The 57,671-nt window shown below is 35.7% G+C and carries 53 protein-coding genes (2 of these 53 running past the window's edge); 39 read left to right on the top strand and 14 right to left on the bottom strand.

All coding sequences use genetic code 11. The annotated features are described in order from the left end of the window. The 6 genes from FEU33_RS14170 to FEU33_RS14140 all read left to right on the top strand — a co-directional run. On the top strand, window positions 1-480 hold the final stretch of the coding sequence (locus FEU33_RS14170) for an ABC transporter substrate-binding protein (RefSeq protein WP_244951058.1). It extends 516 nt beyond the left edge of the window; only the last 480 of its 996 coding nucleotides appear in the window; its start codon lies beyond the left edge, outside the window; the stop codon is at window positions 478-480. Window positions 481-704: 224 nt separating this feature from the next. Further along, entirely contained in the window at window positions 705-998 is a 294-nt protein-coding gene (locus tag FEU33_RS14165; RefSeq protein WP_146550133.1) for a thiamine-binding protein, read from the top strand. Then, complete coding sequence (locus FEU33_RS14160) at window positions 995-1,747, top strand: ABC transporter permease (protein ID WP_146550132.1); 753 nt, start codon at window positions 995-997, stop codon at window positions 1,745-1,747. Before FEU33_RS14165 ends, FEU33_RS14160 begins: the two co-directional genes overlap by 4 nt. 4 nt (window positions 1,748-1,751) lie before the next feature. Continuing rightward, window positions 1,752-2,498 (top strand): ABC transporter ATP-binding protein, encoded by a 747-nt coding sequence (locus FEU33_RS14155; protein ID WP_146550131.1) that lies wholly within the window; start codon window positions 1,752-1,754, stop codon window positions 2,496-2,498. 25 nt (window positions 2,499-2,523) lie between these two features. Next, entirely contained in the window at window positions 2,524-3,339 is an 816-nt protein-coding gene (locus FEU33_RS14150) for a TatD family hydrolase (protein WP_146550130.1), read from the top strand. Window positions 3,340-3,940: 601 nt separating this feature from the next. Then, a complete protein-coding gene (locus FEU33_RS14140) occupies window positions 3,941-4,648 on the top strand; it encodes a YqjF family protein (protein ID WP_146550129.1) in 708 nt (235 codons plus the stop codon). 145 nt (window positions 4,649-4,793) lie between these two features. Here FEU33_RS14140 and sda read toward each other — a convergent pair whose 3' ends face one another. After that, a complete protein-coding gene (sda, locus tag FEU33_RS19375) occupies window positions 4,794-5,003 on the bottom strand; it encodes a sporulation histidine kinase inhibitor Sda (RefSeq protein WP_146550128.1) in 210 nt (69 codons plus the stop codon). 1,001 nt (window positions 5,004-6,004) lie between these two features. Here sda and FEU33_RS14130 point away from each other — a divergent pair. Continuing rightward, window positions 6,005-7,165 carry an aminotransferase class I/II-fold pyridoxal phosphate-dependent enzyme gene (locus tag FEU33_RS14130; RefSeq protein WP_146550127.1) on the top strand — a complete coding sequence of 387 codons (1,161 nt, stop codon included), beginning with the start codon at window positions 6,005-6,007 and terminating at the stop codon, window positions 7,163-7,165. A 375-nt stretch (window positions 7,166-7,540) separates the two neighbouring features. Here the strand turns inward: FEU33_RS14130 and tagD are convergent, their stop codons facing one another. Next, complete coding sequence (gene tagD, locus FEU33_RS14125; RefSeq protein ID WP_146550126.1) at window positions 7,541-7,930, bottom strand: glycerol-3-phosphate cytidylyltransferase; 390 nt, start codon at window positions 7,928-7,930, stop codon at window positions 7,541-7,543. Between the two features lie 290 nt (window positions 7,931-8,220). Next, complete coding sequence (locus FEU33_RS14115; RefSeq protein ID WP_244951057.1) at window positions 8,221-9,324, bottom strand: CDP-glycerol glycerophosphotransferase family protein; 1,104 nt, start codon at window positions 9,322-9,324, stop codon at window positions 8,221-8,223. 580 nt (window positions 9,325-9,904) lie between these two features. Here FEU33_RS14115 and FEU33_RS14110 point away from each other — a divergent pair. Both FEU33_RS14110 and galE read left to right on the top strand, forming a co-directional pair. Further along, the gene (locus FEU33_RS14110) at window positions 9,905-12,046 is read left to right on the top strand and encodes a bifunctional glycosyltransferase/CDP-glycerol:glycerophosphate glycerophosphotransferase (protein ID WP_146550124.1); all 2,142 of its coding nucleotides are present in this window, start codon (window positions 9,905-9,907) and stop codon (window positions 12,044-12,046) included. A gap of 117 nt (window positions 12,047-12,163) precedes the next feature. Further along, entirely contained in the window at window positions 12,164-13,183 is a 1,020-nt protein-coding gene (galE, locus tag FEU33_RS14105) for a UDP-glucose 4-epimerase GalE (protein WP_243881370.1), read from the top strand. A gap of 329 nt (window positions 13,184-13,512) precedes the next feature. Here the strand turns inward: galE and FEU33_RS14100 are convergent, their stop codons facing one another. After that, window positions 13,513-14,736, bottom strand: coding sequence for an MFS transporter (locus FEU33_RS14100; RefSeq protein ID WP_146550123.1), 1,224 nt, complete (start codon window positions 14,734-14,736; stop codon window positions 13,513-13,515). A gap of 1,530 nt (window positions 14,737-16,266) precedes the next feature. Here FEU33_RS14100 and FEU33_RS14095 point away from each other — a divergent pair. The 11 genes from FEU33_RS14095 to FEU33_RS14050 all read left to right on the top strand — a co-directional run bounded on the left by FEU33_RS14095 (window position 16,267) and on the right by FEU33_RS14050 (window position 26,669). After that, window positions 16,267-17,034, top strand: a complete 768-nt coding sequence (locus FEU33_RS14095) for a methionine ABC transporter ATP-binding protein (protein WP_146550122.1) — start codon at window positions 16,267-16,269, stop codon at window positions 17,032-17,034. Beyond that, the gene (locus tag FEU33_RS14090) at window positions 17,024-17,689 is read left to right on the top strand and encodes a methionine ABC transporter permease (protein WP_146550375.1); all 666 of its coding nucleotides are present in this window, start codon (window positions 17,024-17,026) and stop codon (window positions 17,687-17,689) included. Before FEU33_RS14095 ends, FEU33_RS14090 begins: the two co-directional genes overlap by 11 nt. A gap of 15 nt (window positions 17,690-17,704) precedes the next feature. Further along, entirely contained in the window at window positions 17,705-18,514 is an 810-nt protein-coding gene (locus tag FEU33_RS14085) for a MetQ/NlpA family ABC transporter substrate-binding protein (protein ID WP_186731435.1), read from the top strand. Window positions 18,515-18,640: 126 nt separating this feature from the next. Beyond that, the gene (locus FEU33_RS14080) at window positions 18,641-19,828 is read left to right on the top strand and encodes an acyl-CoA dehydrogenase family protein (RefSeq protein ID WP_146550120.1); all 1,188 of its coding nucleotides are present in this window, start codon (window positions 18,641-18,643) and stop codon (window positions 19,826-19,828) included. A 13-nt stretch (window positions 19,829-19,841) separates the two neighbouring features. Further along, the gene (locus FEU33_RS14075) at window positions 19,842-20,681 is read left to right on the top strand and encodes a MetQ/NlpA family ABC transporter substrate-binding protein (protein WP_146550119.1); all 840 of its coding nucleotides are present in this window, start codon (window positions 19,842-19,844) and stop codon (window positions 20,679-20,681) included. Between the two features lie 256 nt (window positions 20,682-20,937). Further along, window positions 20,938-22,326, top strand: a complete 1,389-nt coding sequence (locus FEU33_RS14070; RefSeq protein ID WP_146550118.1) for an LLM class flavin-dependent oxidoreductase — start codon at window positions 20,938-20,940, stop codon at window positions 22,324-22,326. A gap of 342 nt (window positions 22,327-22,668) precedes the next feature. Further along, entirely contained in the window at window positions 22,669-23,334 is a 666-nt protein-coding gene (locus FEU33_RS14065) for an HAD family hydrolase (RefSeq protein WP_146550117.1), read from the top strand. A 160-nt stretch (window positions 23,335-23,494) separates the two neighbouring features. Continuing rightward, window positions 23,495-23,629 (top strand): hypothetical protein, encoded by a 135-nt coding sequence (locus tag FEU33_RS19330; RefSeq protein ID WP_280524864.1) that lies wholly within the window; start codon window positions 23,495-23,497, stop codon window positions 23,627-23,629. Window positions 23,630-24,124: 495 nt separating this feature from the next. Next, the gene (gene dinD, locus FEU33_RS14060; RefSeq protein WP_146550116.1) at window positions 24,125-24,970 is read left to right on the top strand and encodes a DNA damage-inducible protein D; all 846 of its coding nucleotides are present in this window, start codon (window positions 24,125-24,127) and stop codon (window positions 24,968-24,970) included. Between the two features lie 196 nt (window positions 24,971-25,166). Beyond that, a complete protein-coding gene (locus tag FEU33_RS14055; protein ID WP_146550115.1) occupies window positions 25,167-26,135 on the top strand; it encodes an L-lactate dehydrogenase in 969 nt (322 codons plus the stop codon). A gap of 285 nt (window positions 26,136-26,420) precedes the next feature. Then, window positions 26,421-26,669 (top strand): hypothetical protein, encoded by a 249-nt coding sequence (locus FEU33_RS14050; RefSeq protein ID WP_146550114.1) that lies wholly within the window; start codon window positions 26,421-26,423, stop codon window positions 26,667-26,669. Window positions 26,670-27,169: 500 nt separating this feature from the next. Here FEU33_RS14050 and FEU33_RS14045 read toward each other — a convergent pair whose 3' ends face one another. The 4 genes from FEU33_RS14045 to FEU33_RS14030 all read right to left on the bottom strand — a co-directional run bounded on the left by FEU33_RS14045 (window position 27,170) and on the right by FEU33_RS14030 (window position 32,090). Beyond that, window positions 27,170-28,384 carry an MFS transporter gene (locus FEU33_RS14045; RefSeq protein ID WP_146550113.1) on the bottom strand — a complete coding sequence of 405 codons (1,215 nt, stop codon included), beginning with the start codon at window positions 28,382-28,384 and terminating at the stop codon, window positions 27,170-27,172. Beyond that, the gene (locus FEU33_RS14040; RefSeq protein ID WP_146550112.1) at window positions 28,381-30,315 is read right to left on the bottom strand and encodes an FAD/NAD(P)-binding protein; all 1,935 of its coding nucleotides are present in this window, start codon (window positions 30,313-30,315) and stop codon (window positions 28,381-28,383) included. The genes FEU33_RS14045 and FEU33_RS14040 overlap by 4 nt, the downstream gene beginning before the upstream one ends. Before the next feature lie 354 nt (window positions 30,316-30,669). Beyond that, entirely contained in the window at window positions 30,670-30,873 is a 204-nt protein-coding gene (locus FEU33_RS14035) for a 2-hydroxymuconate tautomerase family protein (protein WP_146550111.1), read from the bottom strand. A gap of 2 nt (window positions 30,874-30,875) precedes the next feature. Then, the gene (locus FEU33_RS14030) at window positions 30,876-32,090 is read right to left on the bottom strand and encodes a YbfB/YjiJ family MFS transporter (protein ID WP_186731434.1); all 1,215 of its coding nucleotides are present in this window, start codon (window positions 32,088-32,090) and stop codon (window positions 30,876-30,878) included. Between the two features lie 122 nt (window positions 32,091-32,212). Here FEU33_RS14030 and FEU33_RS14025 point away from each other — a divergent pair, with 122 nt between their 5' ends. From FEU33_RS14025 to thpR, 12 genes are all read left to right on the top strand, one after another. Continuing rightward, window positions 32,213-33,103: a LysR family transcriptional regulator gene (locus tag FEU33_RS14025; protein ID WP_146550110.1), complete on the top strand. Its 891-nt coding sequence runs from the start codon at window positions 32,213-32,215 to the stop codon at window positions 33,101-33,103. A 529-nt stretch (window positions 33,104-33,632) separates the two neighbouring features. After that, a complete protein-coding gene (locus FEU33_RS14020) occupies window positions 33,633-34,034 on the top strand; it encodes a VOC family protein (RefSeq protein ID WP_146550109.1) in 402 nt (133 codons plus the stop codon). Between the two features lie 741 nt (window positions 34,035-34,775). Next, window positions 34,776-35,825: an FMNH2-dependent alkanesulfonate monooxygenase gene (gene ssuD, locus FEU33_RS14015; protein ID WP_146550108.1), complete on the top strand. Its 1,050-nt coding sequence runs from the start codon at window positions 34,776-34,778 to the stop codon at window positions 35,823-35,825. Between the two features lie 229 nt (window positions 35,826-36,054). After that, window positions 36,055-36,477 (top strand): GNAT family N-acetyltransferase, encoded by a 423-nt coding sequence (locus tag FEU33_RS14010; RefSeq protein ID WP_186731433.1) that lies wholly within the window; start codon window positions 36,055-36,057, stop codon window positions 36,475-36,477. A 14-nt stretch (window positions 36,478-36,491) separates the two neighbouring features. Beyond that, complete coding sequence (locus FEU33_RS14005; RefSeq protein WP_146550106.1) at window positions 36,492-37,268, top strand: ABC transporter permease; 777 nt, start codon at window positions 36,492-36,494, stop codon at window positions 37,266-37,268. An 11-nt stretch (window positions 37,269-37,279) separates the two neighbouring features. Continuing rightward, entirely contained in the window at window positions 37,280-38,314 is a 1,035-nt protein-coding gene (locus FEU33_RS14000; protein ID WP_146550105.1) for a taurine ABC transporter substrate-binding protein, read from the top strand. Window positions 38,315-38,329: 15 nt separating this feature from the next. Then, on the top strand, window positions 38,330-39,133 hold the full coding sequence (locus FEU33_RS13995) for an ABC transporter ATP-binding protein (protein ID WP_146550104.1): 804 nt from the start codon (window positions 38,330-38,332) through the stop codon (window positions 39,131-39,133). A 277-nt stretch (window positions 39,134-39,410) separates the two neighbouring features. Next, complete coding sequence (locus tag FEU33_RS13990; RefSeq protein ID WP_146550103.1) at window positions 39,411-39,686, top strand: hypothetical protein; 276 nt, start codon at window positions 39,411-39,413, stop codon at window positions 39,684-39,686. After that, window positions 39,667-40,050: a retropepsin-like aspartic protease gene (locus FEU33_RS13985; protein WP_146550102.1), complete on the top strand. Its 384-nt coding sequence runs from the start codon at window positions 39,667-39,669 to the stop codon at window positions 40,048-40,050. Before FEU33_RS13990 ends, FEU33_RS13985 begins: the two co-directional genes overlap by 20 nt. A gap of 240 nt (window positions 40,051-40,290) precedes the next feature. After that, window positions 40,291-40,713, top strand: coding sequence for a hypothetical protein (locus FEU33_RS13980; RefSeq protein WP_146550101.1), 423 nt, complete (start codon window positions 40,291-40,293; stop codon window positions 40,711-40,713). Between the two features lie 216 nt (window positions 40,714-40,929). Then, the gene (locus FEU33_RS13970) at window positions 40,930-41,523 is read left to right on the top strand and encodes a TetR/AcrR family transcriptional regulator (RefSeq protein WP_146550100.1); all 594 of its coding nucleotides are present in this window, start codon (window positions 40,930-40,932) and stop codon (window positions 41,521-41,523) included. 605 nt (window positions 41,524-42,128) lie between these two features. Next, window positions 42,129-42,698 carry an RNA 2',3'-cyclic phosphodiesterase gene (gene thpR / locus FEU33_RS13965; RefSeq protein ID WP_244951056.1) on the top strand — a complete coding sequence of 190 codons (570 nt, stop codon included), beginning with the start codon at window positions 42,129-42,131 and terminating at the stop codon, window positions 42,696-42,698. 667 nt (window positions 42,699-43,365) lie between these two features. Here the strand turns inward: thpR and FEU33_RS13960 are convergent. Then, window positions 43,366-44,724, bottom strand: a complete 1,359-nt coding sequence (locus tag FEU33_RS13960) for a PepSY-associated TM helix domain-containing protein (protein WP_146550099.1) — start codon at window positions 44,722-44,724, stop codon at window positions 43,366-43,368. Between the two features lie 721 nt (window positions 44,725-45,445). Between FEU33_RS13960 and yidC the strand changes: the two genes are divergently transcribed. Together yidC and FEU33_RS13950 are read left to right on the top strand one after the other, a co-directional pair. Next, window positions 45,446-46,210 carry a membrane protein insertase YidC gene (gene yidC, locus FEU33_RS13955; RefSeq protein WP_146550098.1) on the top strand — a complete coding sequence of 255 codons (765 nt, stop codon included), beginning with the start codon at window positions 45,446-45,448 and terminating at the stop codon, window positions 46,208-46,210. A gap of 853 nt (window positions 46,211-47,063) precedes the next feature. Continuing rightward, window positions 47,064-48,143, top strand: a complete 1,080-nt coding sequence (locus FEU33_RS13950; protein ID WP_146550097.1) for an NAD(P)/FAD-dependent oxidoreductase — start codon at window positions 47,064-47,066, stop codon at window positions 48,141-48,143. Window positions 48,144-48,478: 335 nt separating this feature from the next. Here FEU33_RS13950 and FEU33_RS13945 read toward each other — a convergent pair whose 3' ends face one another. From FEU33_RS13945 to FEU33_RS13930, 4 genes are all read right to left on the bottom strand, one after another. After that, window positions 48,479-48,895, bottom strand: a complete 417-nt coding sequence (locus tag FEU33_RS13945; RefSeq protein WP_146550096.1) for a DUF1284 domain-containing protein — start codon at window positions 48,893-48,895, stop codon at window positions 48,479-48,481. Between the two features lie 518 nt (window positions 48,896-49,413). After that, entirely contained in the window at window positions 49,414-49,659 is a 246-nt protein-coding gene (locus FEU33_RS13940; RefSeq protein WP_146550095.1) for a ferredoxin, read from the bottom strand. Between the two features lie 176 nt (window positions 49,660-49,835). Continuing rightward, a complete protein-coding gene (locus FEU33_RS13935; RefSeq protein ID WP_146550094.1) occupies window positions 49,836-50,840 on the bottom strand; it encodes an NAD(P)/FAD-dependent oxidoreductase in 1,005 nt (334 codons plus the stop codon). A 518-nt stretch (window positions 50,841-51,358) separates the two neighbouring features. After that, on the bottom strand, window positions 51,359-52,150 hold the full coding sequence (locus tag FEU33_RS13930) for a TatD family hydrolase (protein WP_146550093.1): 792 nt from the start codon (window positions 52,148-52,150) through the stop codon (window positions 51,359-51,361). A 513-nt stretch (window positions 52,151-52,663) separates the two neighbouring features. Between FEU33_RS13930 and FEU33_RS13925 the strand changes: the two genes are divergently transcribed. The 4 genes from FEU33_RS13925 to FEU33_RS13910 all read left to right on the top strand — a co-directional run bounded on the left by FEU33_RS13925 (window position 52,664) and on the right by FEU33_RS13910 (window position 56,103). Further along, window positions 52,664-52,957 carry a metal-sensing transcriptional repressor gene (locus FEU33_RS13925; RefSeq protein ID WP_146550092.1) on the top strand — a complete coding sequence of 98 codons (294 nt, stop codon included), beginning with the start codon at window positions 52,664-52,666 and terminating at the stop codon, window positions 52,955-52,957. A gap of 16 nt (window positions 52,958-52,973) precedes the next feature. Then, window positions 52,974-54,347 carry an MATE family efflux transporter gene (locus tag FEU33_RS13920; RefSeq protein WP_146550091.1) on the top strand — a complete coding sequence of 458 codons (1,374 nt, stop codon included), beginning with the start codon at window positions 52,974-52,976 and terminating at the stop codon, window positions 54,345-54,347. Between the two features lie 83 nt (window positions 54,348-54,430). Further along, window positions 54,431-54,946 (top strand): YehS family protein, encoded by a 516-nt coding sequence (locus tag FEU33_RS13915; protein ID WP_146550090.1) that lies wholly within the window; start codon window positions 54,431-54,433, stop codon window positions 54,944-54,946. 95 nt (window positions 54,947-55,041) lie between these two features. After that, window positions 55,042-56,103: an LLM class flavin-dependent oxidoreductase gene (locus FEU33_RS13910; RefSeq protein WP_146550089.1), complete on the top strand. Its 1,062-nt coding sequence runs from the start codon at window positions 55,042-55,044 to the stop codon at window positions 56,101-56,103. Window positions 56,104-56,264: 161 nt separating this feature from the next. Here the strand turns inward: FEU33_RS13910 and FEU33_RS13905 are convergent, their stop codons facing one another. Further along, window positions 56,265-56,837 (bottom strand): cupin domain-containing protein, encoded by a 573-nt coding sequence (locus FEU33_RS13905; RefSeq protein ID WP_146550088.1) that lies wholly within the window; start codon window positions 56,835-56,837, stop codon window positions 56,265-56,267. 735 nt (window positions 56,838-57,572) lie between these two features. On the opposite strand from FEU33_RS13905, the gene FEU33_RS13900 reads away from it, so the two are divergent. Further along, on the top strand, window positions 57,573-57,671 hold the start of the coding sequence (locus FEU33_RS13900) for a phosphate ABC transporter substrate-binding protein PstS family protein (protein ID WP_146550372.1). 786 nt of this gene lie beyond the right edge of the window; the window shows 99 of its 885 coding nt (coding positions 1-99); its start codon is at window positions 57,573-57,575; the stop codon falls past the right edge of the window.

The raw sequence follows: 57,671 nt of genomic DNA, 5'->3' as shown, positions 1-57,671 counted from the left end.
GATGCAGACTTCTTTACAATGGTCAAAAAAGATGTAGATTTTGCATGGATTTACTATGGTTGGACAGGTGTTGAAGCAGAACTCCGTGGTGAAAAACTAAATATGATTTATTTAACAGATTACAGTAAAAAATTAGATTACTACACGCCTGTTCTAGCAACAAACGAAAAAATGATTCAAAACGATCCAGAAACAGTAAAAGCATTCGTCAAAGCTGCATCTCAAGGCTATCAATATGCGATTGATCAACCAGATAAAGCGGCAGATATTCTCATCAAAGCAGCACCAGATTTAGACCCTAAATTGGTAAGGAAAAGTCAACAATGGCTTGCTGACAAATATCAAGATGACGCTAAACAATGGGGCGAACAAAAGCTTGAAGTTTGGGAAAACTATGCAAATTGGATGGATGACCATGGTCTACTAGAAGGAAAATTTGATCCTAAAAAAGCATTCACAAACGACTTTTTACCACAATAATAGTAGGACACTGAAAGTCAATTTAGCTCTGAAAATATGATAAAAATAAACTTTTTAGCTTATAAAATGAAAGAAAAAGCAGATCTTTGTCAATGAAAATGGCAGTTCTATAGTTTTTCAGTGTTCTCTAATAACAGTAGTGGGGGGTTCTGCTTCATCCCCTTCTACATAAGAGGAGATTACTGCTAGTAATGAGTCAATGAGGAACAAAGGAGGAAATCATCATGGCCAATTCTTTAATTAGTGTGCAAATTTTACCGAAAACAGAAAATTACGAGGATGTAATTCCTTTTGTGGATGCGGCGATTAAGGTGATCGACGAATCTGGTGTCAAATATGAAGTGCATCCCCTTGAAACAACGATGGAAGGCGACATATCAGCATTAATGGCGATCATTAAGAAAATGAATGACAAAATGATTGAACTCGGATGTGTCAATGTGATTACGCAAGTAAAAATTTTGTACCAACCAACAGGGATTACAATGGATACCTTAACGGAGAAATACCGCTCATGAAATGGTTACGGAGCAATGGGGGAGCGATTATTGTCCTCCTTTTTCTTTTAGGTCTTTGGGAAATCATTGTGAAAATCACAGGTACACCAGCGTGGCTATTACCAGCACCCTCTCAAATATTTTCAGAAGGATTTAAAGTGATTCCTAGTTTTTCAACAGATATTTTGGCAACGACAAAGCTTGCCATTCTAGGACTTGTTATCGGTAGTGCTGCTGGTTTTATCATTGCAGTCATTCTACATATTTTGCCGATCGTACAAAAAATGACTTACCCTTTGCTTATTTTATCGCAAAATATCCCAATCATTGTTTTAGCACCTTTGCTGATCATTTGGTTTGGATTCGGTCTTTTGCCAAAACTGATTGTTATAGCGTTAGTTTGCTTTTTCCCGATCGTTGTTGCAGCACTAGATGGCTTTAAAAACACAGCGCCCGAACTCAAATATTATATGCAGATGGCAGGCGCTTCGAAAACACAAATGTTTTGGAAATTGGAATTGCCTTATGCTCTTCCTTCACTGTTTTCAGGTCTTAAAATCTCAGCAACCTATAGTGTCATGGGAGCGGTTATTTCAGAGTGGTTAGGTGCAAAACAAGGAATCGGGGTTTATATGACCTTATCTCAAGCATCCTTTCGTACCGATCATGTATTTGTAGCAATCTTTACCATTATGCTTTTAAGTGTACTGTTGTTTGGTCTCATTCAAGCATTTGAAAAGCTATTCATCAAAGGGAAGATAGAGAGGTAGGGAAATGTTATTAAACATCGAACATGTCAAAAAAAGCTTTGCTGAAACAGAAGTTTTACGAGATATTTCGCTCCATGTAGAAGAGGGGGAATTCGTTGCCCTTCTTGGACCATCTGGAAGTGGTAAAAGCACTATTTTTAACCTAATCGGAGGGATCATGGAGCCAGATGATGGAGCGATTACATTAAATCATAAAGTGATCCACGGTAAACGAGGATTAATCGGCTATATGCCACAGCAGCCATCACTATTTCCGTGGCGAACAGTCCTTGAAAATATTGTACTTGTGCAAGAACTTACGGGTAAACCCAATAGACAAGAAGCGAAAGAATGGCTAGAAAAAGTAGGGCTTCAGGAATTTGAAAATGCTTATCCTATTGAGCTGTCAGGCGGTATGAAGCAGCGTGTTGCCTTTATACGGGCCATGCTGAGCAAACAAAATCTGTTGTGTTTAGATGAGCCATTTTCAGCTTTAGATGAATTCACACGGATCAGTATGCAAAAATGGCTGCTTTCTGTATGGGAAACAAATCGAAAATCCATTTTATTTGTAACGCATAGCATTGAGGAAGCACTATTTTTAGCAGATCGCATCTATATTTTAACGAAGCGTCCTACAATGGTGAAGGAGGAAGTTATTGTACCGTTTGCAAGACCTAGGGATGAAAGTCTCCTTAACACAGAGCCATTTTTCCATTTAAAACAAAAGATTTTTAAACAATTAAAAGATGAACTAGGTGAAGGATTGTAAAAGATAAAAAGGAGAGGAGCAAGGTATGATCATTGATGCGCATATTCATTTTGACCAATACACGAAAGAGCAGCAACAGCTTATTTTAAATGACATGTTGCCAAACAAAATAACACATCTTATTACTGTTTCGACTGATCTACAGTCATGTATCGCCAACTTAGCTCTTTCACAGCAGGATGATCGTATTTTACCAGCTTTCGGTTTCCATCCGGAACAGCTATTACCAGATCAAGCGGCTCAGACGAAGCTATTCGATTGGATTCGAGAAAATAATGAGCATATGGTTGCAATTGGAGAGGTAGGTTTGCCTTATTATTCAAACAAGGAAAAAACAGTTTGCTATGAGCCTTATCTTGAATTGCTCGAAAAATTTGTCGTCCTTGCAGCAGAATTAGATAAACCCATTGTTCTACACGCTGTTTATGAAGATGCAGATCAAGCGATTGAACTATTAGAGAAACACCAATTGACCGCTGCACATTTTCATTGGTTTAAGGGAAATCCACAAACTGTAGATAGAATGATTGCCAATGGATACTACATCTCTGTCACACCAGATCTTCTATATGAAGAAGAGATTCAACAACTCGTTCAGCGTTATCCATTGGAACAAATAATGGTTGAAACGGACGGTCCATGGCCATTTGAAGGCCCTTTTAACGGACAGATGACCCACCCCAAAATGATCAAAGCGACCATTGAAAAAATAGCAGAAATCAAGCAACGATCAGTGGGAGAAGTGGCAGACATGCTTTATAAAAATACATGTCGTTTTTATCCCGCGTTGACGGGCAGTAAGACCACCACCTCAAGATTTAGAGAGAAAAGAAAAAGATAGGGGGGATCAACTGACCATAAAAGCCCGATTGGTTCGGGCCAACAGATGTTGGTCACTCAGGTGTTGCCACAGGGCATGGCGCCTTTAACCTGAGTTCTTCTCCATCAGTGGGGATGAAGAGAAAACCCCCACTGATTAAAGTTTCACTTTATCCCATATGAACAGGCAGTGTCTCTACTACAAGACTTAAGCAATCAGTGAAGGATCAATGGGAATTAACTGCCAGTAAGGGCCTGGTCGATCTAATAACACTCAATGAGGATGAAGTAAATTTTCACTGGGTGAATCTCACTTGATCAATTCATACGAAAAACTTCCTTGGATGATGAAATCGGGGGAGTTTTTTTTTAGATTGCTGATAAAGAATATGTTCTATTATTGAAAAAATAGGTTGGAGCGTTCTAAGTAGTATATATTGAAAAAATTAGCAGTCTATAAAAGAAAGAAGCGTGTTATTAACTGTTTCAGTACCTTTCTAGCACTGCATCATTATCACCACTGTTTTTTCACTCTATCCAAGAAATGACATTAATTGTTTGAATCTACCCCCTTTAGTAAATACTAATTGTACAACTTTCCTAAAAAAGAAAGGGGCTAGACTATGAGTAGGTTACCATGGGTGATGACACAAGAGTGGCATGATGTATGTTTTCTCCACTGGCCGATTGGACCGGAGGATATACGTCAATATGTACCAAAAGAATTGGAGATTGATACGTTTGATGGAGCGGCTTGGTTAAGTATTGTCTATTTTCAGATGAAGGAAATGAGAGTGAGATTTATGCCGGCGATACCGCGTATCAGCTCTTTTTTAGAATTAAATGTGCGAACCTATGTGAAATTTAAGGAAAAATCAGGTGTTTATTTTTTTAATTTAGATGTCAATCAGGTGCTAGTTGCTAAGTTTGCAGGGATAGGAGGTATTTTACCCTTTCAATATGCGAATATATATGAAAAGAGAAATCATAACATTTTAACATTTCAAAATAGAAGGGAACAAGATGGTCAAGCTCCAGAGATATTGATCGCATCTGTAAAGCCCACATCTGAGCCTATTATGAAAACACCATTAGATTTTTGGCTGACAGAACGACATTATTTATGGACAAAAGCGATGGGAATGTTAATCCAACAATATAATGAACATACACCATGGATTTTACAGCGTGCTCATGGTATTGTTCATGAAAATACGATGGTTCCATTTTTAATGTGCCAAGTACAAGTGCAACAACCAATTGTGCATTATGCTGAGTATAAAAAAGCTTTCCTTTATTTGCCGATAAAGGAAGGCTATGCAGAAAAATAATACTATCTATATAAACTTTTAAAGACGTAACATCCTTAAATAGACAAAATAAAGCAATATTTTACAGAAAAAGATAACAGAATTTGAAAAAATTGTTTTCATAATCACCCTATTAACATATATCATTTTATAAGCGAACAATCTTTTAAGCAAGATTCAAATATTCATTGACTTCGTTAGAATCAATACAGGATTTGATATATGTTATGTCAATTGTTTTTGATTCTGCTAGCATTTTTGTGATAATGCGGCGAAGAATTTCGCTTTTTAACAAATGAATGAAATCAGCATTTAAATGATACGCTTTTGCATCATTGTATGCTTCAATCAGTAATTCATCTGATAATGTATCCAATTGTATTTTCACCTCCAAAAATGAACGTATAATATATGAAGTGGAAGAATATATTAATAGTTGCTAAGTTTGTACACTTAATTTACCAAATTGTTGGATGGTAGACAACCTACCATTTATCCACAAAGAGCAGTGGATAACCTGTGATTAACCTGTGTGTATAAACATCTAAATACATTTAAAAGAGTGTGGAAATTGTGCATAAACTTATCCACAGTTTAAGAATTAAGAAAAATTTGTCGAAAACTTTTTGTGAAAACTTCGCTTACAATTGTTATTTCGAGTGAATCTACCATAGGAAGAAAGATTACGAATCACCTCAATCTCTTCATATATAGGTTGATTCAAAAGTTTGAACACTTTATTACGCATAAACAGGGATCCCCCATTCTGAAAATCAAATAATCAGTAAAAGTAAGAGGATTTGAACAACTACCAATAAAATCTCGATTGGTTCACCTAATACTCGGTGGAGGTGAAAAAACCCCACTGTGTGAAGTTTCATTTCACTTTGTGATTATTGGGTAGATTATTACGCTCAATCCATTAAAAAAGCAACCTCATGAGAATCCCATAAAGTTGCGACGATCACATGTGTGAATAAGTTCCTGAAAGTGACTTCTCACCAAATTGCATCATTACCCTATGAATGAGAAAAAACATAAGTTCTTCGCAATGGACAAGTTCACTATAGCATAAACTCTCTTTGGACAAAAAGAAATTTTGTTATTTACGCATGCACAATTTTTTGAGAAGGAAAGGGTGTGTACCCCTCTCTTATTTCGAATAAATATTTAAAAACTACTTGATTCAAAATAAAAAGTTTAAAGAAAGATAAAATCTCCTCTATTTTAATGTCTATTTTTTCTGCCGAGGTCATATTTCAGTAACTTATGCTGAAAAAAGTAAAAAAATAAGTAATAAAATATTTCATTTTTCTGATTTGTGAGTATAATATATACAATGACTAAATTTAAACAAACGAAAGAAGGATTTTTCATATGTCTTTATCTATGAACCCACGCATGGCCGAACTAGGTTTACCTGGAATTCGAAAATTTTCAAATCAATTGGTTAATTATCCAGATGCGATTAACTTAACAATTGGTCAACCAGATTTTCCAGCACCCGAATTAGCAAAACAAGCAGGAATTCAAGCAATTGAAAATAACTTAACAACATATTCTGCAAATTCAGGTATATTTGAACTACGTAAAGCCGCGGCCGCCTTCTTCGAAGAAAAATATAATTGTCATTACAAACCGGAAAATGAGATTGTTGTAACAAATGGAGCAACTCAAGCCATTGACTCTGTTTTTCGTACCATCTTGGAACCCGGAGATGAAATTATTTTACCAGCACCCATTTATTCAGGATATGAACCCATTATTACATATTGTGGGGCAAAATCTGTTTACTTAGATACAACGGATACGAACTTTCAGCCATCTGCTGAACGCTTAGCAACATTAATTACACCAAAAACGAAAGCGGTTTTATTTAACTTCCCGTCCAATCCGACTGGTGCAACGATTTCTCATGAGCAAATGGATGCTCTAGCAGATGTTTTAAAAGATCAAGAGCTTTATATTATTTCAGATGAGATTTATAGCGAAAATACATTTGTTGGGGAACATCGATCATTTGGATATTATCCAGAACTAAAAGATCGTTTATTCCTCATTCATGGGCTATCTAAATCACATTCTATGACTGGCTGGCGTATCGGTTTTTTAATGGCAAATGCAAGATTGATAAGTGAAGTGACAAAAATTCATTCATTCAATGCCATCTGTGCGGCACTTCCTAGCCAATATGCGGCAATTGCAGCATTAACCGGCTGTAAGGATACACCACAAGAGATGAACAAAAGCTATATTAGACGTCGAGATTATGTTTTTGACCGTCTTACTAAAATGGGCATTGAAGTAAAAAAACCGAATGGTGCCTTTTATATCTTCCCATCCATCAAAAAATTTGGTCTCACATCCGAAGAATTTGCACTTCGTTTGATGAAAAGACAAGAGGGTGGCGTTGGGGTTATTCCAGGCTCTGTCTTCACACCTTATGGCGAAGGGTATCTCCGTATTACTTATGCATATTCAGATGAAGAACTAAGAGAAGGTATGGATCGTTTGGAAGCGTTTATCCAAACATTATAAAATTTTGACCAACTTTAAAAGCCCCAATTCGTAGCTTATGCTGCTACTGAATTGGGGCTTTTAGCTGGTAGTTGAATTGTTTCATAGACAGTTGCTGAACGAGGATATAAGAATGATATAGAGATTTAATGCTGATTCTTGTGAACAAAATCAGCAAGCACCCATAACAAGGTTTAAATAGTAAGCAGAGGATAAGAGATGATCAACTATCTGTAAAAAACAATTGTTCCTCCTAACAAACATTAAGGAATACAGAAACCCCACAATATTTTTCCTTTATTCTCAACAAAGCTATAAATAAAAAAGCTCTTCGTTGAACACTATGGATTCAACATAAAGAGCTTCATGAGTGGAAAATATTTTGAAAAGAAAAATCTATTTTGCCATTAAATCTTTCTTAATCTTTGTTGTTGAAATACCTTCAGTACGTGGTAGATAGATGACTTCACAATAATCTTTTAGAAAATCGAATTTTCCTTCCCAGTCATGTCCCATTACAAAAGTATCAATGTTGTGTTCCTTTACATCTTGGATTTTTTGTTCCCAAGTGTTTTCAGGAATTACTTCATCTACATATTTAATGGCTTCGAGAATCGTTTTACGATCTTCATAACTATAATAAGCCTTTTTGCCTTTTAATGCATTGAATTCATCAGATGAAATAGCTACGACTAAGTAGTCGCCAAGTGCTTTGGCACGTCGAAGAATATTGACATGACCAACATGCAGCAAATCGAACGTACCATACGTAATTACTTTTTTCATAATGTGCCTCCATAGATATACTAATGCGTATTATATTACACTTTATTCGAAAATAAAAGAACTCTTGAAATGGCTTCTTTATCCCGCATTAACGGGCAGTAAGACTCCCACCTCAAAATTCAGCGAAAGTAAAGAAGTTAGGTGGGAAATCAACTGCTACATGCGCCCGGTTGGTTTGGGCGGGCAAGATGTTGGTCACTCAGGTGTTGCCACAGGACGTGGCGCTTTTAACCTGAGTTCCTCTACTTCAGTGGGGGATGAGGAAAACCCCTACTGATTAAAGTTTCACTTTATTTTTGCCTGTTCAATAAATAATCGACTAACTTGCTACTTGCATGACCATCAGAAAATGCATTCCATGTTGTAGAAAATGCTTGGATTCGATCCATGTCAAATTCATTTTTTTGCAATACGAATACAAGTTCATCATCTGTTGATACTACAGGTCCAGGGACCAACTGGTCATAGGCGGTCCAAAAGCCTCGTTCCATTTCGTATTTGTCTAAATCATACGGATAAAAAATTTGTGGTTTCCCTAATAGTGAAAATTCAAATGGTATCGAAGAATAATCACTAATGATATAATCCGTTACACATAATAGTTTATTGACATCCACATCATTTTCTACTGAGACGATTAATGGATGGCTAAAGTTCCCTATATTTCGTGCGACAACTGGATGCAGTTTAATCATCATTATATAGTTTTCACCAAGTTGTTCGATAATATCCTCAAAATCTAGAGGGATGCTTTGTTCATCAAGCTGTTGATCACGGAAAGTAGGGGCATATAAAATAACTTTTTTGCCATTAAGCATCGGGTATTTTGCAAGCATTTCACGTTTTGCCGTTTCCATTGCAGAGGGATTATAAAAGAAATCTGTACGCGGGATTCCCAATCGCAAAAATTGATGGTCTTGCATTTCAAAAGCCGCTTTGAAAATGGTTACCATTTCATCCGAGCCGACGACTACTTTATTCATCCGACTGTAAACACGTTTAAAACGGCGAATAGCAGCAGGGGAACGGAAAATGACATTTGGATCTTTCAGCCCAAACTTTTTCACTGCACCTGCTGCATGCCATAGCTGTATACATTCAACACCTGGACGGAAATTCGTGACGCTGAGTATAGCAAAATAGTTATCCACTAAAATGGTCTCAGCTGTTGCCAGATGATAAAGACCCTTTATATAGTCAAGCAAATGGGTTATTTTAAACGACAACACAGTACGTGCACCAGATGTTATAAAACTTTTCTTACATTTGCCGGTCCGCAATACAACAATTTCTTTAAAGCCTCTATTGACAAGTTCCTCTATGACAAAGCTTGCATTATCACCAAAATCACAAAGAAAAACGATTTTTTTCTTCAAAGGAAATAAATTGAACATCGAAAAAACGCATCTATTAAGTAATAAAAATAGTCCTATTAACCATTCTTTTCTCATTCATTCACCCAATCTAGAAATTTTCATCTATAGCTACAGATTATATCATATTTTGCCATTCATTTTCTAAAAGAAATTAAATGCATGTCGAATGATGGCATATTTTGTCCTGCATTAACGGGTAGTATAAGTATACTTCAAGACGTGGGTCACAAGTAGGGGGAGATAACTGTGGGATCACAGTTTGGTTCAACTATAAAGAATGGGGAAAATCCTTACTGTGGGAAGTTCCACTTTATTAAACAGAAAATTTTTGGAAGTAATTTAATTCCTTTAGCACAATAATTTTTTGCCTACAAAATTATCATATTTTCTCATCAAAATCTAATTTATGAATGAGATAATTAAATGAGACAAATAAGCTGGCACTTTAGCCGATCCATGACTTTTTTTCGATATTTAATATTTTTCCCTATCTTCTAAAATCAAAATTTTATTAGAATAGGCGTTTGGTCTTTGGTTGAAGAGGGAAATATAACTTATGGAATTAAATGCATCAAGTAAAAAGGGGTGTCCCAGATAAATGAATAAAAGTGTAAGTGTAATTGTACCCGTTTACAACACTGAAGAATTCCTAAAAGAATGTTTGCGATCCATAGTAGATCAAACCTATAAAAATTTACAAATTATTGTGGTTAATGATGCTTCCACTGATCAATCAGCTAAAATTATCGATCAGTTTGTGGCTGAAGATAATAGAATAGAGTGTATCACAAACAGTGAAAGAATGGGTGTTGGCTATTGTCGTAACCTAGCTATTGAACAGGCAAAAGGTGATTATGTATATTTTGTTGATAGCGATGATTTACTTCATAAAAAAGCCATCGAATATTTACTTCTACTGCAAGGTGATGAATCCGAAATCATCTATACTAGTCACATTGTAAAAATCAATAAAATGGATGAGATTGAAGAATCACTGAAAGAACAGGAAAAAGAAGAAGACTTGCTTCATACAAGATTACTACCGGATTTCGGATTTTATAAGCGAATGACAGTATTAAGTGTGCTCTTTCCACTTCATTTGATTCAATCATTGCGTTTAAAATTCGATGAGGAAGTGGATAGCTATTCAGAGCTTTCTTTTTTAATGCCTATTTATCAGCAATACAAAATTGTAGTGGGAAAGAATTCATATTATTTTTATCGGCTACGCAATGATCCGATTACGAATCCATCATTATCTCAACGCGGCTATGATCTCTTGCTTCACGATTTTGCCAATATTTATGACCGATTAAAAAATAAGTATGCTAATAATGAAGAGATCTGCAAATATTTAGATAAACAGTTGATCCGATTATATCGTTCCAATTTCATCTTATTAATGAAAGAAGATAAGAAGAAAGAGGCTTTTGATAAACTTTCGAATGTCATGAAGTTGTTGTCAGAAAAACAAGTGAAAAAACAAAATGTAGTGATTCGTGGTGAATTACGTGCCTTACAAAAAGGGCAATATAAAAAATATACACGCATTTTAGGTTTTCACCATTTCGGCAGAGATACGAGAAAATCCTTAACAAGCCTGAATAAGCTGTATCGTCAGATTTATCGTGACGTCTTTATAAAAATGCCACTTAATGATAAAAAAATTGTCTTTGCTAGTTTTTTGGGTAAACAGTACGCAGATAGTCCAAAGGCCATTTATGAATATATGGTAGAACATTATCCTGATTACGAATTTGTATGGGTTTTCAATGAAACAGGTAGAAAGCTTCCTGGCAATGCGAAACAAGTTAAGCGCTTAAGTCTTGCCTATTATTATCATTTAGCCACAGCAAAATATTGGATCAGTAATATGCGACAACCACTCCATTTGAAAAAAAGAGAAGGTAATGTCTTTCTCGAAACATGGCATGGTACACCGTTAAAACGACTTGTCTTTGACATGGATGAAGTCTATTCAGCAAATCCAAAATACAAAAAGAATTTTTATCAACAATCGCGTCTATGGGATTATCTCATTGCAGCGAATCCGTATTCATCTGAGATTTTCAAGTCTGCCTTTAAATTTGATAAGAAAATGCTGGAATACGGTTATCCACGAAACGATACACTGTATCAAAATAACAACGAAGATTATATCAGTAAAATAAAAAAATCATTGAACATGCCATTAAATAAGAAAGTGGTATTATATGCTCCGACATGGCGAGATGATGAATTTTACGAAGCTGGTAAATACAAGTTTGATTTAAAATTAGATCTCCAAAAGCTACGTGAAAAACTGGGGGATGACTATGTCATCATTCTTCGTATGCATTATTTTATTGCGAACAACTTGAATATTGATGGTTATGAAGGATTCGTCTTTAATATGTCAAAATATGATGATATTGCAGATTTATATTTGATTTCAGATATCCTCATAACTGATTATTCTTCCGTGTTTTTCGACTATTCAAATTTGCGAAGACCGATTCTTTATTATGCATATGACTTGGAAAAATACCGAGATCAATTGCGTGGTTTCTACCTAGATTATGAAAATCAAATGCCAGGACCAATCTTAAAAACGACTGATGAAGTCATTGATGCTATCCAACATATCGATCAAATCGAAGAAGATTATAAAGAAAGATATGATGAATTTTATGAGAAAATATGCTGTTGGGAAACTGGACACGCTACAGAGAAAATTGTTCAAGAAGTATTCAAGAAATAATTCATCATCAATTCTTATGCACTTAGATTTTGCATAGTAAGCATTAGGGGGTTCATCCATAAAGGTTATATCGCCAACATACGGCTTGAGCTTATCGGAAAAGTGAGGGAATTTATTTTGAATGGTAAACAAATTTTAGTAACAGGGGCAGCAGGATATATCGGATCGCATGCATGCATTGAATTGTTAGAAGCTGGCTTTCAAATTATTGCACTCGACAATTTAAGCAATAGTTGTCAAATATCTCTTCAAAAAGTACACGAGATTACCGGCAAGACGTTTCCTTTCATCAAAGGAGACATTCGAGACAAGTCAACACTTGATCAGCTTTTTACTGACTATGAAATCGATGGTGTCATTCATTTTGCTGGATTAAAAGCGGTAGGAGAATCTGTTGAAAATCCACTTGCTTATTATGAAAATAATGTGTTAGGATCCATCAAGTTACTGCAAAGTATGCAGCAGCATCAGGTGAAAAAAATCGTTTTCAGCTCATCAGCAACTGTCTATGGCATACCAGATAAAGTTCCAATTGATGAAACGTATCCATTAAGCGCTATTAATCCATACGGTCAAACGAAATTAATGATTGAACAAGTGTTACAAGATATCGCTCATGCTGATCCTGAATGGCGTATCGCATTATTACGCTATTTCAATCCAATCGGTGCACATGAAAGTGGTAAAATCGGAGAAAATCCATCAGGTATTCCCAATAATTTAATGCCTTATATTACGCAAGTTGCCGTTGGAAAACGACAAGTACTTTCTATTTTCGGCGATGATTACGATACACCGGACGGTACTGGGGTACGCGACTACATCCACGTGGTCGACCTCGCAAAAGGGCATTTAAAAGCACTAGAGTATCTGTCAGATCACAAAGGAATCGCTGCCTTCAATCTAGGAACAGGTACTGGTCATAGTGTATTGGAACTTGTACATGCTTTTGAAAAAGCCACTGGAAAGAAAATTCCCTATCAAATCGTCGATCGACGTCCCGGAGATAGCGCCGTTTGCTATGCAGATACAACAAAGGCAGAACAACTACTCCACTGGAAAGCACAATTCGATATCGAAAGAATGTGCAAAGACTCCTGGCGATGGCAATCCAACAATCCAAATGGTTTCGAATAACATGCTGGTCACGAAAAACAACCCTTTTTCGTGGTCTTTTTTCTTGCATTGTTGAAAGTTAAACCCGAAGAGAGCGAATAACCCTCTGAAGAAAGCGAATAAATCTTCGGAGAAAGCAAATAAATCCCTGGAGAGAGCGAATAACCTTGGAGAGAGCGAATAAGCCTCTGAAGAAAGCGAATAAATCTTCGGAGAAAGCAAATAAATTCCTGGAGAGAGCGAATAACCCTCCGGAGAAAGCGAATAAATGGAAGTCAACTGCCTGTAAAAGTCCTCTTCGATTAAAGAAGACCCAGTAGGGGGAAAAATTCCCTACTGGGTGAATTTTTTTATGGCTTTGAAAGCATCTCTTCTTCTGCTTCCTTTGGTTTTATATGATAGAGTGGTAATATCATGACCAGTCCGACTACAAATAAAACGGCGGATGTTTCTATAACCGTCACAATGGATAATCGCTCCATCATTTTTCCTGAAATGCTCATGGTCAATACCATGGCTCCCATGAAAAGAGGCGTTAATGTTCCATTGACTCTTCCGATAAATTCAGACTTTGTATTTTGTAAGATCAAAGTATTGATCCCTATTTGAATGGAAGGGAAGAATAGTCCGCAAATAAATTGTGCCGCAAGGGTAATGGGGAGACTTGTTGAGAATCCAATGATACTCAATGCAATAGCATTTGCAAGCATACCACTCATTAGCATTCTTTGCGGTGGAGTTTTTTTGGAAAACATAATGGAAATAGCTCCGCCCAATATCATGCCAACCCCGTTTGCGACAAGTAGCCATTGTAGGTTTTCCTTTGCCAGCCCTAATAAATCTGTAACGATAAATACATTAAGTGGTTGAATGAACCCTAAAGCCAGTCCTGCTAATAAAAAGCACAATCCAAGAAGTTTTAATTCTTTTTTGCTCATTACATATTGAATGCCACTTTTCATTTCATCTAATAATGAGGTAGATTTTTGCTCTTTTTCCGCCGCATGGTCCTTTGGGATAAAAGAAAGCATCAAGGCTGAAAAAAGGAATGCAATCCCAGTAATTGCGATGGATACTTCAATCCCGAAATTTTGATAAACCACTGTGCCGACTACGGGTCCGAATACCATGAATATAGCAAAAATGGTTTGGTAGATGGACATAGCTGATTGGATCAAATCCATACTTAAATGCATTTTAAAAAGTTTCATACCTGAAGGCTGAGAAAATTGCGATAGAATGGCTGAAATGAGTGTAACGAAAAAGACGATTTTCCAAGTACCAAAATGGAGTGTGAATAATACAGCAAACACCGAAATAGCACTTAAAATATCACACCAAACCATCGTTTTCTTCGGTTTCCAACGATCGGCAAAAGTACCACCGATAAATGAAAAAATAAAAATTGGCGCAAACTCAGCGACAGAGATCATAGAGATCGCAAAAGGATTCCCATCTGTCTTTTCCATAACAAATAATAAAATAGCAAAATTTCGTACCCAAATCCCTATTTGGAGAAACAAAGCCGAAAACAAAATGGCTCGAACAAAACGATTTTTCAATAATTGCGACATAGTATGCCCCTCTCTTTATTCAAAGTAATATTTAACTCTTAACTGAACTCAATAGATTCCTTGTGTCAAGCACGCTTCGTTTATCGATATTTCTTATACTACTTGTACAATAAAAAAACCTCCATCCGTCATTTTTTGGATAAGAGGTCTTGGTCTTATGACCATAGAAAAAGATATCATATACAAGAAACTAACAAACATCTTTTTCAAAAAATATAGACTAGTCCCACTCAAAAAATGACTTCGATATTTATCCCGCATTAACGGGCAATAATGCTCCTACCTCAAAATTCAGCGAAAGTAAAGAAGTTAGGTGGGAGATAAATTGCCGCATGCGCCCGATTGGTTCAACTAATAATCAGTGGAGGATGAGGAAAGCCCTCACTGATGAAAGTTTCACTTTATAAACGAATGTACTTTTGGAATAGGATTAGTCAATCATCTTTTCATGGCCACCTTTTCATATTTGGTGAGTTTATATTACATGGCTTTCACTGTTTTTACAAGTTTTAGAGTGAAAGAATTTATCCCGCGTTAACGGGCAGTAAGACCCCCACTGATGGAAGCTTTACTTTATTTCGATTGAGAAATGATTTTATGAAATTTCATTTTACTTTATAGATAAAATTTTTTGATTAATGCAAAATGTCAATGGTAAATTTGCTCAAGCAATCAATTTTTCATGAATAGCTTTGTTTTCTTTTAAAATGCATTTAGAATTGTGCTTACAAGATGATTTATGTTGATAATATTTATCTATTTAACGAAGTTACCTTACTAATAATTTTTTAAATTTTCAAATAAATATCTTATTTCATAGCTTTTTAATATGCTTTAACTCATGAATAATAAGATATTAACGGTTTAAAAACTAGTTGACAGGTAGGTGTTAGGTGGATATAATTAACAAACATCAAGAATTGCTACATGAATTCCTATTTATGGAGGCGATTTTTAAAAAACTATTTAAATTTTTTGATATGAATCGTGTGGAACATTAATATCCTAATACTTTAATATAGTCCAAGTGATTAGTTTAGTATATTTAATAATGATGGAGAAGTTTAACTATCTAACTAATATATTGGAAAAATATATAACTATTAGTTGATATTAGTTGGTTTTTATTTTGCTTTTTCAATTAAAAAATAAAATATTTAATAGTAGGTGAGAATTGAGGAGAAATTAGAAAAAGAAAAGGTTGGAAAGTAACTTTAATATTATACAAGCTAGAGATTTTAATATATTTAAGATTGCAAAATTGAAAATATACCGAAAAATAATTTAAAAAATCAAAATTTTCGGAATTTCAATGAAGGTTGATAATGATTAATTAGATGAATTGATCAATAAATTTGTATTAAGGATTGTTTTGTATAAATGAGAATAAATATAACTAGCAATTTTTTTAAATATTGCTGCGAGAGTATTTTTAGCTCCAAAACATTGAAATGATTTTTATAGAGTAGTTTAGTATCCTAATACCTATTAAATTTATAAATTTACTTATATAAAGTGGAGGTGTTCTTATTGATTGAACTAAAAAATATTCAAAAAAGTTTTGATACTAAGGATGGAAAATTTCAAGCTTTAAAAGATGTCTCCATTAAAATACAAGAAGGAGAAATTTTCGGAATTATTGGGTTTAGTGGAGCGGGAAAATCTACGCTATTGCGAGTGATGAATTTACTTGAGCGTCCTGACAGCGGGGAAGTCAATATCAATGGCAAAAATTTATGTTTTCTTTCACGAAAAGATTTACTAAAAGAACGCCAATCTATTGGAATGATCTTTCAAAATTTTAATTTATTAAGTAATAAAACGATTGCTGAAAATGTCGAATTTCCATTAAAACTTGCCAGGGAAAAAAAGTCAGAGCGTATTAAACGTGTGGCTGAATGCTTAGAGATTGTGGGTCTAACAAATAAAAAAGATGCATATCCAGTAAGTTTAAGTGGTGGTCAGCGTCAACGTGTGGGTATTGCACGAGCGCTTGCAAGTAATCCTAAAATTTTGCTGTGCGATGAACCAACATCTGCACTTGATCCAAGAACAACAGAAAATATTTTAGAGTTTTTAAAAAAAATTAATAAGCAGTTTGGTATTACGATCGTTGTTGTGACACATGAAATGGAGGTCGTTGAACAAATTTGTAATAAAGTTGCCGTAATGGAGAATGGTGAAATCGTCGAAAACTTTGATTTGAAAGAACCTATTACAGAATTCCATTCAGAAATTGGAGAATATTTATTTAAACATTTATTGAATTTGGAGGCAAAAGTTGATTATGTTATCTAATATTCTTAATGTTTTACCAGAAATCTTGACGGCACTTGGACAGACTTTTTATATGTTAGGCGAAACGTTGTTCGTTGCTATTGTGGTAGGTACGCCGCTTGGAACGATTCTTTATTTAATCCGTCCAGGCGCAACACATCACAAAAAAGTACTTTATATTGTTCTAGATGGATTAGTTAATATCATTCGTTCTTTTCCATTTTTAATTTTATTAATCGCAATTATTCCATTTACACGTTTCGTTGTTGGAACAGCCATTGGAACAACTGCAGTGATTGTACCATTATCCATTTGTGTTATTCCAGAGTTTGCACGTCTTGTTGAGCAAACATTGCTTGATGTCAATACAGGAGTTGTGGAAGCTGCTGAATCGATGGGAGCAAATCTATTTCAAATAATTTGGTATGTACTTTATTCGGAAGCCCGTGCAGGTATAGCGAATGTCATAACGATTATTACGATTTCGTTGTTATCTTATACAACAGTTGCAGGTTTAGTAGGTGGTGGAGGAATCGGAGACTTTGCGATTCGTTACGGCTATTACCGTTATAAAATTGACATTATGTTCTTTACTGTTCTGATTATCATCATTCTTGTTCAAATTATTCAAATGATTGGTAATCGCACAGTACGTGTTTTGGATAAGAAAAAATGAAAAGGATGATACATGTTGAAAAAAATCTGTCTTTTGGGTTTTACTTTTCTATTGGTATTTTTATTAGCTGCTTGTGGGAATAAAACAGGTGCAGAGGATAAAAAAATCTCACTTGCAGTTTTTGATGATCCAGTGTTTAAAGCAATTGCGGATGTTGCGAAAGAAGAAGTAGAAAAAGAAGGTTATGAGTTAGATATAAAATATGTTTCTGATATTGTAACACCAAACAATTTAGTTGATGGTGGAGATGTTTATGCAAATTTTTTTCAACATTATGCATTTATGAATGAATATAACAAGGGTAATAATTCTGATTTAGTTGGTGCAATTGAAGTATTTGTTGATCCGGCTGGGTTGTATTCAAACAAATGGACAAAATTAAGCCAAATTCCCAATAACGGTACAGTTTCGATTCCTAATGACCCTGCGAATAATGGTCGTGCATTGTTCATGCTTCAAAAAGAAGGTTTATTAAAACTAAAAGATGGCCTTTCAGTCACAGAAGCTACAGTTAAAGATATCGTAGAAAACCCTAAAAATTTAAAATTTGTTGAAGTTGAACAGCAAATGCTAGGGCGTACTTTGAAAGATGTTGATTTGGGTTTTATGTTTACTGCGATTGCTGTCTCAAACGGTTTGAATCCTGCCGATGCATTAGTCATAGAAACGAAAGAAGATGACATCCAACCATTTACAATTGTTATTACAACACGCTCAGAGGATAAAAATAGTGGTAAAACAGAAGCGTTACGTAAAGGATTTCAAAATGAACATGTACGTAAAATTTTAAAAGAAAATTATCCACTTGTTATCACTAGTTGGTAATTTTAAAACAGTCCCTAACACTTTTACATAAAAAGTGAGATTTAAATATTTTAATTAAAAACAATGGAAATAAAAATATTTTTTATATAGATTACTATCATTTTAGCGAAAGAAGGATAATTTAATATGGGAATTTTTAGTGAAACGAAAATGGATGCTTTAACAACTGCCAAAGAGTTGGCAGCGCAGTTTGCTGTAGATGCTAAAGAACGCGATCGACAAGCCGGAACCCCTAAAAAACAAAAAGATTTAATTCGCCAAAGTGGATTATTAAAATTATTGATTCCAAAAGAGTATGGAGGATCTGGTGAGTCTTGGTATACCGTTTTACAGATCGTTAGAGAATTTGCTAAAGTAGATGGTTCACTGGCACATTTATTTGGCTATCATACGCTATTTATTGCGGATGTTTTGATGTATGGAACAAAGGAACAACAAAAACGCTTTTTAACAGATACAGCTGAAAATAATTATTTTTGGGGTAATTCCTGCAATCCTTTAGACCATAGATTATTTGGAAAAGTGGAAGATGGAAAGATAATTCTAAATGGACCAAAGTCCTTTAGCACAGGATCGACAGACTCGCAATACTTACTGATTGCATGGGAGCAGAAAGGGGATTCACCAAGCCTTGTCCGTTTCGGGGTTATTCCATCAAATCGGGAGGGCGTTGAAATTATAGACGATTGGAATGGAATGGGACAACGCCAAACAGGAAGTGGCACAGTAGAATTTCATAACGTGGAAGTCTTTGAAGATGAAATTCTATTGGGAGATTATGTTACAGGTGCTCCTTTTACAACTTTAGAAGCTACATTTGCTCAAAGTGTTCATTTAAATGTATTTACAGGAATTGCAGAGGGAGCATTACTGGAAGCGAAGCAATATACTTTAACAAAATCAAAACCTTGGTATACATCAGGCTATGAAAGAGCGATAGATGATCCGTACATTCAAAGTAAATATGGTTATTATGTTATTCGATTGAAATCAGCACAAGCATTAGCGGATCAGGCGGCCAAAATTGCATCAGATTCTTTTGACAAGAATTTGGAACTTACGATTGAAGAACGTGGGGAAGTGGCAGTTATTGTAGCGGCAGCAAATGTGTTAACTGGTGAAGTCGCAGTTGAAATTGCAAATGGTATTTTTGAATTAATGGGTGCTCGTTCGGCAGCATATCAAAATAATTTTGATCGATATTGGAGAAATGTAAGAACACAAACTTTACATAATCCAGCAGAGTATAAAAAGCGTACGTTAGGAAATTGGTTTTTAGATAATCAATATCCAATTCCGGGCGGATATGCTTAAGGAGAGATAAATAATGAAAAAAAGCCTACTTTTATTGACTTTAATTATTGCATTAATATTAGGTGCATGTTCTAGTGGTAAGAATAATGCAGGAACTTCAAATAACCACCAATCTTCAAAAAAAGATAAAACAATTTCTTTGATCGTATTTGATAACCCTGCATATGTTGAAGCAACTAAGATTGCCATACAACAGGCAGCAAAGCTAGGTTATCAATTAGATGTTAAATATATGAATGATATTATTCAGCCAAATGAAGCAGTAAATGCAAAGGAGGCATTTGGAAATTGGTTTCAGCACAAGGCCTACTTAGAACAATATAATTTAGATCATCATACGGATTTAGTCCGAACTTTTGATATATACATAGATGTTGCTGGTCTATATTCTACAAAGCATGATTCGATCGATGATATCAAAAAGAATGCTGTTGTGGCAATTCCTGTAGATCCTTCTAATAATGGTCGTGCTTTATTTATGCTAGAAGATTTAGGATTAATTAAATTGAAAAAAGGTGTAAAAGTAACAGAGGCATCATTATTAGATATTAAGGAAAATCCTTTACATCTTCGTTTTAAAGAGGTTGATCAATTGATGCTAAGCAGAACAATTGATGATGTTGATTTAGCTTTCGCATTTGCTTCAACACTTTCAACTGGCAAATTAGACAGAGCTAAACAGATAGTGGTTGAAAAAAATACTAAAGAAATCGCTCCTTATATGGAGACTATTGCAGTTCAAAAGGATAGTGTAAATGATCCTAAAATAGAGATATTACGTAAAGCTTTTCAAAATGACAAAGTAAAAAAAGCTTTTGAGAAGAATTTTCCAAATGTTATTTTAGGGTGGTAATCATTTACCTGAATTAGATAATCAAAAAATTTTTCAACAATCTAGTTTAGTTCATGTTAATAGAAAATGAACTTGAACTTTTAGAATGTAAGTAACAAGCAAAGGATAAGTTGAGATCGGCTACTTGCAAAAGCCTGATTGGTTCAATTCATACACAGTGGAGGATGAAAACCCTCACACGATGTGGAGTTTCTCTTCATTAATCGTTATAAAATTGCTAGTTATAAAGTGAAAAATACGTTTGGAGGGAATATATATGTCAAACAAAAAAAGAATTTACTTGAATGCATTCGATATGAATTGTGTTGTCCATCAATCACCTGGTTTATGGAAGTATCCAGGTGATCAAGCAGATCAATATAATACAATTGATTATTGGGTAAATTTAGCGAAGGTTCTGGAAAAAGGATTTTTTGATGGCATTTTTATAGCAGATGTTATCGGTATTTATGATGTATATAAAAATGGAAAAGAGACAACCATTCGTTCAGCGACACAGGTTCCAGTGAATGATCCGATTTTACTTGTTTCAGCAATGGCACATGCAACAGAACATATTGGATTTGGTATTACAGCATCTACAACTTTTGAGCATCCTTATACATTTGCACGTAGAATGTCGACGGCTGACCATTTATCTAAAGGAAGAGTGGCATGGAATGTCGTGACATCCTATTTAGAAAGTGGAACAAAAAATATTGAGATTGGCGATAAATTCCAGCATGATGAACGTTATAATATTGCTGAAGAGTATATGGAAGTTGTTTACAAACTGTGGGAAGGCAGTTGGGAAGACGGAGCAGTTGTAAAAGATAAAACAAATGGTGTGTTCACTAATCCTAATAAAGTTCATGAAATTCAACATGAGGGAAAATACTTCAAAGTACCTGGAATTCATTTATGTGAACCTTCCCCACAAAGAACACCGGTCATTTATCAAGCGGGTAGCTCCAATAGGGGAATTCAATTTGCAGCTAAGCATGCAGAATGTGCATTTATTTCAGTTCCAACAAAAGAACCTGCTATTCAATATGTAAAAAGTCTCAGAAAAGAAGCTGTAAAACAAGGTAAAAATCCACAGGACATAAAAGTACTAGCATTAGCTACTGTGATTACAGGTAAGACAGATGAAGAGGCACGGCAAAAGTACGAGAAACTGTTAAGCTATATAGATTTAGAAGGTGCATTATCATTATTAAGCGGATGGACGGGCATTGATTTTTCACAATTTGATCCAGATGAGGAAATCAAATATGTTGAAACGAACGCCATTCAAGGGGATCTTTCTGTATTAACAGAAGAAGTTAGTGGACAAAAATGGACACCCCGTAAAGTAGCCAATTTTGTTGGAATTGGAGGTTTAGGGCCTGTATTTGTTGGTTCGGCAGAGACAGTGGCAGACTTATTGGAAAATTGGATAGAAGAAACAGATGCTGATGGGTTTAATTTAGCTTACGCAACAATACCCGGTACATTTGAAGATATTGTAGAATATCTTATTCCAGAATTGCAAAAAAGAGGACGATTTAAAACTTCTTATAAAGAGGGAACTTTACGTGAAAAGTTAGACTTAAATGACGGACCATATATGCACTCAACACATCCCGCTTACCAGTATAAAAAACTACATCAGGAAAATCATTGATTGTTAGAACAAAACATTCTTAATACAGAGAAAATATATTATGTAGATGTTTTTTTAAGCTACATTATTTATATTATTTCTTCAATCCTACATAAAAGCTATTATGTCTGCTTTTATGTAGGTTTTTTTGTGAAATAAACTGTAATATTAATCAATAGGGGATTTTGAAAGATCAAAAGCTTTGATTGATAAGGTATATGATCTAAATTAAGGTAAAGTCGAAATTTATTTTTCTTACAACCGATTAGTTTTTTTGCCTATACACATGTTGTTGTGATCAACATTAAGGTTTTGGTTTTTGAATATATGCAAAGCAAAAAGAAAGCTAGGGGTGGATTGCAAATGATAAAGGCAGTTTTGTTTGATTTAGATGGTACTTTATTAGACCGTGATGCTTCAGTACTGAAATTTATTGACAAACAATATGAAAAATTGATTCGATATGTTGGGCATATTTCCAAAGAAAAATACATTTCTAGTTTTATAGAATTAGATTGTCATGGTTATGTTTGGAAAGACAAAGTGTATCAACGAATGGTGGAAGAATTTAGAATAATCGATATTACATGGAAAGGATTACTAGAAGATTATTTGGAACATTTTAAAAATAATTGTGTTTCTTTTCCTAATCTAATAAAAACCTTAGAGATGTTAAAGAAGAAGTCTATCAAATTGGGGATCATTACAAATGGGAGAGGTCAATTTCAGCTTGATAATATAATGGCGCTAAGTATTGAGAAGTATTTTGATACTATTGTAGTGTCGGAATGGGAAGGTTTAAAAAAGCCAGACGCAAGAATATTTGAACGAGCGGCAGTAAAACTTAATATAAAGACAAACGAGTGTGCTTTTGTTGGGGATCATCCTGCAAATGATGTGAAAGCGGCTCAAAATGTGGGGATGATTGGAATATGGAAGGAAAACGATCAGTGGAAGAATATAAATGCAGACTATATTATTAATGATTTAACAGAGATACCTATTATTATTGAAAAATTGAATACATAGATTCAAATTGAAAATAAGAAAGGCACTAGGAAAAAGCTTATTAAAAAGCCAATCCTCTATATACATAATGAATGACAGAGGGAATGTATGACTTTTTTATCCCGCGTTAATGAGCAGCAAGACCCTCACCTCAAGGTTTAGAGAAAAACGAGAAAGATAGGTGGGGATCAACTCCCATACAAGTCCGATTGGTTCGGACCAACAAGATGTTGGTCACTCAGGTGTTGCCACAGGACGTGGCGCTTTTAACCTGAGTTCCTCTAGCTCTGTGGGGGATGAAAAAAAACCCCACTGATGGAAGCTTTACTTTATAAACGTGGAAGAAGGCTACTTCAATACTTCAATAATATAAAATCTATTTTATAAATCATAAACCTCTTCCTGATTGTTTTTAAAACAGAAAAGAGGAGTACCTCTCTTGAATATAGAATTGGAGTGAGTAACAATATAAATCCTGAGATCAATTAAAATCTCATTTTCCTATGATCAAAGACGTTGAAAATCCGATTAATATCAAATGTGTTGATTATGAAAAAATTCTGAAAAGATTGCGGAATTTGCGAAAACCGTAAAATATTTGATTAATGCTCCTATGTTACAATAGTAGATAATCAAAGAAAACAAATATACCTTGATTTTTTATGATATGTAAATCCTTGAAGGAAGAACCAATTGATTGAAAAATATGGCTAGCACTTAGTATTTAGAATAGGTTTTAATAATTGGAAACATAGATAAAAAGCATCTGAACGAGCGTGGATTGCAATAATGATAAGGGGGATGATTTCATATGCCAGACATTGAAAAATACAATGATCAAACATTTGAGCACTATAAGCAAATAAACGAGTTCGGAGGAGATTTTTGGTATGCGAGAGATTTGCAAAAAATCCTTCAATACAAAGAATGGAGAAATTTTAAAAGAGTAATTGATAAGGCAAAAGTTGCTTGTAAGAGTAGTGGGATGGAGGTTGCTGATCATTTTGTTGAATTTAACAAAATGACCGATTTAGCTAAAGCTACAAAACGGCAAATCGATGATTTCATGCTATCTCGTTATGCCTGCTATTTAATCGTACAAAATGCAGATCCGAGAAAGAAAATAGTAGCACTTGGTCAGACGTATTTTGCTTTCCAAGCTCGCAAACAGGAATTACAAAAGCAATTTGAAACATTAGATGAAGATAAAAAGAGACTAGCTATTCGTGAAGAACTAAGAGAACATAATAAATCACTAGCAAGGACTGCCAAAAATGCGGGGGTTGAAACATCAATTGACTACGCTATTTTCCAAAATCATGGATATAGAGGATTATATGACGGCTTAGGAGCGAAAGAAATTCGTCAACGAAAAGGTTTACAAAAGGGTCAGCAGATCTTGGATTATATGGGGAGCACAGAACTTGCTGCTAATCTTTTCCGAGCTACACAGACAGATGAGAAGCTAAAGCGTGAAAACATTCAAGGTAAGGAAAATGCCAATCAAACGCATTTTGAAGTAGGAGCAAAAGTAAGGCAAACGATTCAAGAGCTTGGTGGAACAATGCCAGAAGATCTGCCGACGCCTGGTACAAGCATTCAAGAAATTGAAAAATTGGAACAAAAGAAGCGATTGGCAGATAGAAAGAAAAAGTAAGAATGCTGCCGATGAAATGAATGGATAAAACCAATAAGCTCTGCGTTTCAAAAATTATACTATCATTTTTCTAAAAAATCAGATGATTCTAGCGGAGGACAATCATTTTCTTATGGTGTGAGCACTAGATGCGACAGGAGAAACGCCCTTTAAAAAATGAGTAGGGATCAAAACATATTTGAGAGAAGGATTTGTAATGAAAAGAAATAAGTTAGTCATTGTAGGATTGGGTCATGTAGGCTCTTATGTTTTAGCAGATGCGATGAAATTGGGGCTTTTTGCAGAAATAGCTGTTATTGATGCTGATAACAATGTTGCTTATGGAGAAGCACTTGATCAAGCACATGCAACGGCTCTTACTTATATGTCTAATACGACAGTACATGCTGGAGATTATTCTGAATGTGAGGATGCGGATGTGATTATCTGTGCTGCTGGTCCAAGTGTACTAAAGAGTGAGGAAGATTCGATGCCAGACAGAGCACAATTGGCAGCTGTTAACGCAGAGGTCATTCGTGAAGTCATGACTGGTATCACAAAATATACGCAAGATGCCATTATTATTTTGATCACAAATCCATTAGATACGATGGTTTATATAGCAGAAAATGAATTCGATTATCCGAAGGGCCAACTATTTGGAACTGGGACAATGCTTGATTCTGCACGTCTTCGAAAAGTTATTGCAACCAATTATAATATTGATCCAAAAAGTGTGACTGGTTACATGATGGGGGAACACGGTCATACGGCTTTTCCTGTTTTAAGTCGTTTAAATGTACAAGGGTTCGGAGAAAAAGAATTAGATCAAGTTTTTAAAGGGAAAGAACCTTTGAGTCGAGAAGGCATTAAAAAGCAAGTAGTAAAAGCAGCCTTTGATGTGCTAAATGGTAAAGGCTGGACAAATGCGGGTGTTGCGCAATCTGCTGTAACGTTAGCCAAAGCGGTTATGCTAGATGAACGTAGTGTGTACCCTGTATCCACAACTTTACACGGACAATATGGCTATGATGGCGATGTTGCTTTCAGTATGCCATGTATTATTGGTAAAAATGGTGTAGAACAACAATTAGAAGTTCCACTTGATGACCAAGAATTAGAGTGGCTTCATCAATCTGTTGAATATATTAAAGAAGCGATGAAAGTAGCAAAGACAGGAAAGTAAATTCATCATCAAATAATAGGTAAGTTTCCCTGTATCTTTCCTTATTCAAAAATAAGAAAATCACTTTGCTTCCATTAAATGCCTGTCCCACCAGAGATGGATTTTTCCAACAAAGGGGGACAGGCATTATTATTAAAAAAGGTTATGACACTTTATAAAGAATATTTTGAAAATTTTGATATATTTAAAAACTATCATTGAATTAGCTTTTTATAATAGTTATCCAAAATTTTGAAACTTTTTATCATTTCCATTCGTAGTAATGTTGAGAAAGGAGGAGTTCAGTTGAAAAAGAGTCTATTGTTTGTAGGGATTTTTGCGGTAGCATTTATTGTAGTACAATTTTTGATGGGAATATTATTAACCATTTTCTATAAACCAAACGCAAGCACTTCAGGAAAAGCTATCTCCAATCTATCTTCTCAAGTTGAATTTGGAGATGTTCATACAGTTCCATCATTAGTGATTGCTTTATTGGCATTAGGAATTGCCTATGGAGTTACAAAACGATTTGGAAAAAAGACCGCTCATTAATGGGCTTCTGACAAAAAAGAACACGCGTGTTGATTTCACAAAAATTAGGAGTACCTGCTGGGTGTAATTTTTGAAAAACCCTGTATTTTTAGGAATATTTATATAGATCTTCGCTGCGGCTTGCTCGAGTCCTCGAAAATGCATGCGCATTTCCTTCGTGCGGTGTGGATTCAGAAAGTCAATTCAATGTCCCGCGGGAAAAGCGAATAGATGAGACCCCGCAGGAAAGCGAGTAAGCCTTCGCTACAATCAACGAATCTCCCTATTTTTATGGATTATATTGGATAATCAACATACCCGAAAAAAGAGTTTAGTTGGTCTTATAAACATGGCTTCATGACTAACAACATCCTGTCGACTCGAAGCCATTTAACGCATGCCAAGTCATTGGATCTGGAGAGGAAATCAATATCTTAATAGATAAAATTGATTTACCAATATACTTCATAAAATAAAAAGTTGGAACCTCTCAATTGACTACGAAAAGTTCCAACGAGAAATTATTGTATTTTTCCAAGTTCAATATTTTTAACTTGAGGGGAATGCTCTCTAGGTTCTAATTTATAGACTAGTATGACGGAAAGCAAAGCCAGTGCTCCAGCAACTGTCATTGTAAACCACGCTACGGAAGATCCGAAAAAAGTAAATATCCATCCAAATAACAGCGGGCCTAATGCGGCACCAATGGAAACGCCCATTTGGCTAACAGAAGTTGCCTGCCCCTCATATCCAGGATAGGATTTTCCTGTTACATAATGTAACAGACCTGCCCATCCCCAACCAGCTCCATACGCTAGAAGAGCACCTAAAATTTGTCCAATCCATGAGGAAGTTGCCAATAAGCTTGTCCCGAGCATACCAAAAACGAACATTCCAGCTAGTAGCTTTTGCGGTGATACCTCAGACTTATCTGTTATAATTCCTGCCATTATCCGTACGATAACGCTTGCCATTGCGGCTATTGCAGCTATTACACTGGCGTGAGCTAACGAAATTCCATTGGAAGAAAGAGAAGAAATCAGGAAAGCTCCTAAACTATTTCCAATCATTGCACCAAATGCACCGCAAAAAGCTAATAACAGCAGATGCGGATTAAGCGGCAAGGATTTTTTAGTTTTATATTTAACTGGCGGTTGAACTGTTTTATCGGAAAATGAATATTTGATCATGATAAGACTATAAATCAACAAAAGGATAGATATAATGGCAAATATATTTCTCCAACCAAACGGTATAGCTAGTAGCGGCACGGTAATGCTACAAAAAAGTGTGGCAAGAGGTATAGACGCTTGTTTTAATCCAAAAGCGAATCCATGAATACGATGATCGCATTTTTGAACGATCAACGTATTTGTATAGGGTTGACTATAGCCATATACTAGTCCTCCGACGAATGCTCCTATCCATAAACCTATTTGTGGATAAACATATATAATTCCCAATGCCAATGATGTTACTAAAAGAGAAAAATTTAACTTTTGTTGAATAAAAAAATGGTTATTCGTGCGTTTACTGATATAGGCCCCTATTATGGATCCTAACCAATATAAACTAAAGACAAAGGCTATCTCATTTGCCTTTATATCTAAATCCTTACGAATAAGATCATTCGTCGCTCCAGGAAGAAATATAGGCGTTGATGTTACAATGGTTATAAAAGCGACATTTCCTGCCTGTAGAAATCCCTTTTTTGGTTTATAAAGCTTGGTTGTCATTTTGATATTAACTCCAGATTATCTACTTTTGTTGATAGACCTAAGCATGATCGAGCAATTGCATCAGATTCCATTAATGTAACTGAATTGACTCCCGGGCGTATCCCTGCTGCTGTTACCCAATGGACACCTTCAGTTGGAATACCAAAAACAAAACGATTTGGATTTGGGGTACCGTTGCTATTTACTAGTTTATTAGGGGGCTCTGTTACCGTAACCCCTCCTGTAACATATTCAGTACCGTCAGTATTCAGAATAGTAAATGGTTTGCATTGATTTGTTTTTAACAAATAAGCTAATAAGGGATCCTTACTTTTTAATAAATCAAACTCTGGTAAACGTGCCTCTACCAAAGCATTTACTTCTATTTTTTCATCAGGCAATACTGTGGAATAAGCTAAAAACTTGGAATTTTCAGTTTTTTCAACTTTTAAATCTGGTCCCAATAATTCCAAGACGCCGGATTCTAAAAGAGCAATCATTTCTTCAATTCGAGAAGCAGGAGGTCCAATAGATAAAAACGCATTGATAGGAGTATACCATTTTTTTACATGGTTTTCATAAGAGTCTCCAATCACCCCACCATGATTAACAAGTAATCTAACTTCATTTCTTAGATCTCTCATTACATCTAGTGCAGCTTTTAATGGTCCGGAAACATTTCCTTTTTTAGCCTCGATAAGGTCATTTTTTAGATAATCGATCAGCCACTCATTATACTCATCCTGATTATTAAAAGTTAAATTTTTATATGGAAATAAAAGCTTGTCCCAATTCCAATAATCAGCTTCTTCTATAGCATATGCTTTCAATATACTTCTTTCTTCTTCACTATTCCCAAATGCATTTTTGTATTCATTTATAAAACGTTCGGCTGTGCAATCACATTGGTCGGCTTTAAGCATGGTGGCATAGTACACAGTTTCCACTTCTTTGGCTACCAAAGGCCATATTTCATCGTAAAAATTAATTTTCTGTCCATTATCCACTTTTTTACGAAAATTTTCAATGACTTCCTCAGTAATGAACAAAGGATTATGTCGGATGGCTACGCCTTTTTCATTTTCACCACGAGCATGGTAAGGAATTCCACGTCTAGAACCTGCATAGAGTTTCGGTTCATTGCCTGATTTTTTATATTTTAATTTTCCATTTTCACGTGTAAAAGCTCCACCACGTCCTACTGTAAACAAAGCCATATAATCAAAAAAGTTTAATCCGAGTCCTCTTAATAGAACGGGTTCATTTTTATTGATGGAATTTAAATCAACATCTGCGGGATTGTTTGTTGGGATATATATAAGGTTGTTTTTATTAGCAAAATGAATAAGATCATTTTCTTCTTTTGACTCTTTTATATCTACATGTCCCAGAGCAAGAATCACTTTATCTATGATCAGAGGATTCACTTCATTTTCTAATAATAATACCTGTTTTCCTTCATTATTTTCGTCTAAAGATACGGCCTTAGTATTGTACAAGGAAATCTTTACATTGGTTGGTGCGTTTTCAATGACGTAATTAAACACCCACTTGAGATAGCATCCATAGAAAGCTCTCGTTGGATATGAATCTGGCTCAAGTCTTTTGGCTTCCTCAAAGATTGTACGATCATAATCTTTTTCAGAGCTAAAAAATGTGATCAAGCGTGCCCAATCATAAAGGCTTGGACCATCATTAATAGGTCCGCTGCAATCTACACTAGAATCTGTAAATAAGGTGATTTGAGAAGCAACCGTATTCATCAATAAGCACTTGGATTGATCGGTTCTCCATACCTTTCCTGCTCCAAATGAATAAGGGTCAACTACGCATATTTCAATGTCTTGTTCAAGTTTGTTTTCGGCAATATTACTAATTAATCGTTCTAACACAGATAAACCTCTTGGTCCTATACCTATAATAGCAATCTTTAAACGATCATTTGACATAAAAGCACCTCATCTTCGTCTTATTTACTATTTGTATTATGGAAATCAAAATATTCAGAATAAAATATGGGGGATTCAGTCAGACAAAGGTAATATTGCTACCCTTATCTCGTATTAAACTGGCAGTATGCGCCCCACCATACCTAAGAATGATGGGGTCCCAACTGCTAGTAAAAAACTCGATTAGTTCCGAAGCGCAGACATTGTCACAGAAAATAGTGATCTGGGCTTGTGTTCCTTTTACTATCAGTGGTGATGAAAAGAAAATCTATATCAATAGAAATTTCACTTTTCAATGCTAGGGAGGCGGATCCTTATGATATTGTCCGTCTATGGACGAATAGTTTATTTATATCATTGTCCATTTTGTCTACGGACGGTGATGGTTTCTCCAGCGATACCCCAATTATCTGTATTCACTTCATCAACAACAACTACTGTTGTATTGGGGTTTTTATCAAGCACATCTACTAATAATTGAGTTGCACCTTTAATCAGTAAGGCCTTTTTTTCTGGCGTAACATTTTCATTTGTAATTTTAATATTTACATATGGCATATTTATTCCCTCTTTCCCTGTAATTCTTCATAGTTTATAGGCTGATTTTCATTGCCTGTTTTTCTTTCAAATTGAATGCCGCTTAGCAGCAATAAGCCGCCGACTAAAACTACGCTGGAAGCTCCTATTAAAGCAGAATTATAGCTTTTGGTGTAGGATGATAAAACGCCAGCAATAGCTGGTCCAACCATTTGTCCTATAGCATAAATGGCAGTAAGATATCCTATGATCTTGCTGCTATTTGATGGGCTCATTTGACGGGCAAGTGTTGTGGCAAGTGTAGTAATCCCCATAAATGTAGCCCCAAATAATAAAGCACTTATGAATAAGCCATTTTTAGAGATTAGAAAAACAGGTAGTGCGATCCCAATCGATTGCAATAGCATTGCAACTATTAAAGATTTTATAAATCCCCATTTTTTTGCAAGAGATGACCAAATGATACATGAAGGAATTGCAGCCACTCCCACTACTAACCAAACTAGAGTAGCATTGCCATCAAAGCTGGATGTTTTCTCTGCAATGGATACGATAAAAGTGCCCGTGACAATATAACCTAATCCTTCTAGTCCATAAGCTATGATGAGCCAAGGAATCCACTTTGTGGGGGGAACCTGTATAGAAAGATCTTGTTGAGTTTTTGAAACAGCAATGGGAGAGTTATCTTTCAACCAAATCCATACGAAAAGAGTGAAAATGGCGCTTATGATGGCTAATCCTATCCATGCACCCTCCCATTTGAATGCACGATCTAAAGAGGGAATGATTAAACTGGTTAAAAAGATTCCTGTTCCTACTCCTCCATAGAAAAGTCCTGACCAGTTTGTCTTATTTTTAGCAGCAAGCTGATCTAGTACGATACTAGAGGCTAAAACAAAGACAAAAGAACTAGCTACACCTGAAAGAAAACGTAGTACATACCAAAGAAAATAAGAATGGAATATGCCCATACATGCAGTAGTGATAATACTAACGATTAGACTGAATCTTAAGGAGACCGCCCGATGATTTTTTAGTGGGATAACTCCTGCTAAAACGGCTCCCAATAAATATCCTGCATAATTACTGGTGGCCAGGTAACCAGCAACTGCATTTGAAAAAGAGAGGTCATTTTGCATCAACGGGAGAATAGGCGTATAAGCAAATCGGCCAATTCCCATTGCAATGACTAAAGACAATATCCCACCAATTAAAAAAAGAAATGGTTTTCTATCCAAATATTCACCTCCTTTAAAAATTTTACAAATCTATAATAGCCTTTTTTTGTTATATGGTATAATACATAAAACCGATACCTGCTATCAGTTATTTAGATAGCACAAAAAAAGGGGGCATTTCAGTGGATTTACAAGCTTTGAAAATTTTCAAATCTGTTGCAGAGCTTGGGAGTATTTCTCAGGCTGCACAAAAATTGAATTATGCTCAATCTAATATCACTACGCGTATTCAACAATTGGAAACATCATTTGAAACGACTCTATTTTTTCGACATCACCGAGGCGTTACCTTAACTGCTAAAGGGAAAGTATTATTAGCATATACAGAAAAAATATTTCGTCTTATAGATGAAACGAGCAAAGTGATGAAAGACCACCAAATACCAAGGGGCCCTCTCATTATCGGATCTATGGAAACGACTGCTGCTGTCCGATTACCATCCCTACTTTCAAAGTATCATCATGATTATCCGGAGGTAGAGCTCACATTAAAGACTGGACCTACTGAAGAAAACATCCAAGGGGTTTTGAGATATGAACTTGATGGGGCATTTGTAGCTGGTCCTGTTGAACATTCTCATCTTATCCAGCAGACAGTGGTAGAGGAAGAACTGGTACTTATAACCGATACCGTCCATCCCCCTTTGTCATCGATTAAAGATATTCAGAATCGAACTCTTCTAGTATTTCGTTCGGGCTGCTCTTATCGGGCCAAACTGGAGCAATGGCTACATCAGGAAGGGATAGTACCTAATAAGACGATGGAATTTGGTACATTGGAAGCGCTTCTTGGTTGTGTATCTGCTGGTCTTGGGATCAGCTTGCTGCCTTTTTCGACTGTTGAGCCATATGTCCAACATGAAAAGATCAGATATCATTCTATTCCAAGCATGTTTTCAACCGTAGAAACGGTATTTATTTATAGAAAAAATGAATTTATGAGTACAGCATTTATAAAATTATTAGATATGTTAAATGAAAACATGATGAAAAAATCGATTATCACTATTTAAAATTAGAATCAGGTATATTGGTTATCTAATTTTTCCTATTTGAATATAGATGATTCGCTGATTTCCGCTACGACTTGCTCGCTTTCCTGTGGGCGGGCGCTGAGCCGCTTCGGGGCAATAGGATGTTGGTCACGGAATCATTGCCACAGGACGTGGTGTTCTTAGATTCCGTTCCTTAAACCGCTTGTGCAGGGTCTAAAGCTTCTTCGCTTTTTCCACGGGACATTGAATTTACTTCCTGAATCCACACCGCACGAAAAAAATGCGTATGCATTTTCGAGGAGTCGAGCAAGCCGCAGCGAAGATCCATATAGATAGGAGTTAATTACAGGAAGTTTTTCACATTTATACGCACATATTTATTCTGATTTTTTTTCTAAATCAACATGCCTATATGAAGTTTCCTTTGTTAGGTTAAATTTTATGAGTTCGTGCTAGATCAACACGGACAAAAGTCAGTTGCTAGTAGAAATAATATCATCATCTGATTGTACGATCGGCAAAGTAGGATAGAAGGGAGTTATATTCATTGGCAGAAGGGCTGATTCATCATATTGAACTATACGTTTCTAATTTAAAGGATTCTGCTAATTTTTGGGGCTGGTTTTTAGAAAAATTGGGGTATGAACGTTTTCAACAATGGGACAAAGGACAAAGCTGGAAAATCGGAGACACGTATATTGTTTTTGTTCAAGTGGAAGAGAGGTTTATGGATATTCCTTATCATAGATGCAGAGTAGGCTTAAATCATTTAGCATTCCATGCACGTTCACGTCAACAAGTGGATGAGATGACAAATATGTTGAAGAAAAAAGGGGTAAAAATCCTTTATAGTGACCAGTATCCATTTGCTGGAGGAAGAGATCACTATGCAGTTTACTTTGAAGATCCAGATCGGATAAAAATCGAATTAGTAGCACCTTCACCTTAGATCGGATTTTCAAATGTGTTGATGAAGAAAAAATCTTATATTTTTCACTTTTAATCAACATATCTGATTTTTAAAAACCTTCATTTCACTATTCAGTATTTAAATAATAAAAATCCAAAAACATACTTGACCTATAAGAATTATATAATATAAAATACTATTAGTAGAATAATAATAAGCTGATTAGACAACTAAAGGCTTCCTGAATCTTTTGATTAGGAGGTCTTTTTTTATTTTCATCCAGCAACAAGCGTGTTGATTATCCGGTTTCCCATAAAATATAGTGTATTGCTCATTTCCGCTACGGCTTGCTCGCTTTCCTGCGGGCGAACGCTGAGGGCAACAGGATGTTGGTCACGGAATCGTTGCCACAGGACGTGGCGTTCTTAGATTCCGTTCCTTAAATGGCTGCGCTGTGGGGGTCTTAACTGTTCGCTTTTCCAGCGGGACATTGAATTAACTTCTTGAATCGGCATCGCACGAAGAAAATGTGCATGCATTTTCGAGGACTCAAGCAAGCCTTCGCTTCAATCTACATGAACGGGGCAAAAATACATGTTTTTTAGAATTGTGCTAAAATTATCACTTATTTTTTCCTAATCAACACGCCTGATTCAGCAAATATTTTTGGAGCGAAAGTAAAATGTTAGTCATAAAAAGATGCCATCTCAATAGATAATGAGATGAATATGAATCAATCAGTAGGTACCAAGCGCCCACTGAACTAAAGGAGGAATTTTAATGGACATTCTATGGTTTATGCCGACATCAGGTGATGGGCGATATATTGGTACGGAAAAAGGTAAACGTGAAGTCGATTATGGATATATGAAACAAATAGCGATTGCAGCAGATGAACGTGGATATGACGGTATATTAGTACCCACGGGAAAAACTTGTGAAGATGCTTGGGTGGTTGCTTCATCTCTTATACCATATACCAAAAAATTAAAATTTTTAGTTGCTTTACGACCAGGCCATATATCTCCAACAGTGGGGGCACGTATGACTGCGACATTCGATCGTTTGTCTGAAGGTCGCTTGCTCATCAATATAGTAACAGGTGGAGATCCAGTTGAGTTAGCAGGAGATGGACTTCATCTAGATCATGATGAACGTTATGAGCAAACGGCTGAGTTTTTAGATATTTGGAAAGGTGTGATGGCAGGTCAAAGTGTCGATTACAAAGGAAAATATTTTGATATCGATCAAGCATCCTTACTATATCCGGGTGTCCAAAAACCATATCCGCCGTTGTACTTTGGAGGGTCTTCAGAAATGGCCCATCATATTGCAGCGGAGCATATAGACGTTTATCTGACATGGGGAGAACCTCCTGAAAAAGTAAAGGAAAAGATTGCAGATGTTCGTGCAAGAGCACAAAAGATTGGCAGAAAGGTTCGTTTTGGTATTCGTTTGCATGTCATTGTTCGTGAAACAGAAGAAGAGGCTTGGCAAGCAGCAGAAAAATTAGCAGAGAACATTGAAGAAGACGCTATACAAGCAACACAGGCAGTTTTAACACGTCAGGATTCAGTTGGTCAGCAACGTATGACGGCATTGCATCAGGGTTCGAAGCGTTCACTAGAAGTAAGCCCAAATCTTTGGGCAGGCATCGGATTGGTGAGGTGGGGAGCAGGTACAGCACTAGTGGGAGATCCTGAAATCGTGGCTGAACGTATTCGTGAATATGAAGCACTTGGGATCGACACGGTAGTACTGTCCGGCTATCCACATCTAGAAGAGGCACATCGAGTAGCTGATCTATTATTCCCGTATTTAAAGAGATAAAGTGAACCTCCATCAGTGTGGGGTTTCTTCATCACCCACTGAAATAGAGGAACGGAAGTGAAAAACGCCACGTCCTGTGGCAACACCTGAGGGACCAACATCTTGTTGGCCCGAATCAATCGGACTTTAACGGGCAAGTGATCCCCCATCTATCTTTCTCGTTTCTCTCTCTAAATATTGTGATGGGGATATACTGCCCGTTAAAGCGGGATAAAGGAGTCATATGAAGATGTTTTTTCAAGAAATAGATATCCAACAACAGCAAAATGAATATTTTCCTTTATTGCAGCAACTGTATCCTTTTTTGATAAAAGAGGATTTTGAGGTTTTGATTGAACATATGCTTGATGGCGGGTATAAGCTGATTGGATTGTATGATCATAGCAAGTTAGTAGCAATTGCAGGAATTTCTATTGCGTTTAATTTATATGATGGGAAACATTTGTACTTATATGATTTAGTTTGTGATGAAAATTATCGGTCGAGAGGCTATGGAAAAAGAATGGTGGAATATTTAGAGCATACTGCGAATGAAGCAGAATGCAGTAGCATTGTTTTATGTTCAAAATTTGAGAGAGTCGATGCTATTCGTTTTTATACTGAAAAATTAGGATTTAAAAAAACAAAATACGTAATAGAGCGAAAACTTTAGAAAGTGGCGACAAGATGAGAGAAAGAAAATATCTAATAAAACTAGTTTCCTTAGTATCTATCTTTATCTTTTTCCTTATTTGGACATTGATTACACATTTTAAACTTGTAAGCCCAGTGTTTATTCCTTCTCCTATTTCGGTTTGGAAAGCTTTTGTCGATGTTGTACAAAATGGTTACAAGGGAAACTCGTTGTTTTCTCATGTTTTTGATAGTTTATATCGTTTATTTACAGCTTTTTTATTGGCACTTATAACAGCCATTCCATTGGGGTTGTTGAGCGGTTCAGTAAAGTGGATACGTGCGATATTAGATCCTTTTATCGAATTTTACCGACCATTACCGCCACTGGCCTATTACACACTGCTTGTTTTATGGCTAGGGATTGAGGATGTTTCAAAAATCGCATTACTTTATTTAGCAGCGTTTGCGCCACTTTATATTGCAGCGATGTCGAGTGTTCAAAAAATTCCACAGGACCGAGTCAGGGTTGCTTATTCACTTGGAGCAAATAAATGGAATCTATTTTCAAAAGTAATCTTTCCATCTACGTTACCAGATTTATTCACTGGCATTCGAACAGCAATTGGATTTACATACACAACATTGGTTGCTGCGGAAATGGTAGCTGCAACTACAGGCTTGGGATGGATGGTGCTTGATGCAAGTAAATTTTTAAAAAGCGATTATGTGATAATGGGCATCTTTATAATGGCTATTTTGGCAATGCTATTAGATGCAGTTGTCAGAAGCTTAGAGAAAAAATTAGTACCTTGGAAAGGGAAAGAATAGGAAGTGTTTTGATGAAAAAGAATATTTTCATAGTATTTATATTGGTGTTAGTGCTTGTTATGAGTGCTTGTTCAAACACAAAAAGTAGTAATGGCAACAAAGAGGGAAAAGAGAGTGGAACAGCAGATTATCCTGAAAAAGTGACAATTGGTTATCAAATCATTCCCAATGCGGAATTATTGGCGAAAGAACTTAAATTAGTAGAAAAAAAGTTTCCGAATACAAAAGTGAAATGGGTTCAATTCGAATCTGGCCGCGATGTAAATACAGCTATGGCTTCAGGCGATATTGATTTAGGGTTGGCAGGAACAGTCCCTGTTGTAACGGGGATTGCAACTAATTTACCATATCAAATATATTATATTCATGATGTGATAGGTGAAGCAGAATCATTAGTGGTGAAAAAAAATCTAAAGATTAAAAGCTTCGAAGATCTAAAGGGGAAACGTTTAGCAGTCCCATTTGGCTCTACAGCTCATTTTAGTTTACTAAAGGCTTTAGACAGTAATGGTATCAATCAAAATGAAGTGAAAATTTTAGATATGCAGCCACCAGATATTTTGGCTGCATGGAAACGTGGCGATATAGATGGAGCGTATATTTGGCATCCTACATTAGGCAAGATAGAAAATACAGATGGTCAAGTATTAACGACATCTAAAGCATTAGCGGATAAAGGAATTATCACAGCAGATCTTGGCATCGTTAACAAAAAATTCGCGCAAAATTATCCAAAATTTATAGCAGATTATAAAGATATTCTGGATCAAGCTATTGCAAAATATAAAGAAAATCCAAAAGAAGTAGCACAATCATTAACAACTATATTAGGTGTTGATGAAACTGAAATTTTAAATCAAATCAAAGGATTAATCTGGATCGATTCAAAAGAACAACAATCTTCAAAATACCTTGGCACAGAAGATAAAAAAGGAGATTTAGCAAAGGTTTTAGAAGATACAGGAAAATTCCTAGTAGACCAAAAAATAATTACATCAAATCCAAAACTATCAGCTTATCAAGAAGCTATTTATAGTGGAAAGTAATGAATGAGGGAGTGAATGGGCTTGGTGATTGCTCCATCTGAACAAACCAATGAAATGTCACGAAATAAAACATTGATTCAACTTCGCGATATACAGTTGGTGTATGGCGTAAAAAAATCAACTAGAACAGTGCTGGACCATATAAATTTAGATATTCAAAATGGCGAATTTGTTTGTGTACTGGGTCCTTCCGGTTGTGGTAAAACATCTCTTTTGAAAATCATCGCAGGATATGAAAAACAAACTGCTGGAAATATTCTTATCGATGAACAACCACATCCTGGACCAGGGCCCAATATCGGCGTAGTGTTTCAACATGCAAATTTGTTCCCATGGCTTACAGTTGAAAAAAATATCAGCTTCGGTTTAAAAATGAAGAAAATATCTAAAATTGAACGAAAAAAAATAGTAGAACAATATATTCAGATTGTCGGTTTAAAGGAAGCGGCGACCCTATTGCCTCATGAGCTATCCGGAGGAATGAAGCAAAGAGTTTCCATAGCTAGAGCACTCGCTCCTAATCCAAAAATTATTTTAATGGATGAACCTTTTGGTGCGCTTGATTCTATTACAAGGCAGTCATTGCAAAACGAATTGCGTCATATTTGGCAGCAAACGAATAAAACAATCTTTTTTATAACACATGATGTGGATGAAGCAATAACATTAGGAAGCCGAATAATTGTTTTGAATGGCAAGCCAGGCAGAATTGTATTAGATGAAAAAAATCCACTCGTTAGCAACGATGATATTGATTGCCGAGAACTAGATGGTTATAAAGAATTCAGACATAAACTTATTCTGAAACTTGAACAATAGATAAGGTTAGGATTTGGATATGTGAAGTAATTCTTAGAGAAAAATTTGGAAGATGAATTCAGAACCTTTTAAAAATGTCCAATAGCTCATTCTATTAACAAGTGTGTTAATTAGAAAAAATAGTGTGAAAATCGGCTAGCAATGAGACAATTATTCTTATAGATGGACTTTTGATGCGCTTGCTAAATTTCTCAAAATATATGGTTGATTTTTCTATATCTACACCAACATGATATAATCATAAAAAACAATCATGAAAAGAGCGGAGGCGTATGGAATGAACTGGGCAGAAGTTCGTCAACATTTTCCGAATCGTTGTGTCCTTGTGGAGGCTCTACAGGCTGAAACGAAGAGTAATCAGAGAAAGATAGAAGATATGTCAGTGATCGATGACTTTGATAATGGAAATGCCGCTTGGAAAGTTTATAAAAAATTACATGGTGATAATCAGAATCGTGAATTATATATTTTTCACACAAATAATGAAGAAACAACAGTAATTGAGCAATCTTCTATAGGAGTTCACCAAAATAATGAAGTTTATAATGGATGACGGATTACCCATAGTGTCTGCGGAAATTGCATATAATGACAGGAGAATGAGGTTTGATAATCTTTTGATCGATACTGGCTGTGCTTCTACTATTTTAGATACAGATTTAGTTGAGGAAATCGGTCTATTATTGGATCTTGAAAATGCCATAACAAGGAGAATGTACGGAATTGGAGGCACTGAAATTTGTATTGAACAAAATGTAGAGAGCCTTTGGATCAGTGATCTTGAATTGGAAGACTTTCCTATTCAACTAGGGGATATCCGGCATATGTATGGATTCGATGGAATCATTGGCAGTGATTTTTTTGTCAAACATCAGTTAATGATTGACTTTAAGAACATGGAAATTAAAAAGATCTAACAAAATTAATGGGCACGTATGAAAATTAAATTTTATAAGCACATGAAAAAGTTTCTTACGCGATATAAAGAGTCGATTTGGCATTGCTGAATTGACTTTTTTGATGTTTTTAAATGCTTACAACGATTTATATGTAACCTGACTTTACTGCTGACTCCTTGCTTTCATTATCTTGTGATGTTAAAATTTGATTGAATGATCAAAATAAAAAATGGTTAATCAAAAAGGAGATGTTTTTAAATGGAGCAGAAAGTAGATGGCTATAAAAACCTTCCTCGGTGGTTTCAATTGGTAATCCCAATCATCAACATGATTTTGGCAACAATAGCGGCTGCTTATATTAATAATCTTTTTGATCAAAAATCATTGGGGTTTGTACAATGGATGAGAATCGTAATATTTAGTATCATGATAATGCTGTTTTTAGGTTCCACAATTATTTATCTTTTTCATAAAGAATTATCTTGGAAATGGTTTGTTAGTGGTGTGACTTTATTGCCAATCCTATTGATACTTCAACTTGTAGTGCTATTGATTAAAGTCATTAAAACGTTTATTACTTCTATTTTCCAAGGAAGTCTTCCAAAACCACTTCAGCAGTTTATTGAAAATTATCCAAGTAAATTTGATGTAATTATTTTATCCCGCGTTAACGGGCAGTAAGACCCCCACCTCAAGTTTTAGAGAGAAATGAGAAAGATAGGGTGGGGAATCAACTGCCCGTAAAAGCCCGATTGGTTCAGCTAACCATCAGTGGGGGTTGAAGAAAACCCCACTGATGGAAGCTTCACTTTATCTGTTCTTTTTATTATTGGAATTGTGTGGATTATTGATAAACTAAAGAGGAGAAGGAAATAGCAGATAAACGGAGGAATTAATATGGGGGATCAACCATCCTTTATAGCAGAGGCAAGAAGAGAACAAATTATAAAAGCAACGATTGAAACACTCGATGAAATTGGATATGTCAATATAAGCCTTGCGAAGATTGCGAAGAAGGCAAAAGTCAGTACAGGTTTGATTTCGTATCATTTTAAAGATAAGGAAGATGTGATCAACCATACATTAACTTATCTATTAGAAAAACAATTTGAATATATCCAAAAGAGCGTTTCAACAAAGAAAAAAGCGTATGATCAATTGGTTGCTTTTATTGATGCTTCGGTCATTTATCAAGCCACCTATAAACAAAATAATGTTGCGCTGATCGAAATTATTTTTAATGCACGTACAGAAGACAATATTCCTTACTACAAATTGTCAGATGATGAGGAAGATCCATTATATATTTTTTTACAAGATATTTTACGTTATGGACAGGAAACAAAAGAATTTACGGATTTTGATGTGAAAAATGTTTCTGTTATGATACAAGGTGCTATCTCTGAAAGTATGTTGATGAATGATCAAAAATTGAATATACAATCTTATAAAAATGATTTAGCAAAAATGATCATGAAGGTAGTGAAATAAGTTAGTAGGTATGTTGAGAAGGAAAAAATTAGGATAGATGGTTTAAGAGTGATAGGGAAGGATCAACTAATAAAATCCTTTTTTGAAAATTTAGCTGAATCAATTTCATAAATCATTTTCCTCTTAAAAAAATACGAACATTTAATAATAACTAATTTTGATAGTTGTGAAGCGGAAGACGGCGACTCCTCGAAAATGCATGCGCATTTCCTTCGTGCGGTGTGAGTTCAAGGAGGCTTATTCAAAGTCCTACGGGAAAAGCTTGAGCTGAAAGCCCCGCAGGAACGTTTTAAGGGACAAAGCCTAAGTTCGCCACGTCCTGTGGCAACGGCTTCGGGATCAACGTCGTGTCGACCCGAGGAGATTGAAGCCAAGCCCGTGGAAAGCGCCGTCTGGAGCGGAACAAAAATTTCTGAATATTAATGTTCATGTTGATTTAAAATGTTCGTGTTTTTTTATCTGAATTTTGCATTATGAAATTGATTCAGATGTTAAAGATAAAAATATATAATATGAAGCTTTCCAAAATAGTATGAATACGGTGAATGAAAAAAAGATGGGGTTTTATGAAGCTTGGCATCCATTAATGAAGGGTGAGGGATAAGGTGAACCATACAAAGCATTATTTTTGGGCTGTTCAATTACCAGAAGACATAAAAGAAAATATGTATCGAGAGATGAAGAGGATTCAACCATTCTTTCCTTTTAAGAAGTGGGTATATATGAGTGATTATCATATCACTCTTGCTTTTCTTGGATCAATGGATGAACAGAGGCAGCATTTGGTTATCGATCTAGTTAGTAATGCGCTGAAAGATCAAAAGGCTTTTCAGCTGCAGATCCTAGGACTTCATATTTTTGGAAATACGAAATCACCGCGAATTTTTTGGAGTGCAGTCAATCATGAAAATAGTCTATTTCAGCTTCAAGGAATGGTTCATCAAAAATGCCAGGAAGCTGGATTCACATTGGAAACTCGTTCTTATCAGCCACATATTACATTAGCAAGAAATTGGATAGGAGATCAGGAATTTGATACGGCGTTATTAGAAAAATGGAATCCTTTTCGTGATCAGCCCTTATCGTTCTTAGCCAATAAAGTCGTATTATATAGAACAGATATCGATAAAATCCCAAAATATGAACCGATTGCAACGCTTTCTTTAAGGAGTTGATAAACTTTATTGAATCCGGATGAGGGAAAAACCCCTGATTTCTCTCTATTTTTAAAAAATATTCCATTAATTTAAGCCTTTAAATGAGTAATTGAAGACGTAAATATTCTCGTACGTGGATACAATTCTTTTTTCCGTGGATAGAAGAGTCACTTTCGTGGATAGAACCTCTTCTTCCGTGGATAAGGGGCCATTTCCCGTGGATAAAAGAGTATTTCCCATGGATTGGATTTTGAAGAGGAGTTTTTTAGAAGAGATTGAAAAGCTTGGACACGATTACGCTGAGTCGTAATTGATCAAGACCACTGAAAAAGTCGATTCATCTCCAAAAATATGATAAAATCAGCTTCTTTTAGCTCATAAAATGAAAGAAAAGATGGAATTTTTATCAATAAAGATAGCGAGGCAATAGTTTTTCAGTGGCCTATAATTGATCATAAGAAGATTTTACAATTTAGGTTTTGAACTCTTTTTCATATAAACAAAGGAGAAAGACGTCTAAAAAATGAAAGCATGCCATTTAATTTCGCATGTCTCTAATTTTTCAATGATTGATTTTTATTTCAGACAGGTCTTTTTACTTTATAAATAAATATGTATCCCATTTTATAATTTATAAATACACATGTACTATAGAAAAGTCGATGTTTTTCAACTCATCTTTAGGTTAGACGGATAGTTGTCTTTTTTTAAAGAACCAAAAACAACTTTCGATTAATAATACGATGAGTAGCGAGATGCCGAATAGTGGCATCATAATTCCGAGGATTATCATGATGAGGCCAAATCCTATAGAAACGCCCTTTGCTGTATTAGGAGGGGCAGAAAATTCCCCTTTCTTTTTACGGGATAGCCAAGTTTTGATTCCCCAGAAAATGACGAAGATAAAGGCAAGACATACAAGTAGGTTGATGACTTTATTTGGCCATCCAAATAAGTGACCTTCATGTAATGGAATTCCCCATGTAAACCATTTACCCAATAGACCATACTCATCGAAACCGACTTTGGAAATTAGTTTACCGCTATACTGATCGAAATAAGTGGTGATCTCATCATAAGGACTCACATCTAGTCCTGTTATACCCGTGTTACTTCCCCTAGCAACAGTATAAACGCCATCTTCGGTTGAAGGATAAATAATAGAATACGGTTTAGAAATTTTAGCATCTTCTACTTTTGTCATCAACTGTTGAACGCTAAGCCTATTGCTGTTAGTCATATCCATGCCAGACATACCATTATGGTGTGCATGTGCACCACTGCCATCAGAAGAAGTAGGTGCATCATTTTCACGAGTTGCCCAAGGGATTTCACTCATATTAGAAGTGGGTGGGTTTTGCTTTAATTCTGGGATACCAATAGAAGGATGCTCCTGTGCAGCCGAATAGATAAAATTCCCCATAAAAGCTGACCATGGTAGACCCGTGAAAATAATGATGATCATTGGGAGCGTAATAATTGTCCCAACAAGGGCATGCCATTTTTTATTTTTTTGATGATGGGATGCATTTTGTTTTTTCTTCCATGCCTTTCCTTTAAAAACCATGTAAACACCTGAAAATAGTAGGAATATAGCCCAACAAGCGGCCAATTCTACTAAATAATTGACGACTGTTCCACCAACAAATAAGGAACTATGAAAATTTCTCATAACATTCGAAAATGTATATTTTGCATTTTGACTTCCGACGATTTGATAATTGTCATCTAAGAATACATATTTTTCGTCGCCATTTCTGTCATCCATTGTTAAGCGTGTATTATAAGGGTCCTTAAGAACGATGACTTTCGATACGGAATAGCCTTTAAATTGCCCCTTGGCTTTTTCTATTCCTTCATCGATCGTCAATTTTTCAGTATGCGCACTCTTTCCAAAGAAATAATCATCATAAGCTTTATTTTCTACATTGGGATAAAACAAGTAGCCAATACCACTAAGTGTTAAAGTGAGCAATAGTGGTGTGATAAATAATGCGGCGTAAAAATGCCATCGCCAAAAACGATTGTATAATCCTTTGTTCATTTTTTCCTCCTAGACATTCAAAGATTTTTAGGGAATGATACTATTCTATAAAATGACTGTGAAGTTTGAATGAAGATATTAAAAAATTTTAGAAAAAAATGATCCCTATTGATAATTAGAAAAATAAATGAAACAAATTTGTTTATACATACGTAAATAAAGTGAAACTTCCCAAAATGGGGGACCCTTCATTCACGCTGTTGAAGCGATCACTTGTTTTTTACATCTCTATTTAGTGTTGCGGAGATTTTGCTGATTGTGAACGCTGAATGGACGAAATACGAATGTACTGGACTTGAAATAGAAAAGAATCATCAGAGAAGAATATGGATAGATCCAGTATCAGCAACTATTCACATGTATCTATTGGTTATAAACATACATACGATTTGATAAAGGAAAGGGATGATGAAGATCGATATTTATCTAAGTTTAATGGATAGCATATATCTATATATGTGTATATCTAGCTTCATCGTCCTTTGTGGGCTGTTGGTCTACATTGGTTTACTGATGAATAATGGGACTTTTTTAGGTGATATACAAGAACCTAAAGGTGAAGCACATTACGATGAATGCCCTGTTCATATTTCAAATTTATGGTTTGTGCCATTTCTTCACTGGATGATTAAATGTCATTATTTCTCGACTCTTCATGATGATAAACCGCATAGTGCCTTCTATTTTTAGATAATTACTAAAAATAGAAGGAGATTCGTATATGAAACAAATTGGATTTATCATTTTTTCGCTATTCATATCTATCGTATTATCTGGTTGTACAAATACAGATAGTGCGGATTCTAATATTTTCTTTCAATTATTTGTCATTCCTGTTGAACACATTATTCATTTTTTATCGGAAAACTTTCATGGAAGCTATGGATGGGCAATCATTGTAATTACTTGTGGTATTCGATTACTTCTAATGCCCTTTATGCTTCATCAAATGAAAAAGCAAAAAGAGATGCAAAAGCAAATGGTGCAAGTAAAACCGGCGTATGATTCTTTACAAGAAAAAATCAAAATGACGGATGACATGGACAAAAAGATGGAGTATCAGCAGGAATTGTTGAAGTTGTATATGAATAACATGCCTATTACTACCAGAGGGTGTTTACCTTTCTTGCTACAAACACCGCTTTTAATGGGTCTCTATTACGCCATTCGATATGATCAAACCATTGCATCACAGCCATTTTTATGGTTTAACTTAGGAACACCAGACATTGTTCTTACTTTGATCGCCTGTCTTCTGTATTATTTGCAATCTTATTTTTCTCTGCGAACCTTAAAAGAGAGTCAGCATAAGCAAATGAAATATATAGGATTTATCTCTCCTATAATGATTGGCTTTGTTAGTTTAAATAGTGCTTCAGCGCTCTCTTTATATTGGTCAACAAGTGCAGTACTTTTGATTGTGCAACAATTGATTGCTATCAAACTTTATTCTAAGCATGAAGTAGCAAATGAGGTTCAAAGCTGATGATAGATTGTTCGAGAAGTCTTTTTATAGGAGATGGATGCCTTTTCAATCAATCACCTGACAAGAGAAAGTTGGCAACCATTAAGAAAAAACGAGAAAACAATGGTTGTTTTCTTTGAAAGTGAAGCGGTAGGAGCAAAGCCTTTAGCAAACAAGGAGCACTAAGATACGCAACTGCTAATATCACTTGTAGTGGATTAGTTGTATTTCAAACGAGCCTAACAGAAAAATATATCCATAAAAGAGCGCGGAATGTTGTTAAATCAGTATTCTGTGCTCTATTTTTTAGGCCTCCGCATCCCAATGGATCAACAGCTCTCGAACGAACGAGGGAAAAACCGTGTGTTCCACTTGTTTCTAATTGAACCTTGAGTCAATCAACAGCTCTCAAACAAGGGAAAAAACTCTGATTGCTCTTTATTTTTGGAAAAAACTTCAAATGTTTGGAGTTCTAAATAAGCAATCGGTGACGTAAATATTCTCGTTCGTGGATACAATTCGTTTTTCCGTGGATAGGAGAAACAACTTCATGGATAGAATCTCTTTTTCCGTGGATAGAAGAGTCACTCTCGTGGATAAAGCCCCTTCCTCCGTGGATAGAAGATCATTCCCCATGGATAGAGTATTTCACGTGGATAGGATTCTGAAGAGGAGTTTTCGGGCAAGATCGAGAAGCTCCAGACGTAATTACACGAGGGCGTAATTGATCTTGAAGCATATTTAAGAAAGCAGGAGAATAACTTTAGCAATAGGTAGCGATTCCATTAAAGATTATTTTTATCAAAATGTGTAAGATCAAAGTTTGATAGAAGTGCTAAAATTAAATTAATCATAATTTGAAGGAGGACTGTTTATGCAAAAAATTGCAATTATTGGTGGAGGACCAGCAGGGTTGATGGCCGCAATCGATGGGGCAAAGAAAGGATTACATATAGATTTATATGATCAATACAATATTGGAGATCATATTCGATGTGCAGAAGGATTTTTTGATACATTAAATATACTAGGCGAACCAAAATATGGAGTTCGGTTCAAAGTAAAAGAAATAGAACTTGAAATCAAAAAAGACTATGTATTTCCATGTGATGAAAAAACAAATATTTGGATGATCGATAGACGCGAATGGCAAATTGGATTGGCGGCGGAAGCAAGAGACTTAGGTGTGCATATATATGAAAATTCGCCAGTTTCTAAAGAAAAACTAAAGGAACTTTCGTATGACTATGATTGGGTGATCGATAGTTCTGGGGTCCCATCTGTTACCTCAAAAGTATATAGGTTCAACCAATTTTATAAAGAAACATCAGGTATTACCGTTCAATATACCTTATTGGGGGATTTTAGTGATCGATATGGAAGTATAAAAGCAGCACTGGAAGAACATTATGATGGATATTATTGGATTTTCCCAAAATCAAATAACGAAGCAAATGTGGGATTGATCTTCTTTAGTGAGAATCATTTAAAACCATGGGAAGAGCTAGAACGGATCATTGAAAAAGAAGGATTATCTACTTACACAAAAACAAGAAAATTTGGTGGTATGTGTCCTGTTGTAAGACCTGAAAAATTAGTTTATGACAATATCATCTTAACGGGAGATGCAGCTGGTTTAGTTTCTGCATTACATGGTGGAGGAATTGATAATGCATGTATTTCTGGTCAATTAGCGATTCAATGTATTGCAGCTAACAATGTGGAAGCTTATGAAACAGAGATCGATCGGGTATTAGGCGATAAGTTAAAAGGTGAAAGGGATCTTGCGGATTTAGTGTATTCTATGAATCTAGGTGTATTAGACGGTATTGTAAAAATGGTGCGCCATACCAATAAATCAATTGGTGATTTTGGATTTTTAAATGGTCATGCAGGTGCATTTAAAAAGTTTGCCATTCTCAAAGGACTAATGCCAAAAGTATTTCAAAAGTAAGCATCTTGCGTGAGCATTGATTCATAAATGGTTTCCTTTCCATTTGAAATATAGATAATAGTTGATTTCATGTCTTAGGGTGTGTCAAATAGTAAACAAAGGACGCTTCTTTCAACATAAACGATCCATTTTTGTTCTCGCATTAACAATTCTATCACACCAACACTCAATAGGTAGGGGGATCAATTGTAACAGCTTGATGAATTCAATTCATGCATAGTGAGGGACGAAGGAAACCCTCACTGTATGTAAATTCATTTGATAAAAACTAAAAGAAACCATCTCCATTTGTTCAAAACAAAAGAGAGGTTTCTTTTTACAAAAGGGTAGAGAACTTATTCTATTTTTTTTAAGCCCTGTCCGTTCACGATCAATTGAATTCCTTCCTCACAATATCCGTAAGAACGCCAAGAACAGGTTTCACAGATTGTTTGAATATCTGAAGGGATAACAGATTTTTGAATGTGTAATTCAATATCCTTCCATCTTAAAACTTGACCAATTTTTAACCCTATCTTCTCCAGAATCACAGCATCCCTTTCATAGATGTTGGTATCTTGGCAATGATATTCCCCATTATTTGGATACTTTTCACATAATTGATCTGGTCCATTGACAAGCTGGACGAATGTCTCTGGGTTGACTCTCAAAGTTTGATATAAACGTGTCATATTTTCAGCATATTCTTTAGAATAGCCCATTCCCCGATAACCTAGAAGACAAAAAATATGATGTCCTCGCAACCTATACATAATTTTCCTCCTAGCTGAATCAGACATTTAGTTAACTAAATAAAATAATTGGTTAACCTATTATTTTTTATCATAACATATTGAATCAATAAAAAGTGACCGTTTCTAAAATTATCATGGAAGTGCCAAAAGAGTTTTAAAGTGAGTCAGCAACCACCACCCATGATACATACGAAATGATTCACAAAGTTATTAGAAATATAAACGAAAGAATGTGCTGCTTATGAAAATTGAAATTAAAAACCAATAGGATTTAATAAAAACGAGGCTAGGCGAGCGGTCCATAGTGAGAGTTCATCTGTACGGTATAACAACTGTGCTTGCCTTGTTATCAGCTGATAGGACTCTATTTTCCCCCTAATCAACACACTTGAAAATAGGAAAATGCTTGTAGGAACTCTAGATAGCCACATTCAAATATAATTATTTTTCCGTAAATCTATGAAGTCGCCTTATTAGGGATATCAAGTTAAGTTTTCTTCTAAAACGATATAAACCTCTCAGTGTAGGAGAATAGTTTAGTCAAATTTTTCTGCATTTCCATAAAAAGCTTCGTTCGCTATTTTAATAGATTCACTTGGACATCCTTCATAAGCATCTTCGAGATCATCGTAAAGTTTTTCTGGTACTGCAGTAGTGCCTTGATTATTATCTAATATGACATGAGAGTTTCCTTTGACATCGTGTCCAAAAATTTCAGGTGCAACATCATTGCATGCGCCACAGGCAATGCAGGTTTCTTTATTAACAATTGTATATTTCATGATTTTTCCTCCTAATTTTTATCTCGCGTTAACGGGCAGTAAGACCCCCACCTCAAGGTTTAGAGAGAAACGAGAAAGGATAGGTGAGGGTACAACTGCCTGTAAGGTATCGATTGGTTAATCAACACACATGGGAGATAAAGAATACCTTCTCTGTTAAATTTCACTAGCATCTATCATATTGTTTTTCCTTTCATTAAACTCGTGCTATGAAGTGCTTGCATATCTGCAGTGGGATCAATATAAACTTTTGCACTACTGACAGCGATAGGTGCTTCCCCAAATCCAGTTGCGATTAGCTTAATCTTGCCTTCATATGTGCAAATGTCTCCCGCTGCAAATATTCCTTCTATATTCGTCGCTAATCTGCTGTTGACAACGATTGAATTATTTTCAATTTCTAGTCCCCAATTTTTGATAGAGCCAAGGGAGGAAGCAAATCCATAATTGACGATCACAGCATCTGTATCGATGGTCATTTTCCTAGTTCCCCGCACCTCTTCAAGTACGACCTGTTCAATTTCATCTACTCCAATTAGTTCAACTGGAGCAAACGGTGTTACCACTTCAACTGTCGAATTTTTTAATTTTTCTACACTCTGTTCATGAGCGCGAAATGTTTCTCTCCTGTGTACTAATGTGACATGCTTAGCAATCGGCTCTAACATTAAAGCCCAGTCAACGGCTGAATCACCTCCACCAAAAATGACCACTTGTTGTCCTGCAAATTTGTTTAGGTCATCAATAAAGTAATACAGATTGCGACCTTCATATTTTTCTATTCCTTCAATCTGTAATTTTTTGGGTTTAAATGCACCATTGCCAGTTGTGATTATGATGGCTTTTGAATAATGAGCTTCAGTATTTGTCGTTAGCTGGAAAATACCATTAAATTGCTTTTCAATATGCTCAACAGATTGTTCCAGACAAATGGTAGGTGTAAATTGCTCCATTTGTGCTTTTAGATTATGGATAAGTTGTTGGGCACGGATTTTTGGGAAACCCGCAATATCATAAATATATTTTTCTGGATATAATGCCGATAATTGTCCGCCTAACTGTGGAAGACTTTCAATCATTTTTACTGATAGTTGTCTCATTCCAGCATAAAAAGCAGTGAACAATCCTATTGGTCCTCCTCCAATGATAGTGATATCAAAAACTTGATCCTTTCGTGACATTTGCACACGCTCCTTATCGGATATCTATTTTTTATTTTGGATCTGTTAACCATACTGTTATGATTCGTTTAGAATTTCATCTAGGATCTAGGCTATTTCCCCAAATTACCAAAAGGGAAATACAACAAATAGTTAAAAACTAAGGCAAAAAGTCCATTTAGATAAGTTCTTGGCAGAAATCAACGATATTTTATGCCAAAGCTTTGTTTTTATTTTTATGAATAGATCAGCAAGATTTGTATGATGAAAGTAATCTATAAGGACTACTCACTTGCTTTATATGGATTATTCTAATGAGGGAAAATGAAAATACCGTGAAATTCATTCAATAATGTGGAAATAAAAAATACATTAATCATTTACATAAAGTGGTTGTGCGAGAAGGGCAAATAAAAATGCGGATAATGCAAACAGGCTTACCCCATGTTAACAGGCAGTAAGCCCACTTAAAGATGAAAGAGAAAAGCAGGAGCAGAAGTAGGGGGATAATGAACCCCCCTACTGCGGGGAGATTCACTTTATCCTAAATGGAAGAATCGTTTCGCATTTTCAGTAGAATGTTTTGCTACTTCTTCTGGGGAAACGCCCATATATTTCGCTATTTCAGTTACAATATGCGGAAGATAGGCAGGTTCATTTCTTCTATGTTTGGGTTTTGGTTGCAATGTTCGAGGAATTAAATAAGGGGCATCTGTTTCAACCATTAGTCGATCAAGCGGAATGTATTGTACAGCTTCTTGTAGTTCTTTCCCTCTTCTTTCATCACAGATCCAACCGGTAATACCGATATAAAAGCCCATTTCTATTAATTCTTTTACTTCAGTTTTATCTCCTGTAAAACAATGGACAATTGATTTTTCAATTTGATCTTGATGATTTTTCATCATATCAACAAAGCGAGCATGAGCATCTCGAACATGTAAAAAGAGAGGCATGTCCATTTCTTTTGCTAAATCTAGTTGTGCTTCAAAACATTGTTCTTGGATGGTTTGAGGAGAGAACATTCGATTAAAGTCTAGTCCGCATTCCCCAATAGCTACGACTTCCTCTTGTTTGGCTAGCTGCCGCAGTTCATTGATAGAACCCTGATAAAATTCACTAGCATCATGAGGATGTATTCCTGCTGTTGAAAAAAGTATGTGAGGATATTGCTTGGCAATTTGTAGCCCCTCTCTACTTCCTTTTGCATTCGAACCTGTAACAATCATTTGACCAACATTGTTTTGAATGGCTCTTTCAACGACCTCTGCTCGATCTGTTGTAAATTGTTTATCTGTTAAATTAAGACCAATATCTATGAATGACTGCATCTAAATTTCCTCCTAATAGTTCTCTTAGATGATCTCTCTCTATTTTAGTGAATTACATCGAGTGTGTATACCAATCGTAATTAAATAGACTTTTTCATGGAAGGCCTTGTTTCAATCTCTGTGATTCATTCTATTTTAAAGGTGGACGGCTTTTGCGAGTATAGTTAGAGCTTTTAGTTTGCCAATGATTTTTCTCCTGTTGCTTCGTTTCTAAAGTAGAAAAAATGATGTGTTTATCCCGCTTTAACGGGCAGTATGAACCCCGCCTTGAGGTTTAGAGAGAAACGAGAAAGATAGGTGGGGGATCAACTGCCCGTAAAAGTCCGATTGGTTCGGGCGGGCAGGATGTTGGTCACTCAGGTGTTGCTACAGGACGTGGCGCTTTTAACCTGAGTTCCTCTATTTCTATGGGGGATGAAGAAAACCCCCACTGATGGAGTTTCACTTTATATGAATAAATGAACGTGACATATCCCCTATGGGGGGGTATATTGGGAGAAGGAGGTATCAAAAATGACTGAAAAACATTCACATCAAAAACATATCCATAAATATCGTAAAGATGTTCAAAATCGATTGTCCATTATTGAAGGTCATGTCAGAGGGGTCAAGCAAATGGTTTCGGATGAGCGAGATTGTCCTGATATTCTTATACAAATCGCTGCGATTAGAAAGGCTTTGGATAATGCAGCAAAAATTATATTTGCAGACCATATGGAAACATGTCTTGTCGATGCTGTCCATGAAGGAAACGAAAAAGAAGTGATTGAGGATATGAAAAAAGCCTTAGATAGCTTTATACGTTAACGGAAGGAAGCAAAATATGGACGAGACCTTAGTACGGGAGAATCTAACAACAAGGCAAAAAATAGTAGTGATTTTAACACTAGCTGTGCCAGCTATAATCGAAAATATATTACAAACAGTTGTAGGCTTCGTAGACACATTATTTGTATCAAAATTAGGTTTAAATGAAGTGACTGCTGTAGGAGCAGCAAATGCGATTTTGGCAGTATACATAGCTATTTTTATGGCTTTAGGTGTAGGTGCTTCTTCCATAATCGCAAGAAATATAGGAGCAGGAGATTTTGAAAAAGCCAAGTTGATTGCACGACAATCTTCTATTTTATCAGGGATATTTGGTATTCTATTTGGGATCATTACTTTCTTTTTTAGTGAGCCATTACTGCGTTTAATGGGAGCTGAATCGAAAGTTTTAGCAGATGGAATCACCTATTTTCGTATCGTTGCGATACCATCTATTTTTATTTCTCTTATGTTTATTTTCGGGAGTATTTTACGAGCTTCTGGAGATACAAAAACACCGATGAAAGTGAGTTGGTGGATCAATCTTATCCATATTGGATTAGACTATGTATTGATATTTGGCGTATTTCACTTTAAAGGGTTAGGAGTAGTTGGTGCGGCATGGGCTACAGTGGTAGTCAGAGTTATTGGAACATTCGTGTTATACTCTTCTATTAAAAAATCAAAAGTTTCTTTTTCCTTATTTAAGGGTTTAACGAAGGAAGGGATGTCTTCAATACTTAAAATATCGACTCCGACAGCTATTGAAAGACTTATCATGCGACTTGGGCAAGTTCTTTATTTTGGACTTATTGTAAAAATAGGAGCAGATACTTATGCAGCTCATTCCATTGCAGGCAACATTGAAACTTTTTCCTATATGCCTGGTTATGGACTTGCCATAGCTGCCACAACACTTGTAGGACAATACGTTGGCGCTAAAAAAATGAAGGAAGCCTATCATTATGGAATGATGACGACTGTCATTGCCATTTTATTTATGTTTTTGATAGGAATCTTCTTCTTCTTTTTATCTCCATGGTTCGCTTCTTGGTTTACTACAGATGAAAGAGCTATAAATATGGTCGTCACAGCTTTAAGAATCGATGCATTTGCTCAACCTGCTTTAGCTATAGGTTTAGTATTAGCTGGGGCATTGCAAGGTTCTGGCGACACGAAAAGTCCAATGTACAGTACAGCCATTGGGATGTGGGTTATTCGTGTTTTAGGCGTCTATTTTTTAGGAATTCAATTAGAAATGGGGATAGCTGGAGTATGGTTATCCATTGCTATAGATTTATATATACGAGCTCTTTTCCTTTTTTGGAGATATAAAGCCCATTTAAGAGATAAAGACTTGTTTCTAATAAAGAATGATGACATGTGTTAAAGTAAAAACATCAGATGTGTTGATTGTCCAATTTTATCCATAAGAATAGAGAAATTCATTGATTTCCAGATAGGGGCTTATAAATGCAAAATAACGATATATTAATTAGATTGAGATATGCCTTAGATATTAGAGATAAAGATATGGTCGAGATTTTTAAACTTGGTGGGGTAGAAGTTACAAGAGACGAAATGCGAAAGATTCTTACAAAATCAAAAGATACATATGAAGATGAGGTTGATGTAGAAGAATCTGAGGATCATATTAAATGCAATGATGAAATGCTTGAGTCTTTTTTAAATGGTTTTATTACTTTTAAAAGAGGACCACAACCACCTAGACAAGAACAATCTAAAAGTGAGAGTACATCGGAATATAGCAAGGACCATATCAATAATATGCTTCTAAAAAAATTAAAAGTAGCTCTTCAATTGAAAACGGAAGATATGCTAGATATTCTTGATGACGGAGGAATTATTGTTTCAAAAGGTGAATTAGGTGCTATCCTTAGAAAACCTGGTCATCGAAATTATAAAGAATGTGGCGATAATTTTGCACGTAAATTTTTAAAAGGATTGGTTGCAAGATATAGAGGATAAGCCAAGCGAACGATTAAAAAATCAAAAACATCTTTTTTTCTGAAAGGGATTTTTGCTTTTTAGACGATCCTAATAGGAACAGGGAGGAACTGCTGATGGAAATTGGTATCACAACTTTTGTAGAAACAACACCAGATGTGTCAACGGGTGAAGTGAAAAGTCATGCGGAACGTATACGTGAAGTAGTAGAAGAAATTGTACTAGCTGATCAGGTAGGATTGGATGTCTTTGGGGTTGGGGAACATCATCGCGCTGATTATGCATGTTCTGCGCCTGCTGTTTTACTTGCAGCAGCTGCATCACAGACGCAACATATTCGATTGACGAGTGCTGTTTCTGTGTTGTCCTCTGATGACCCAGTGCGTGTCTATCAAGAGTTCGCAACGCTCGATGCGCTTTCGAATGGACGTGCTGAAATCATGGCAGGTCGAGGGTCATTTATCGAATCGTTTCCACTATTTGGTTATGATTTGCAAGATTATGACGAATTGTTCGATGAGAAATTAGATTTATTATTGAAAATTAGAGAATCTGAAAAAATAACTTGGAATGGAAAGCATCGTCCGTCTATCGATAATCGGGGCGTGTATCCTCGTGCTACCCAAAATCCTTTACCAGTATGGATTGCGAGTGGAGGAACACCTCAATCAGCGATACGGGCAGGCTTTCTCGGATTGCCGCTCGTTTTAGCGATTATTGGTGGAAGTCCATTGCATTTTGAAAATGTCATTCATTTATATAAAAAAGCAGCAAAACAGGCGGGACACGATGTTTCAAAATTAAAGATTGCTTCGCATTCTCATGGCTTTATAGCTGAAACGACAGCGATAGCCAAAGAAAAATTTTACCCATCAACAGCACAGGCAATGAATGTTTTAGCGAGAGAACGCGGTTGGGGACCTTACACGCGCCAAACCTTTGACGAAGCAAGCAGTCTGGAAGGCGCTTTATATGTAGGAGACGTAGCAACTGTAGCAGAAAAAATTATTTTTCTTCGTAAAAACGTTGGGATCACGCGGTTCATGCTTCATGTACCAGTCGGTTCAATGCCTCATGAAGATGTGTTAGATGCAATTAAATTATTAGGTACAGAAGTCGCACCAATCGTAAAAGATGAAATCAATCGATGGGAAGCAGAAACAGAGGATACATTGTAGAAAATAGATTCTTGAATGTGATAGAATTCTTTTAGATAAAGATGATTTAAAAAAGGGTTGCTTGAAGGGCAATCTTTACACGTGAATGATCAAATAGAGCACGAAGAATGTTGTCAATCAACGTTCTTTGTGCTCTATTTTTGCTGTTTGAGCGATTTTCTTTAATGTTTTTCTTCCGCTTCTGCAATTGCTTTTGTTTGTTGAACAGTACCATGCGGATGTTGTACGGGTGCATAGATAGAATACAATTTAATAGGCTTATCACCTGTGTTCGTAAGATTATGCCATGTGCCAGCAGGTATGAAGAATGCAAACCCATCATATACTTCTCTTTGGAAATTTAAGTTGTCTTTATGATTTCCCATTTGGACAAGTCCTCGCCCCTCTTCAATCCGTATAAATTGATCGAGATGAGGGTGAATCTCCAAACCTATATCTTCTCCAACATTGATGCTCATCAATGTAAGCTGCAGATGGTTACCTGTCCATAAGGCAGTACGATACGTATTGTTTTGTTCAGTGGCTTTCTCTAAATCAACAACAAAAGGCTTTGGACCATGATCCTCTAAAGCAATTAAATGATCAGGTGATGCTGTGCCTCCAAATGGATGTGGGGCAAATTGATAAGAGTAGGGATTATTATAAAATGGAGTGAAGGAAGGATATCCATTATAATAACCTAAATTTTGCATGGCTTGCGAATAACAATAAGGACATGAATACGAACTATACATACATCCCATCCTTTACTTGGGCTTCTTCACTATTGTATTCGCTATCTTGGAAAATGTGATTCAAGTATTTGTAGGCATTATAAAAAGATCGCTAAAAAGTTAAAAGTATTTATTGCCATCAGCTATAAATGGAGAGATATGAACTTATCCCGCTTTAACGGGCAGTAAGACCCACATCTCAAGATTTAGAGAGAAACGAGAAAGACAGGTGGGGGATCAACTGCCGTATGCGTCCGATTGGTTCGGGCCAACAAGATGTTGGTCACAGGACGTGGTGCTTTTAACCTGAGTTCCTCTCCATCAGTGGGGGATGAAGAAACTCCCCACTGATGGAGAGGAACTTTATTTCTATTATATTTTATAACGACTTGATGAACGAAAAAATGACAATCCAACATATTCAAGAAATAAGTCGCAAATACCCATATTACGGATGCGTAGATATATTGGGAACTCTCCAACACTATCGGAATGCCCACAAATGTAGAAGGATTCTATTTTTTACCGTTGTAAATGGATTTACAAATATATATCAAGAAACATTGGTTTAGCAATGTATAGGAGATAAAAACAAATATACATTTACATTTTCGAAAATACATTTACTTTAAATTAATATTCTGTACACAGTAGGATAACAATTCACCTTTATGATAGGGTTGTAAGTTGGAATGAAGAGAAAAAAGATGGATTTAATAAAGGGAGGAAAAAAAAGTGAAGTTTTCAGGTTTAAAAATGTCAATGGTTGGATTAATCTTAGCAGGTGCTTTAGCTGGGTGTGGAAATGCTAAAGACAGTGATAGCACTACTTCTGGTTCTGATGACTCCAAAAAA

It is taken from the genome of Rummeliibacillus suwonensis, assembly GCF_007896435.1.
Lineage (GTDB): Bacteria > Bacillota > Bacilli > Bacillales_A > Planococcaceae > Rummeliibacillus > Rummeliibacillus suwonensis.
Note: the sequence above shows the minus strand (reverse complement) of the source record. Positions and strands in the feature narration are given on the sequence as shown.

Excerpts from the sequence above, each read along its gene's own strand:
- FEU33_RS13930 (WP_146550093.1), bottom strand. The coding sequence starts at position 52,150 with ATGCAGTCATTCATAGATATTGGTCTTAATTTAACAGATAAACAATTT.
- FEU33_RS13915 (WP_146550090.1), top strand. The coding sequence starts at position 54,431 with ATGCAAAATAACGATATATTAATTAGATTGAGATATGCCTTAGATATT.
- FEU33_RS14165 (WP_146550133.1), top strand. The coding sequence starts at position 705 with ATGGCCAATTCTTTAATTAGTGTGCAAATTTTACCGAAAACAGAAAAT.
- FEU33_RS13935 (WP_146550094.1), bottom strand. The coding sequence starts at position 50,840 with ATGTCACGAAAGGATCAAGTTTTTGATATCACTATCATTGGAGGAGGA.
- FEU33_RS14110 (WP_146550124.1), top strand. The coding sequence starts at position 9,905 with ATGAATAAAAGTGTAAGTGTAATTGTACCCGTTTACAACACTGAAGAA.
- FEU33_RS14000 (WP_146550105.1), top strand. The coding sequence starts at position 37,280 with ATGAAAAAGAATATTTTCATAGTATTTATATTGGTGTTAGTGCTTGTT.
- FEU33_RS13910 (WP_146550089.1), top strand. The coding sequence starts at position 55,042 with ATGGAAATTGGTATCACAACTTTTGTAGAAACAACACCAGATGTGTCA.
- dinD (WP_146550116.1), top strand. The coding sequence starts at position 24,125 with ATGCCAGACATTGAAAAATACAATGATCAAACATTTGAGCACTATAAG.
- FEU33_RS13905 (WP_146550088.1), bottom strand. The coding sequence starts at position 56,837 with ATGTATAGTTCGTATTCATGTCCTTATTGTTATTCGCAAGCCATGCAA.
- FEU33_RS14155 (WP_146550131.1), top strand. The coding sequence starts at position 1,752 with ATGTTATTAAACATCGAACATGTCAAAAAAAGCTTTGCTGAAACAGAA.
- FEU33_RS13985 (WP_146550102.1), top strand. The coding sequence starts at position 39,667 with ATGAAGTTTATAATGGATGACGGATTACCCATAGTGTCTGCGGAAATT.
- FEU33_RS14065 (WP_146550117.1), top strand. The coding sequence starts at position 22,669 with ATGATAAAGGCAGTTTTGTTTGATTTAGATGGTACTTTATTAGACCGT.
- FEU33_RS14080 (WP_146550120.1), top strand. The coding sequence starts at position 18,641 with ATGGGAATTTTTAGTGAAACGAAAATGGATGCTTTAACAACTGCCAAA.
- FEU33_RS13980 (WP_146550101.1), top strand. The coding sequence starts at position 40,291 with ATGGAGCAGAAAGTAGATGGCTATAAAAACCTTCCTCGGTGGTTTCAA.
- ssuD (WP_146550108.1), top strand. The coding sequence starts at position 34,776 with ATGGACATTCTATGGTTTATGCCGACATCAGGTGATGGGCGATATATT.
- FEU33_RS13995 (WP_146550104.1), top strand. The coding sequence starts at position 38,330 with ATGGGCTTGGTGATTGCTCCATCTGAACAAACCAATGAAATGTCACGA.
- tagD (WP_146550126.1), bottom strand. The coding sequence starts at position 7,930 with ATGAAAAAAGTAATTACGTATGGTACGTTCGATTTGCTGCATGTTGGT.
- FEU33_RS14035 (WP_146550111.1), bottom strand. The coding sequence starts at position 30,873 with ATGCCATATGTAAATATTAAAATTACAAATGAAAATGTTACGCCAGAA.
- FEU33_RS13940 (WP_146550095.1), bottom strand. The coding sequence starts at position 49,659 with ATGAAATATACAATTGTTAATAAAGAAACCTGCATTGCCTGTGGCGCA.
- FEU33_RS13945 (WP_146550096.1), bottom strand. The coding sequence starts at position 48,895 with ATGTATAGGTTGCGAGGACATCATATTTTTTGTCTTCTAGGTTATCGG.
- FEU33_RS14005 (WP_146550106.1), top strand. The coding sequence starts at position 36,492 with ATGAGAGAAAGAAAATATCTAATAAAACTAGTTTCCTTAGTATCTATC.
- FEU33_RS14010 (WP_186731433.1), top strand. The coding sequence starts at position 36,055 with ATGTTTTTTCAAGAAATAGATATCCAACAACAGCAAAATGAATATTTT.
- FEU33_RS14140 (WP_146550129.1), top strand. The coding sequence starts at position 3,941 with ATGAGTAGGTTACCATGGGTGATGACACAAGAGTGGCATGATGTATGT.
- FEU33_RS13970 (WP_146550100.1), top strand. The coding sequence starts at position 40,930 with ATGGGGGATCAACCATCCTTTATAGCAGAGGCAAGAAGAGAACAAATT.
- FEU33_RS14100 (WP_146550123.1), bottom strand. The coding sequence starts at position 14,736 with ATGTCGCAATTATTGAAAAATCGTTTTGTTCGAGCCATTTTGTTTTCG.
- FEU33_RS13960 (WP_146550099.1), bottom strand. The coding sequence starts at position 44,724 with ATGAACAAAGGATTATACAATCGTTTTTGGCGATGGCATTTTTACGCC.
- FEU33_RS14070 (WP_146550118.1), top strand. The coding sequence starts at position 20,938 with ATGTCAAACAAAAAAAGAATTTACTTGAATGCATTCGATATGAATTGT.
- FEU33_RS14130 (WP_146550127.1), top strand. The coding sequence starts at position 6,005 with ATGTCTTTATCTATGAACCCACGCATGGCCGAACTAGGTTTACCTGGA.
- yidC (WP_146550098.1), top strand. The coding sequence starts at position 45,446 with ATGAAACAAATTGGATTTATCATTTTTTCGCTATTCATATCTATCGTA.
- FEU33_RS13950 (WP_146550097.1), top strand. The coding sequence starts at position 47,064 with ATGCAAAAAATTGCAATTATTGGTGGAGGACCAGCAGGGTTGATGGCC.
- FEU33_RS14115 (WP_244951057.1), bottom strand. The coding sequence starts at position 9,324 with ATGTTCAATTTATTTCCTTTGAAGAAAAAAATCGTTTTTCTTTGTGAT.
- FEU33_RS14075 (WP_146550119.1), top strand. The coding sequence starts at position 19,842 with ATGAAAAAAAGCCTACTTTTATTGACTTTAATTATTGCATTAATATTA.
- FEU33_RS14150 (WP_146550130.1), top strand. The coding sequence starts at position 2,524 with ATGATCATTGATGCGCATATTCATTTTGACCAATACACGAAAGAGCAG.
- FEU33_RS14055 (WP_146550115.1), top strand. The coding sequence starts at position 25,167 with ATGAAAAGAAATAAGTTAGTCATTGTAGGATTGGGTCATGTAGGCTCT.
- FEU33_RS14090 (WP_146550375.1), top strand. The coding sequence starts at position 17,024 with ATGTTATCTAATATTCTTAATGTTTTACCAGAAATCTTGACGGCACTT.
- FEU33_RS13990 (WP_146550103.1), top strand. The coding sequence starts at position 39,411 with ATGAACTGGGCAGAAGTTCGTCAACATTTTCCGAATCGTTGTGTCCTT.
- FEU33_RS14040 (WP_146550112.1), bottom strand. The coding sequence starts at position 30,315 with ATGTCAAATGATCGTTTAAAGATTGCTATTATAGGTATAGGACCAAGA.
- FEU33_RS14045 (WP_146550113.1), bottom strand. The coding sequence starts at position 28,384 with ATGACAACCAAGCTTTATAAACCAAAAAAGGGATTTCTACAGGCAGGA.
- FEU33_RS13920 (WP_146550091.1), top strand. The coding sequence starts at position 52,974 with ATGGACGAGACCTTAGTACGGGAGAATCTAACAACAAGGCAAAAAATA.
- FEU33_RS13925 (WP_146550092.1), top strand. The coding sequence starts at position 52,664 with ATGACTGAAAAACATTCACATCAAAAACATATCCATAAATATCGTAAA.
- FEU33_RS14160 (WP_146550132.1), top strand. The coding sequence starts at position 995 with ATGAAATGGTTACGGAGCAATGGGGGAGCGATTATTGTCCTCCTTTTT.